Origin of the sequence: Rhodomicrobium udaipurense JA643, from assembly GCF_000636015.1 — a bacterium.
Classification (GTDB): Bacteria; Pseudomonadota; Alphaproteobacteria; order Rhizobiales; family Rhodomicrobiaceae; genus Rhodomicrobium; species Rhodomicrobium udaipurense.
The window spans coordinates 1-45066 of sequence record NZ_JFZJ01000013.1; the positions used below are offsets into that span (position 1 = coordinate 1).

A 45066-nucleotide genomic window follows, 5' to 3' on the forward strand; every position below is an offset into this window, starting at 1 on the left:
TGCGGCATCTGGAAGAACGCCGTTCAGTTGCTCTTGCGCAGAAGTCAGGATCTCTCCCTTTACCACGTAGTTCGTGATGCGGCTTTCGTCCCACTTTCCGCCATCGCGCTTCACGGTTTCCCGGTTTAGCCCTGCTGCGTTGAAGGTGATCGCGGGTTTCTCCGTTACCATTGCAACGGCTGCGGCCTGGCCGCCGCCTTTCGAATGGCCGGTCGCTCCGGCAAAGCTGTCTCCGAGCGCTCTCTGGAGCTTTTTCCCCAAGTCCATCGAGCGAGTATACTGATCCGTCTCGCTGCCAACGCCCTGCGCGGCGTTGGCAGCCCAATTCCTGCCCGTTTGCGATCCGGGGAACGCCACGACATACTCTCCCGTGTCCTTGTTTCGGAACAACTCGGCCCGGAAGCCAGATGCCGCGTGCTCGAAATCCGTCCGCGACAAGCCTTTCAACCGCGCGTCCTTTGTGAAGTCGGTGACGTGCTCGTAGTTGGCCGGGATGGTATCGCGCAGTCCCGCTGCCGGGTTGCCCGCGCTCTTGAGGTAAGCCGCGTTGCTGAGTTGCGCCCAGTCCTGCATGCGCGTGAACTCCTGCGGCGTCAGCTTCGGATTTTGCGCGAGCATCGAGGCAAGCGCCAACCGTTCGTCGGCGGTCTTCGCTACCGGCGTCCCGTCAGCGCGCTTGAACTGGCTGAGATCTTCGAGACGCGCGGCGTCGTCACCGAAATACTTTCGGAGCGCGGCGGTTCGGGCCTGGCTTTTCTCGGCCGCGATGGTTTGGGCCAATTGCTCCGTGGGCGCCGCCTCAGCGAGACGCGCAGCACGCATTTCGGCTGACGTCAACGCCTTTGAAGCGCCTCCCTGAAGACCGCTCCATCCGGCAAACGCTTCGGGCATGTGCTTCAGGTCGCGCCGGAACTGGCTGGAACTCCCGAAGCCGTTTCTTTCGGCCGCCTGAAGTGCCCCCGTGGTATCGCCGACGTCCGCAACCCCGTCCGCCGCGGAATTGTAAGCTGCCTGCCCCGCGCGTGCCGCCGCGTCAAGAGCAATGCCGCCCGCGCCATAAACGGTGTTGTTGAGGATGTTCAAGGGAAAGGGAGCGTTGTGGACGTTGCGCTCCATGAACTCCGGACTTGGGCCGAGCGGCGTGGAAAAAGCATTTTCAAGATTTTCGCTGATATGAGATCCGATGGTGCCGAGAAGGCTATTCTCGTTTTTGCGAGGCGCTGTTGCGCTCGCTTCGGGACTGGAAACGCCGGTGCTTTTCGAGGTCTGATCGTTATTGTCCCTCGCTTCGGCTGAATGATCGCCGTCACGGCCATCGAGGCCCGGCTGAGAATTTTTTTCACCTCGAACGGACGGTGTCTCGGCTTTGCTGTCTGCGACACGTGCCAGCAAGCTCGCCTGCGGCTGTGCGGCTGGATCGTAGATGAGATTTTGCGGTGTTGCGTCGGCGGCATTCGGCTTCCAGAGTGCGTTCGGCTGAGGAGCATTCGCACTGGCATTGCCCGCGCCCCGTCGCGCCAACTCCTCCTCGAATTGCCTCGGATCGGGAGCCTGTTCCGAAATGCGCGCCGCCGGTTCGATCAGGTTCAGTTCCCGGAGGGGAAGAATGCTGATTGTCATCGCAATGCCTCATTCAAAAATCGGAGAGGCGATACTAGTTAATTGCTCCTGACGAAAACCTGTCCATTTGGAAACGAGTGCGGGGCCACGCTCGCTACCGCAACTGGAAGCCTGCTGTGGCATATCGTGTCCCACGAAATCTAGCCGGATGCTAAGACGAACCGTAAATTGGCGCGGTATGCATTTCCTGCATAATGCAGCCGGTCCGATTTCGGTATACCCAAACACTACCCTAAAATGAGACACTTTTTACGTCTTTATAGGGTTGATTTTTGGCTTTTCGGACGCTAGAAAGGAACGGTCTAGAACCTAATCGGACACTTCCGCCATGATCCGCAAAGCTCCACAGCCTCGAATTTTCGGTTACGCCCGAGTCAGCACGACGGACCAAGACCTCTCAATCCAGCAAGCCGCCCTCGAAGCGGCGGGCTGTCTCAAAATCTTTTCGGAGAAGAAAAGCGGCACGCGCCGCGACGGCCGCACAGAGCTTCAGGTACTTCTCGAATGCGTTCGGGAGGGCGATATCGTCGTCGTGACCCGGATCGATCGCCTCGCACGCTCCGTGAAAGATCTACAGGATATCGTTCTTGAGCTACGCGAGAAGGGCGTCGCCTTGCGCGCTACCGAGCAGCCCATCGATACCTCAACCGCAGCCGGCAAAGCCTTCCTCGACATGCTTGGCGTCTTTGCCGAATTCGAAACCAATCTCCGCCGCGAACGCCAGCTTGAGGGGATCGCCAAGGCCAAGGCCGCCGGCGTGTATACGGGCCGGAAGCCCTCGCTCGACGTGGAGCGCATCAAGGCGCTTCACGCTGCGGGGAAGAAACCCACCGCAATTGCCCGCGAGCTGAAGATGGCGCGCTCATCGGTCTACCGCGTGCTCGACAAACAATCGCCTGTTGCGAGCTAAGCGGGGCTGAACGGGTGAGTGTCGCCGCAAGGGCGACACACTGCCCAGATCATCCAGCCTTGAGAAATCCCGCCGTGCGACTTACGAACGTGGTTAGTGCCCGCGGGTGCTCATCTGCGCTCAACACCTCTCGGCTTCGAGTGAGCGCGAGACTGAAAGAAAGACAAGTGCATGGCAAGCCACTCTGATCTGGCGAATCTGATCTGGCAGATCGCCGACCTCCTGCGCGGGCCCTATCGGCCACCCCAGTATGAGCGCGTTATGCTGCCGCTTGTCGTGCTGCGTCGTTTCGATTGTGTCCTCGCCGATACCAAGGACAAGGTGCTGGCGGAATATGAGCGCCGCAAGGGGGGGAAGCTTGGAGACGATGCATTAGACCGGATTCTGAACAAGGCATCCGGCCATAGATTTCATAATCGGTCGCCACTCGATTTTCAGAAGCTTAAGGGTGATCCCGATAACATTCACAGCCACCTGACAAGCTATATCAACGGCTTTTCCGCGAACGTGCGCCGCATCTTCGATTACTTCGAGTTTGGAAGCGAAATCGAACGGATGAGTGAAGCCAACATCCTCTATCTCGTCATAAAGTCATTCTGCGATGTCGACCTGCATCCGCGCGTTGTTCCGAACGAGCAAATGGGGCTGGTTTTCGAAAACCTGATCCGTCGCTTCAACGAACTGGCGAACGAGACAGCAGGCGATCACTTCACGCCGCGCGAAGTGATCCATCTCATGGTAGATCTGCTTTTCATGGAAGACAACGCGCTGCTTCGCCAACCCGGCACCGTCCGCACTATGCTCGACCCAGCCTGCGGTACCGGCGGGATGTTGGCCCAAGCGCAATCATACATGCGCCGGCACAACGCGGCTGCGAAGCTCTACGTTTACGGCCAAGACTACAACAAGCGTGCCTTCGCCACAGCAGCTTCCGACATGCTCATGAAGGAGGTTGATCACAACGGCGGCGGCGAAAATATCCAGTTTGGGGACACCTTCACCGACGACAAATTCGACGAGAGGACTTTTGACTACCTCATTGCCAACCCACCCTTTGGCGTTGACTGGAAGAAGCAGCAGAAAGAAATCCAGCGCGAGAGCGAAAAAGGTTTTAAAGGCCGTTTCGGCGCAGGTCTTCCCCGCGTCAACGATGGCTCCCTGCTTTTCCTTCAACACATGATCTCGAAATTCGAGGAGGTCAATCCGAAGGCGCAGAAGTATGGATCGCGAGCGGCAATCGTCTTTTCGGGCTCCCCGCTGTTCACTGGTGGGGCAGGCGGCGGCGAGAGCGAAATCCGCAAGTGGATAATCGAGAACGACTGGCTCGAAGCCATCGTCGCCCTGCCGGAGCAAATGTTCTACAACACCGGCATCGGCACCTATATCTGGATCGTCACCAACCGGAAGGCGAAGGAACGGAAGGGCAAAATTCAGCTTGTCGATGCGCGCGACACGTGGATTCCTATGCGCCGGAGTCAGGGCGACAAGCGCCGCAAGATCGGCGAAGGCCCTGCCCTGGAGGTTGGCGACCGCGCCGATGAACCGGACCAGATCGCCGATATCGTCCGGCTCTATGGGCGGTTCGAGGCGAACGAAAAGTCCAAGCTCTTCGATAATGAAGACTTCGGCTACACCCGCGTTACGGTCCAGCGGCCCTTGAGGCTGCGCTACCAGATGAGCGTGAAAGACAAGGCGCGCTTCCTCGATGCTGCGCCGCACCTCCTTGATGATATTCAGGCGATCGACAAGGCGTTTGGCCGCGAGCCGCAGCTTGATTGGAACGCGGTCTGGGGCAACATCGAAAAGTTATTGAAGAAGCGCAGCTCGCGCTGGAAGGCTCCGGAGGAAAAGCTGTTCCGCACGGTCTTCACCGTGAAGGACGAGAAGGGCGCCGCCGTGAAGAAGGGCTCAGGCTTCGAGGCCGATGCCGACCTGCGCGATTTCGAAAACATCCCCCTGAAGGAGGATATCGACGCCTATTTCAAGCGCGAGGTGCTGCCGCATGTGCCGGACTCGTGGATGGACCGCACCAAGGACAAGGTCGGCTACGAGATCAACTTTAACCGCCACTTCTACGCGTTCACGCCGCCGCGCAAGCTGGCCGAGATCGATGCGGACCTGAAGAAGGCGGAAGACGAAATCTTGCGACTGCTGCGGGAGGTGACGGAATGACTGACGCCTCTTGGTCCAAGAATGCCCCGGATGGCTGGAAGTACAAGAAGCTGAAGTATGTGGCGAGTTTTGTCGGCGGCGGCACGCCCGATAAGTCGAAGCCGGAGTTCTGGGATGGCGAAATTCCTTGGGTTTCGCCCAAGGACATGAAGGCTGAGGAGATCCTCGACACAGAGGACCACATCACCACTGAGGGTCTTACGTCCAGCGCCACCAACTTGGTTGAGCCAGGTGCGGCGTTGATCGTCGTTCGGTCAGGCATTCTGCGGCACTCAATTCCCGTGGCAGTGAATCGCGTTCCCGTGGCTCTCAACCAAGACATGCGCGCGATCCTGCCGCACGAGTCCTTGGACGTCAGATTTCTTGCGTCACTAATCCGAGGTTTTCAAACAGAACTACTGAGGCAGTGGAGCAAGGAAGGTGCTACTGTCGAGAGCATCGAGTACGATCTTATGGCGTCCACCAAAGTACCGATACCTCCACGAACCGTTCAGAATGGCATCGTGGCATATCTCGGCCGCGAAACTGCCGACATCGACGCTCTGATCGCCGCCAAGCAGCAGCTGCTCGATCTGTTGGCTGAGAAGCGACGGGCGATCGTCGCCGAGGCAGTCATGCGCGGTCTCGACCCCGCTCGTCAGTTGCGTCCCACCGGCATCGACTGGCTCGGCGACATCCCCGCGCATTGGGAGGTTGAACGGTCGCGCTGGCTGTTCCGTGAAAGAGACGAGAGATCCGAGACCGGCACAGAGGAGATGCTGACCGTTTCACACATCACGGGCGTCACTCCGCGATCAGAGAAGGACGTCAATATGTTCGAGGCCGAAAGCACGGCCGGGTACAAGCTGTGCTTCGCCGGTGATCTCGCCATCAACACCCTTTGGGCCTGGATGGGGGCCATGGGCACGGCCCGTGTCAATGGCATCGTGAGCCCTGCCTACAACGTCTACACCCCCGGCCCAAGGCTGCTGCCCGACTACGTCGATGCACTGGTCCGCATCCCCGTCTTTGCACAGGAGGTGACACGTTACTCCAAGGGCGTCTGGTCCTCGCGGCTGCGGCTTTATCCCGAAGGCTTATTCGAAACCTGGTGGCCCGTCCCGCCGCTCGCTGAACAGCAGCAGATTGTCGAGCACATCGTCGCCGAAACCGCCAAGATTGACCGCCTTCGCGCCGCCACCGAGCATTCCATCACGCTGGCGAAGGAACGCCGAGCCGCGCTGATCGCTGCCGCCGTCACCGGCCAGATCGACATCCCGGAGGCGGCATGAAGATCCGACGGCTCAGCGTAGCCCATCTGCGCGCCTTCGAGCAGGCGCAATTCGAGTTCGACCCGGCCTTCACGCTGCTGGTTGGCGTCAACGGCGTGGGCAAGACCACAGTTCTCGAAACATTGCGCATCTGCCTTTCGCGTCTGCTGCCCAAATTCACCGCCAGCAAGAGCCGCCCAGACACCTTCGTCGTCGATGATATCCAGGTAGGCACCCCGGCGATGACCGTCGATCTCGACCTAACGATCAATGGCGAAGGCCGCCATCTACTGATCCACAAGCAGCGTGAGCAGAACGTGTCGCACAAGTCCGGCGTGGTGCGCGAGCAGACCCTCGCCACGCCCGACCGCGAAACCTTTTCACCCGATTTCGGCAAGGCAGCGAAAGCGCTCAAGACGGCGAAAGCCCAATCTGTCGCGGTCTATTTCGCCACGCGCCGCTCTCTCGTTTCCGACGAGCAGCCGAAATCGGGCAAGGCCAGCGGCGGGCAGGCTGTCGCCTTCGCTGATGCGCTCGTCGCCCGCCCTTTGCGGCTGGCCGAACTCGCCACATGGATGCACGCGCAAGAGGCGCTCTCTCGGGAACTTCTGCGCGCGGGTCTGCATCTGGCCGCCATGCGTGCCGCCGCCCGCCGCTTCCTGCCCGACTGCGAGGGCCTGCGCGCCGAGATGGAGGGCGGCCCACGCCTGCTGATCGAGAAGCACGGCCGCACCCTCGATGTACGCCAGCTTTCGGATGGCGAACGCAGCATGTTGGCCCTCGTGCTCGACCTTGCTCGGCGGCTCTCGCAGGCCAATCCCGGACTCGATGACCCTGTCCGCGATGGCGTAGGCTTGGTGCTGATCGACGAACTTGACATGCACATGCACCCGCTCTGGCAGCGACAGGTCATGTCCCTTCTGACCGGCACATTTCCCAACTGCCAATTCGTCGCCACGACGCACTCGCCGCAGATCATCGGTGAGACGCAGCCGGAACGCATCATCTTGCTGCAAGCGGAGGAAGGGCGGATCGTTCCGAAGCGATGCGGCCAGGCTTACGGGCTCGACACAAACTATATACTCGAACACTTGATGGGTACGCCCTCCCGTCCAGAGCCCACACGGAGAATGATAGCAGCCATCGAGGCCTCTTTGGACGAAGGCGATCTCGACCCGGCGCGCTCCCAATTGGCGGCATTACGAACTCTCATTCGTGGGGACGATCCAACCGTTGCTGGGCTTGAGGCTACCATCAATAACCTTGAGGCGCTTGGCGATGCGTCAGATCAATAAGGGTGCTGAACCGGGCGAGTTGACCCAGTGGAAAGCCCAAAATCGGGCATTGCCGAACTATTGCTACACATCTCTGGCAGCCGCTCATCGCCTTGCAGTTAGAACCGCGCTTGTCACGGAACAGAGGGGCCTTTGCGCCTACACCGGACGGCGGATCGACGTGGAGAATTGCCATATAGAGCACCTTCGTCCGCAAGCGCACTGCGGGATTGGGGAAGATGTCGACTACCGAAACCTTGTCGCCGGAGTGCCAGCTCCCAACACACCACAGTTGCCTTATGGCGCTCACAAAAAGGCCGATTGGCCTGCGGTCGCGGATGAGCATTTGTTCGTATCGCCGCTGTCTGGCGGCTGCGCGGCCCGCTTTTCCTTTCGATTAAACGGGGAAGTCGAAGCCGCCGATTCCGCTGACAATGCCGCCGTCGAGACAATCGCGCGATTGGGGCTGAATGACGAAGCGCTTGTTCAGCTTCGAAAGGCTGCGATCGCAGCAACGCTGCAGATTCGTGGACGAGGCCCAGCCTCAATCGGGATCGCCGATGCGCGCAGGCGACTTCGTGATCTGGAACGGGCGGAACAACAGGCAGGAGCACTCGAACCCTATTCATTTGTACTTGTCCAAGCGCTAGAAAGGCAAATCAGGCGCATTGAGAAGATACGGGAGGCGAGAGGCTAGCTATGAATTACGCCCGGCATTCGGAAGGCGCCTTCGAGACCGTCATTGAAGCGACCCTGCTTGCGAACGGCTACGTTCCCCAGCCCGCGGCAGGGTTCGACCGGGAGCGTGCGATCTTTCCGGAGACGGTGATCGAATTCATCCGCGCCACTCAACCCAAGGAATGGAAGGCGCTGGAAGCGCTGCACGGCGAACAGACGGGTGCACAGATCCTGACCGATCTGACCAAATGGATGGATCGGGAAGGCTCGCTCGCTACCTTGCGCCACGGCTTCAAGTGCTATGGCAAGACTCTGCGCGTGGCATTCTTCAAGGCTGCCCATGCGCTCAATCCAGAGCTTGAGGCGCGCTACGCGGCCACTCGCGTCGGCATCACCCGGCAGCTGCATTTCTCGAAGACGTCCGAAAAATCGTTGGACGTCGCGCTCAGCATCAACGGCATTCCGGTCGCTTCGGTCGAACTCAAGAACCCGATGACGGGGCAAACAATCGAGAACGCCTTGCGTCAGTACCGAAACGATCGTGACCCACGCGAGCCGATCTTCGAGTTCAAGCGGCGTATGCTGGTCCACTTCGCGGCCGACACCGACACCGTGTTCATGACAACGCGGTTGGCGGGACAGGCCACGCACTTCCTGCCCTTCAACAAGGGCAATAATGGTGGCGCGGGCAATGCGCCCGATCCGAAGGGACGCAGCTATCGCACGGCCTATCTTTGGGAAGAGGTATTGCAGCGGGACAGCCTGCTCGACCTGCTCGCGCGTTTCATCCACCTGCAGATTGAGGAAAAGCGCGACGACCAGGGCCGGAAGGTCAAGAAGGAAACCATGATCTTTCCTCGCTATCATCAGCTTGAAGCGGTTCGCTCGCTGGTCGATCAGGCGCAGCGCGAGGGCGTGGGCAACAACTATCTTATCGAGCATTCAGCCGGCAGCGGCAAGAGCAACACCATCGGCTGGCTCACGCACCGATTGGCGTCTCTGCATGACGACAAAAATGCACGAGTGTTCGACAGCGTAATCGTGATTACGGATCGCGTGGTGCTGGACAAGCAGTTGCAGGACACGATCTACCAGTTCGAGCACAAGCATGGTGTCGTGCAGAAGATCGACGAGAGTTCGCGCCAGCTTGCCGAAGCGCTCGAAAGCGCTGTGCCAATCATCATCACCACCTTACAGAAGTTCCCCTTCGTCTCACGCCAGCTCGCCAAGATGGCGGAAGAGCGCGGGGAAGCCGACGGTGGCACACTGAAGTCTCGCCACTGCGCCGTGATCATTGACGAGGCGCACAGCTCGCAAGGTGGCGAAACAGCGACCGATCTCAAGGAGGTTCTGGGCGGCCAGGGTCTTCGCGAGGAAGCCGCGAAATACATGGCGGAGAACGACGAAGAGGATGTCGAAGAGCTCTACCGCTCAATGGCGAAGCGCGGAAGACAGGCGAATTTGAGCTTCTTCGCCTTCACCGCGACGCCGAAGCACAAAACCTTCAAGGTGTTCGGACGGGGTGACAAGCCCGCACATCGCTACACGATGCGGCAGGCGATCGAGGAAGGTTTCATCCTCGATGTGCTAAAGCACTACACGACATATGCCACCTATTTCCGGCTCTTGAAGGCGAGCGAGGACGATCCGAACGTCGAGCGGAAGAAGGCGGCACGCGCGCTGGCGCGGTTCCTCAAGCTGCATCCGCACAATATTGCCCAGAAGACCGAGGTGATGATCGAGCATTTCCACGCTGCGACCCAGCACAAGATCGGGGGCCGGGCCAAGGCTATGGTGATCACGGGCTCGCGCCTCGAAGCAGTCCGCTACAAGCAGAGCTTCGACCGCTACATCAAGGAGAAAGGCTATGCCATCAAGTCGCTGGTCGCTTTCTCGGGCGTCGTTACGGACGACAAGCTGAAGGAAGTCACCTACACCGAGGAAGGCATGAATCTCGGCGTCCGCGAAAAGGAACTGCCGGAGGTCTTCGCCACCCAGGAATATCAGGTGCTGCTCGTCGCAGAGAAGTACCAGACGGGCTTCGACCAGCCCTTGTTGCACACGATGTATGTCGATCGGCGGCTTGCCGGCATCCAAGCAGTGCAGACGCTATCCCGCCTGAACCGTATCCATCCGCTGAAGGAGGACACCTTCGTCCTCGATTTCGTCAACGAACGCGATGAAATCCGCGAGGCGTTCAAGACCTATTTCGAAGGCGCGGAGGTCGGCGAGGACGTCGACCCTGCCCGAATGTATGAGATCAAGAGCGAACTCGACGCCGACGGAATATATGTCGTCGCGGACGTTGAACGCTTCAGCACCGTCTACTTTAAGCCGCGCCAGCGCCAGAGCCCGAACGATCATCAATTGATGAATGCGGCGCTTGATCCGTGTGTGGCCTGTTTCAAAGAGCTTCAGCAGGAAAACCCCGACGAGGCAGAGCTGTGGCGCGGCAAGCTGATGGCCTTTTGCAGCCTGTATGGCTTCCTCAGCCAGATCATTCCCTATCAGGACACGGACCTCGAACGCCTCTATGTGTTCCTGCGCCACCTCGCGACCAAGCTTCCAAAGCGCGGCGCCGGGCCGTCCTACCAGTTCGATGACGAGGTGCGGCTCGAATACTACCGCTTGCAGAAGATCAGCGAAGGCTCGATCAGCCTGAGCGATGGCCAGGCTAACCGGCTCGATGGCCCGTCCGAGGTCGGAACCGGCGTACTCCACGAGGAGGCTGTTCCGCTATCCCGCCTCATCGACGTCGTGAACGATCGTTTCGGTACAGACTTCAATCAGGCGGATCAACTCTTCTTCGACCAAATCGTCGAGGCCGCCATTTTAGACTCTGCATTGAAGCAAGCGGCAGCTGTCAACCCTGGCGACAAGTTTGAGCTTGTATTCAAGAACCTGCTTGAAGCTCTGTTTGTTGAACGCATGGACCAGAACGAAGAAATATTCGCCAAGTTCATGAACGACAAATCCTTCATGAACTTTTTGACCAGCCGCTTATCATATGAAGTATACAGGAGGCTCCGCCAGCTACCATCCTCTGCAGGCATCAACCAAGAGCTTCCAAAATAAGTAATTTTATTCAACCGGATAGGCATCATCCCTGCCGGCCTGAATCTTTATGACATCGAATGGCGTAGAACGATCAATTTTTTCAAACAACTTTGATATGATCCGAACACCGGGCAAGAAAAAAGCCCGCTGGAAGGCGGGCATCTTCATCTCCTCGGTCAGATCGACTACGCCGCCGCTTTCAGCGGCTCCTCCTCGACTTCGTTCTCTGGCTGGAACGCGTCTGATCCCGACGCCTTATATGCTACTCGCTCGACGATAGAAGCGAGCGCATCAACGCGCGCCTTCATGCTCTCGACCAGAAAGCCGAATTTTGCGCCTGGGCCGTTTCGATAGGCAGGGAGGTCGTCGAAGAAGCCCGCCGCTTGCATATGCTCGCGCTCCAGATCGACCAAAAATTGGGCGAGTCCACGTAACTGGGTTAACTCGTTTTCGAGTGCCGTTATGTCCTTCATGTTCGTTCTCCATGTTGGGCCGCAGCCCGGTTGAAAAGGATAGAGTGGGATGCTGCGGGACGGACGCGACCACAGCGCCCGCCCCGCCCCCGCTACCGCTCGTCCGGGTATGCGGACCCGGACGCACGGCATCCCTCAAAGGCGCACCTGCTTGCGTCGACCCTCTCGGTCATGCCCTGCCGCCAATCGGGGTAGCCGCTGACAGGCGTGTCAGATATTCCGCCTCCGCTTCAAGGGCCTCGATTACGGCGCCAATGCGCTCCGCCCCATCATCGTCGCCGCCGCGCCGCAGAATTTCGCCAACGGCTTCGGCCAAGGCGCGCGCCTGTCGGACGAAACCGCGCGCAGCTTCCAACTCTGGCCGCGTGAAAATCACGATTGGCGCTCCGCCTTCTCGGCAGCCGCAAGGCGCGCTTCAATTTCGCGCTCAACATCCTGCGCTCGAAAGAGTAGCGTTTTGATGCGCGCCGTGACCGCAATGTCCCCGCCGCTTTCCGCGACATTCACGGCGTCTTCCGCAAATGTCCGGATGCGCAAGAGGAGCATCGCCACTGTCTTGAGTTCAGGTATTGAAAGCGACACGGAAAAGGCCTTTTCCCATTGATCCCTTAGATCGAACGCGCGTAAATTCTACGCGAGGCCCATAGATCACGCAACAATTTTACGTAAAAACGAGAAAAAATACGCATGCCTATTACCGGCGACCAAATCCGCATGGCAAGAGCCGCGCTCAAGATCAGCATCGTCGAGGTGTCAAAAGCCACGGGGATCGACAAAAGCACGATTGTCCGGACAGAAGCCGGAGGAAACGCACTCTACTCGACGATGGTGAAGCTCCAAGGCTACCTTGAAAGCCAAGGTGTCGAATTTCTTGACGCAATCGAGGGCGAACGCGGTGCCGGTGTCGCCTTGAAATGGGGAGTGGAGCCGTCGAGACGATCAGACGGAGAAGACGAGAAGACGTCGCGTGACGGCGGAAACGGCATAAAGGCTCTACATCCAGAAGTCGCGGAATTCTGGGCGGCGCGCCCCGCTGCCTTCGCTCGTCTGTCCGAAGAGGGGCGACGTGCGATTTCCGAAGCGGCGCTCGGTGATCCCCGCGCTCTTGACGATCTTGCATCTCGACCGTGACATGCTGTGCATAACCACGCAATGTGTCGCACGGCGACTTGACCATCTGCACAAGCGCACGCGATCTTGTGCCTATGCTCTCAGTTCAAACAACATCTGGTGTGTCGCGGACGTTGACGCCCGCAGTCCATTCTCGTCGGCTCAGCCGGTTAATCCAGCCGCTGGAGAAACCGCCTTGCCGAGCGAACCTCGAAAACCACTCCCCGTCCCTCTGACCCTTCAGCCCCGCCTCATCAGCCGCGAGGCTGCGGCCGCGTTCGTGGGACTTTCTGTTCGGAAATTCGATGAATTGGTTTCGGATGGGCGCATGCCCAAGCCGAAACGCGTTGACGCGCGCGTCCTTTGGGACGTCCGCGCGCTTGATGCGGCCGTTGATCACCTCGACGGGGATGTCTCGCATACTGTCGATGGGGCGCGAGCATGAAAAAGCTTGATGAACACGGCGCCATGAACAGCGACGAATACGAGCAGCGCGAAATTCGTTTCGCGCCTCAAACCTTTCGCGTGCGAGGCGACGGCAGCTTTGAGTACCTAGAGCGCAACGAACAGGGACAGTGTCGTCCAGCACCTGAGCCTGAGTGGCAGATTGTGCATCGCGAGACTTCGAAGATGTCGTACGCGAACTGCGCTACTTCCGAGCCCTCCCCATCGGACCTCTACACCCTCGATGATGCGTGCGCGCGCTTCTTCCCCGGACTCGGCGTGACGCCGAGCGATCTCCGCTCTCTCGCGAAACGTAAGAGGCTCGCGCTTGTCTCGATTTGCCGGAAAAAATTTGTTCGTGGTGAAGATCTGAAGGAGATGGTGCTATGCCTCGCAGAGCAAAACCGCCGCGCCTCTGGCTTGAAGAGCGAGAAGGCCGGGAATCGAAATGGGTCATCCTCGACGCAGGCCGAAAAATCAGCACGGGCATCGATCGAGCGGATGCTGATGGAGCGGCCCGCGCCCTCCAAGAGTACATCGAAAGCAAATACACACCCAGCGGCAGCAGTAATCCCGCTGCGGTCTCGATAGCGGAGGTGTTGGAAAGCTACCTACGCTTGCATGTTCCCGATCTAGGCGAGCAGGCGAACCCTCGACGACACGTCCGCGACCTGGTCGAATGGTGGGCCGGGAAAACCGTTGCAGACGTGAAGGGCAAATCTTGTCGAGAGTATTTTGAGTGGCGCAAAACACGTGCGGCTTACGGCGCGAAGGGCGACACGACTGCAAGTCGAGATCTCGCGACGCTCAGAGCCGCTATCAGGCTTTGGCACAAAGAGCATACGCTTTCGATGGTACCGGTTGTTTCGATCCCGGAACCTTCTGATCCGCGTGACGAATGGCTCACGCGCGATCAGGTCGCGCATCTGCTTCGTGTCGTCCGGAATCGACCGAAATCCGCGCACCTCGCGCGGCTTATTCTGATCGGAGTTTACTCCGGCACGAGATCAGGTGCGATACTGAGCCTTCGGTGGATGCCGTCTACCGATGGTGGATGGATCGATCTTGAACACGATCTCATGTACCGGCGTGGCAGGGGCAAATCGGAAACCAAGAAGCGCACACCGCCCGTTCGCATTCACGCCCGACTTCTACCCCACTTGCGCCGTTGGCGCGAAGAGGACGTGGCGCGTGGCATCACCCATGTCATTCATTTCAATCAACGGCCAGTTAAGAAGCTCCGGAACTCGTGGGATTCCGCGCGCGAAATCGCGAATTTTGATCAGCATTTTGTCCTTCACAGCTTCAGGCATACGGCTACGACGTGGATGCTGCAAGCGGGCGTGCCGATCTGGGAGGTTTCCGGGTACGTCGGCATGTCCGTGAAAACCATCGAAAAGGTCTACGGTCATCACTGCCCAGATTACCAGAACAAGGCTGCTTCCGCGATTGCGCCGAAGCGTGTTCCAAGGCGTTCTTTTGCGCGAATGATTGGCGAATGAAACGAGCGAAAAGGTGCGAACAAAACGGGAAAAATCGAGCCGCTTTCGACCAGAAAGGCCAGAAAAATCAATGATTGCGATGATCGCACATCACACTTTTAATCAGAGGGTCGATGGTTCGAATCCATCTGGGCTCACCAACAAAATTAATAGTTTAGGTGAATAAGCCGGGCGAGATTAGCCGCCGGGTAACACCTGGGGGTACAATCCCCCGTTTGTTAGCTTGGCCTGCGCCAAATCCCTACAGGTTCACCTTGCCGCGGCGAGCCCGTGATCGAAGTGCTGTTTTAGCGCTCCGACCATAAATCCTGTCGATGTCGTAAAACGGGAAACCTGGATTACCTGGTGCGAGGTGGCCTCGCACGGTCATTAACCCCACCGACGTTCACGTTACGTCTCGTGGCGTGAACGCCATGCTTGCGCCGCTCTGCTCCTCGGTTCGGGCTCAGGTCGCACGGTGTCTGAGGATGCTCGCGAGGGCTTCTCGCCCCCGCATGCAGGTCACTGTCAGAAGCGGTAATTCAGGCCGATCTTCACCATGTGCAGATCTGCGGCGTTCGATGCCTTGCGACCGTTGACGGTATCCAACGAGCCCGGATAGGTCGTGGTGATGTTTTCTTTCTGCCCGCGACATGGCGGGGTATAATTGTTTGCGGAGCAGCGCGTGGTTACCGAATAGCTTTGCGTTACGCCCGCGGCTACAAATCGACGATCTCCGCCGTTACGTCCGGGACTGGCTGGCCTGCAACTTTGCCAGGCAACTCAGGGCCTTGCGGTTCCGGGCACCCTTCGAGGTTATCCGGAAGCCCAGCACCGAAACAGACCGTTACACAATGGGAGTAAACAGCTAATCGGCGGTTCTCGTCAGCAGGGCGATGAAGAAGCCGTCCGTTTCGTGGCGCGCGGGCGTTAGAAGAAGCCCGTGTCCTTCGCCAGCATAGGCTGTATCGACGGCTCTGCCGAGAACGTCCTGCGCGCGGCGGGCGACGTCGACGGCTGCGAAGCCCGGCGCGCGGGCGAGAAACGCCTCGATCTGGTGTTGGTTTTCTTCCGGGAGGATTGAACAGGTCACGTAGGCGAGCGTCCCGCCCGGCTTCACGAGGGTCGCTGCGATGTCTAGAAGCGCCGATTGTGTAGCGACGCGCTCCTCAAGCTGCGCGGGCGAAAGCCGCCATTTCGCATCCGGCTTGCGCCGCCAAACGCCGGTGCCGGTGCACGGCGCATCGACCAGCACGAGATCCATGTGGCCCGCCAGCGCGTCGAGTGCCGCCGTCTCGCCCGGCTGAAGCGTCTGCACGTTACGCGCGCCCGCCCGCTTCAGCCGCTCGAAGATGGGGCGAAAGCGCGTCGCGTCCGCGTCGTAGGCGTAAATCTGGCCTGTGTTCTGCATATGCGCCGCGAGCGCCAGCGTCTTCCCGCCCGAACCCGCACAGAGGTCGGCCACCTGCATGCGAGGTTCCGCGTCCGCGATGAGCGCCGCGATCTGGCTGCCTTCGTCTTGAACCTCGAACCAGCCCTTGCCGTGCGCCGGGTCGGCCTCGACATTCGGATTGCGCGCGCCACCCTCGCGCGGCGGCAGCCTCACGCCGATCGGAGACCACGGTGTTTCAACGGCATTATGGCGGTCGAACGCCTTCAGCACCTTGTCGCGCGTCGCCTTCAGCGTGTTGACCCGGAGGTCGACCGGAGCGCGGTTCGCGAGCGCCTGTCCCTCCTCAACCGCACGCGCGCCGAAGGCCGCTACGAAGGACGCTGCGAGCCACTCAGGGTAATCGCCCTGCACGTGCGCCGGTGCGGCTGAAAGGTCGCTGCTCTCAAGCCCCGCGATTTCAGCGGCCGTCAGCGGTTCCGGCGCATGCACCTCGCCCGAGCATAAAACGGCGATGTCGTCCGCTGTCAGACCCCACGAGCGGCGCAGCGCCGCCAGCGCCACGGCGCGCGGCTCGTCGCAGTTCATGAGAAAGGCAAGCGAACCCTTCCGCCTCAGGCTGTCGTAAACGAGGTTGCCGATCCAGGCGCGGTCGCCCGATCCGGCAAAGCGGTGCGAGCGGCCCCAGTCGGCGAGCGCGACCGATGCCGGTCTGCCCCGCTCCCTGATCTCGGACAGGATTTCTATCGCTGCTTGAAGTCGCGCGCCCGTCTGCATGCGTTCCCTTGGTCAAGAGTGTTCGTCGGCACGGGGAGATTTGCCGATAAGCAGATGGAAAACAAGAAAAAGCCGGAGTTTTAGCGAGAAACTTTCGATTAATTGAGGACCGGCCAGATGAGCGCCTCTCTGCAATGCAACCGATGGAAGAGCAGAAGAACGAGATCGCGACATTTATTGAAAACGATCTCGCCCTGAGGTCGAATTTGAGCATTGGCGGGGCGGTACAGGAGGAGTCGCGCGTCCGGCGCGATTATTCCGATTCCTGCATCCAACACCCTAGCTAGCCGGAGTCATCGGCTCTGAATCACAAGGGCCGCTTGCAACTTTCTGACCTGGTCCAGCTTCGCAACTGCCTTGGAGCGTGATCGCGGCGACTGCGGTTCGACTGTCAAATTCGCTCGACTAGAAGTCGACCCAGCCGGAAAGCTCGCGTTTGACGATGGTCGTCAGCGTGTCGATGCTCTCGTTCGAGTCGTTCAGGCAGGGCAGGGCAGCGAATTTCTCGCCGCCATTCTCCAGGAAAATTTCCGCCCCTTGAATGCCCATCTCTTCCAGCGTTTCGATGCAGTCCGAAGAGAAGCCGGGGGTCATCACCGCCACGCGCTTCACGCCTCTCTGCGCGAGGTCCGCTATGGTGTTGGCGGTGTAGGGTTGTAGCCACTCCGCCGAGCCGAAGCGCGACTGGAAGGTGAGCAGCAGGCGGTTTTCGGACCAACCGAGCGCATCACGAAGCAGCCGGACCGTCTTCGCGCAGTGACAGTAATATGGGTCGCCAGCGTCAGTATAGGAGCGAGGGAGGCCGTGGAACGAGGAGATTACAACCTCCGGCTCGAAATCGAGCGCAGCGATACGCGCCTTCGTGGACGCGGCAAGCGCATCGATATAGTCCGGATCTTCGAAATAGGGCGGCACGACGCGAATGGCGGGCTGCCAGCGCATTTCCTTCAACGCGTCGAAAGTCTTGTCGCAGGCGGTGGCGCTAGTCGCCGCCGAATATTGGGGATAAAGCGGGAAAATCAGGATGCGATCGCAGCCCTTTTCCTGAAGCGCCTCAAGCCGTGACTTGATGCTCGGATTTCCGTAGCGCATCGCCCAGTCGACCTCGATGCGCGGGTCGCGGGCCAGAAGCGCGCCGATCTTGTCGCTCTGGCTACGCGTAATGGTGCGGAGCGGCGATTCATCGCGCTCGGAATTCCAGACGGAGCGATAGGCTTCCCCGGACGTAAAGGGGCGCTTGGTCAGCACCACCATGTTGAGGATCAGCCACCAGACAACGGAATTAGCCTCGATCACGCGCCGGTCGGACAGAAATTCCTTGAGGTAGCGCCGCATGGGCCAATAACTCGTGCCGTCCGGCGTACCGAGGTTGACAAGCAGCACCCCGATGCGACCGTAATTCACAAGCGGATGGTCGGCAGGCGCAGCCAGCGGAGCACGTGCGACTCCCCAGAAGCGCTGCGGCATAAAGTTCATAATTCCGCCTCCCACCTGCTTTCGCGATCTGACGCCGCAATTTTCGTGCTCGTTTGTGCCCGCAAACGAAATACTTGATTAGCGCGTCGATCGCAGCGTGTCATCCTACCTACGTCTAGATATGCCCAAAAAATAATCGATTTTTCGTGAGCAGTGACGAAAACGCATGCTCGCCGGTAGGAGATGGTGATCCCCTCCGACGTTCGCAAACGCAGGCTAAACAACGTATTAGTACCATTTTGCCGCAACGTCTGCTGACGCCGCCTTTCCTAGTCCGTTTTTGCAACGTTTTGTTAAACAGGATCGTTGCGCAAGGCCGTAATTCGCCGCATCGACCGAGTCAGCGCCAGTGTTCCGCTATCCAGGGCGTCGGCCGCACCTGCTTGTAAAACACGTGATACCAATGGTCCCGCGGCCATTTTCCCACAACCGCCTCGTCCGGATCGGGCTTCCCGGTGAAGGCCACGACCTTCGTTCCATCCGGCAGCGGCGGCGTCTTGATAAGGTTGAGCGGCCATGTCGGGATCAGGCTGTGCTTGAAGCTCTGGCACCAGGCATCCGGCCAGAACTCCATGTCCGTGATTTCGCGCGAGATGAAGGTCTGGCTGTTCCGGTATTTGCCGTAGTAGCCGTCGAAGTCGCTCATCAGCCGGTCATAGAGATAAGTGTGGCCGCCGACTGGGAAGCGATAAACGGACGTATTGCCGATGCGCTCCTTGGGCTGCGTCCAGTTGCGCGCCACGCAGAAGTGCCCCGGCTTGTAGTCGAAAAAGTCGTCGAGGCCGCCGGTTATGACCACGTCGAGGTCGAGGAACAACACCTCGCCCGAAATTCCGTCCAATTCCTTCTGCCACAGCGAAATCTTGCGCCAGGGCAACCAGCGCTTTTTCTCGGGCAATTCGATAAAGGGGAGCGGGTAAGTTTCGACGCCTTCGTCGACGCCCTCAGTATCGTCCGTATAGCAGACGAAACGTGTCGGGCGCGCGGTGTGACGGCGAATCATGGAGTGGAGACGGTTGACGTAGTCCGGGCCATAACGCTTGCCCCACTTCATGGAGATGATCGTCTGGCTCATCGCTGTGAATTTCCGTCGCCGCCCCGTTGGCGGCGCTTATAGACCGGCCCCGCGCGGCTGTCACCTGCCGTTCTCGCCGCTTTCGAGACCCGCTCTCTAAGGTGCCGCGCTTGTGCATGCCCGGTCGGTCGGCTAGAGAGGCTGCGTCTTCATCTCTAGGTTTCGAGAGGCGCCGATGAAAATCTGGGGATTGTACAGCCTGACGGGCCTCATCTTCGCCGCCGCGACCCTTCTCGTGGATCAGGTTCAGAAGGTCTGGACGATCGCTTTCTTCCAGAGCGGAGAAACCGCGAAGATCGTCGTCGCGCCGTTCTTCGACATCGTGCTCGTGTGGAATCGCGGCGTGTCCTATGGGCTATTCAAGCAGGACAGCGCCGCCGGTCAATGGATTTTGATCGCGTTCGCGCTTGCGGCAACGTTCGCGCTGTTCCTGTGGCTGGCGCATATGCAGACGCGTCTTTCGGCGGCGGCGGTCGGCCTCATCATCGGCGGCGCGCTCGGCAACGCCATCGACCGGATGCAGTATGGCGCGGTGGCGGACTTCTTCTCCTTCCATGTCGGCTCATTCAACTGGTATGTGTTCAACCTCGCCGATGTCGCCATCGTGGCGGGCGTCGGGGGCCTCCTTTACGACTCGTTAAAATCAAGCCATAAAGAAGCCGGAAACCAAGCCTAACGCTCGGTTTCGACGGGAATCGGGGGCGGTCAACCATGTTTGCATCGCGAAAAAACGTGATTGGCGTATCGGCGGCGTTTGCGCTTGCCGTGGTTCTGGCTGGCTGCGATGGCGGGCCGGATCTCGAAATCAACGCGCCGCTGCTCGATGCGGCTGGCGTGAACGTCAAGGAAACCTTGATGGGCAAGCCGGCGCCCGAGCCGAATCTTCAGGAGCGCGCTCCTCTTGTGATGCCGCCGGCGCATGCGCCGCTGCCGGTTCCGGGTGAAGCGCCGCAACTTGCTTCCGCGCAGGCGTGGCCCACCGATCCCGAGGAAGCCAAGAAGCAGGCCAAGAAAGACGCCGAAGCCAAGCGCAAGGACTATTGCCGCAACGGCGAGTGGACTGACGACAAGGGCAACATCGACAGGTTCAACAAGAACGTCAATCAGGACATCCGTTGCCGTCCGGACTGGATTTCGCGCGCCATGGGCACGACGAAGAACGAGGACGAGGCCGAGAACAAGGGCAAGAAGGTTCAGTAGCGCGACGCGGGCAGGCGCCAGCCTCTTGGCGGCGTCGAGAGTCCTCAGCCCAAGGCGCTTTTACTTTCGTTCTTGACACTTGGGGGCTTTGGCGCAGGCGCTTGCGCGCTTCATCACTCACCCTTGCTTTTCTTTGCTTGAGAACGGCTGCTTTTCGAGGCGACGGGATTGCGCGACATGCGCCATTTCGCCTATGAGAAGGCATGAACATTTTCCAGAATTTTGAAACGCGAATTCGCGACATCCTGCGCGAGATGCAGGCCGAAGGCGCGCTGCCCGAAGATGCGAAGCTCGATACGTTCGTGGTCGAGCCGCCGCGTCAGGCGACCCATGGCGACCTCGCGACCAATGCCGCCATGGTGCTGGCGAAGCCTGCCCGACAGAACCCGAAGGCGCTCGCTGAAGCAATCGCCGCGAAACTGGCGCACGACCCGGACGTCCAGAAGGTGGAGATCGCCGGGCCGGGCTTCATCAACCTCACGCTGAAACCTGCGATCTGGGGCGATGTGTTGCGCACGGTGCTCACGCAAGGCGCTGACTACGGACGCGGTACGCTTGGAGCGGGCCAGCCCGTCAACGTGGAATATGTCTCCGCCAACCCGACCGGTCCGATGCATGTCGGCCATACACGCGGCGCGGTTTTTGGCGATGCGCTGGCGAGCCTGCTCGACTTCGCCGGGTTCAAGCCCGCGCGCGAATATTACATCAACGACGCTGGCGCGCAGGTCGATGTGCTCGCGCGTTCTGCGCATCTGCGCTACCGCGAGGCGCTCGGCGAGGACATCGGCGAGATCCCGGCTGGGCTTTATCCGGGCGATTACCTGAAGCCGGTCGGCGAGGCGCTCGCGAAGGAGTTTGGCAAAACGCTCAAGGGCGATGAGGCCGAATGGCTGCCAAAGGTGCGGGAGCGCACCATCGCCGCCATGCTTGATCTGATCCGCGATGACCTCGCCTCGCTCGGCATCAAGCACGAGGTGTTCTTCTCCGAGCGCTCGCTCACCGCGAACGGCGAGGACAAGATCGCCGAGACGATCGGCTTCCTGAAAGCGAAGGGGCTCATATACGAAGGACGCCTCGCCCCGCCCAAGGGCAAGCTGCCCGACGACTGGGAAGACCGCGAGCAGACGCTTTTCCGCGCGACCGATTTCGGCGACGACGTGGACCGTGCGCTCAAGAAGTCGGACGGCTCCTATACCTATTTCGCGGCCGACATGGCCTACCACAAGACGAAGATCGAGCGCGGCTTCAAGACGCTCATCAACGTGCTCGGCGCGGACCACGGCGGCTACATCAAGCGGCTCACGGCGGCTGTGAAGGCGCTTTCGGACGGCGAGGCGCAGGTGGATGTGAAGATCTGCCAGCTCGTGCGCCTGTTCCGCGGCGGCGAGCCGGTGAAGATGTCGAAGCGCTCGGGCTCGTTCGTGACGTTGCGCGAGGTGGTGGACGAGGTCGGCGCGGGGCCGGTGCGTTTCATCATGCTGACACGCAAGAACGACGCGACACTCGATTTCGACTTCGAGAAGGTGCTCGAACAGTCGAACGACAATCCGGTGTTCTATGTGCAGTACGCGCATGCCCGCGCCTGCTCGGTTCTCGGCAAGGCGCACGAGGGCTTCCCGGATATGGATCTGTCACCTGATTCGCTCGCGAAAGCTGACTTTTCGCTGCTTGTCGACGATGCAGAGGTTGCGATCGCGCGGAAGCTTGCGGAATATCCACGACTTGTTGAGCAGGCGGCCCAGGCCCATGAACCGCACCGCGTGGCGTTCTATGCGCATGAAATCGCAGCGTTATTCCATAGTCTCTGGGCGCGAGGCAAAGAACTGCCACAATTGCGATTCATGGTTCCCGCAAGCTCGGACATTACAATGGCGCGAATGGCGCTTATAACGGGGACCGCGCTAGTATTGCGCTCTTCTTTGAAGTTGCTCGGTGTGGAAGCAATTTCAGAAATGCGTTAGTCCTGCCCAGGTCCGTGAACTAGCGAATATGGAGGACAATCGTTCGATGTCTACGAATGACGATTCGGCATCGCGGCGCGGACGTAGTCCTGTCGAGGGGGAGAGGCGAAACCCCGCCGCACAGGAACGCGACGAGAGATGGGAGCAATCGTCGTCGCGCGATCCAGCTTCCGGCGGGTATCCCGAGCAGCGCGGTCGTGAGCCGCAACGCCCGGCATTCTCCAATTTCAGCCGCCACGCTTACGAGCAGCCGCGTCAGGTTCAGCAGCCGCCCGCTCAGCCTCCGTTTCCCGCGCGAAACGAGCCGCCCCGGTTTTCCGACCAGAGCCCGGCGAGCTATGTTCCGCCGCCGTCGCCCTATGCTCCTGAACCCGGCCCGCTCGATTATCGCAGGGATGCCGGCGACGATCTTTTCATGAGGGACACGCCGCAGTTCGATCCGGCACCCTTCCCCGCGAAAGGCCCCGCCTATCAGGACGATCTCTACGATCAGCCCGTCCAGCGGCAGCAGGACCCTTACGCGAATCTGCCGATCCGTCAGGCGCCGCCCACGCCCCAGCCGCCTGCCCCGCGTCAGGACGACGCGGCCTACTACCAGCGCGAGGCGCGCTCCACGGTCGATGACTACGATCAGGGTTTCGCCGCGCAGGAAAGGCAGGCGTCGCGTTTCTATTTGCCGGAGGAGCAGCCCCAAGCGCAGCCTCCGTTGCCGCCTCGGAGCGCGCAGCCGGACCGCGGATTTGCGCCGCCGGCCGATCGAGGCTACGCAGTGCAACCGCCGAAAGCTCCGGTCGATCGCGGATATGTCCCGCAACCGCCGCAGCAAAGCGCCCCGGTTGATCGCGGCTACGCTCCGCAACAGCCTCAGAGCTTCGCTCAAAACACATATGCGCCGCAGCAGGAAGATTACAGCGCGCGCTTTCCCGCACAGGGCGGATGGGCTGACGACGCGGCTCCCCATGGCGACGATCTCGGCCGCCATAATCCTCACGCGGATGAACTCGACGAGGATTTCTTCGCGGACGAGGACGAACTCGAACAGGATCATGCCCCTCAGCGCAAACGCAGCCGGAAGCTTTTCGTCGCTGCCGCGCTCGTCGGCGCCATAACGGTCGGCGGCGGCGGAGCGTATCTCTACAAATCTATGAGCGGACCTGCGGACGAGACTGGCGTGATCCGTGCCGACCCTCGTCCGTTGAAAGCCGCGCCGGAAAATCCGGGCGGAAAGCAGTTTCCCAACGGCGAAAAGACGATCTACGACCGACTGACGCCGGACGGGCAGCAGGTGCAGGCGGCGTTTGCGGCTCCGGCTTCCGCGCCCGCTCCGCAAAGCTATGCATCCGCGTCCACGAGCAGCGGTCAGCCGAATTCGCTTGAGGACCGCATAGACGAGGCGTTGCGTAAAGCCCAGCGCACCGGCGACGCGCCGCAGCCGTCGGGCCCGGCGGCGCGCGGTCCCGATCTGCCCACGGTGGTGCGAAGCGAGGTCTATCGCCCGGATGGAACCCGCGTAGACACAAACCGCGCCCCGGCCCCGAGCATAGCCAGCGCGGCGAATGGCGAGTTGCCGCCCCCGTTCGGCAATGGGCCGTCCACATTCCCGGCCACTCAGGCAGTGCCGTCTCCGGCTCCAGCGGTTCAGCCGTTCCGCACCGGCGCCGTATCGTCGGCCGCGCCCGTGACCCGGTCGGCATCGCTGACGCCGGCGGAACCCGCTACGGCGTACGCCACACCAGCACCGGCGGGCAGCTTCTGGGTTTCCTTGAAATCCGCACCCGACGAAAGGGCGATCCAGCGCGACATCCCGATCCTGACGGACAAGTATAAGAGCGTGCTTGGCCCCGTGGCCCTTCAAGCGAAGATCGCCGACCTTGGTGCCAGGGGCGTAACATATCGCGCTGTGGCGGGACCGCTCGGCACGCGGCAGGAAGCGATGGAACTCTGCCAGAGGATCAAGGGTATCGGCGGTGACAAATCCTGCTTCGTGACAAACTAATGCAGCGAATTTACATTTGATTTCACACACCGCTGGTGCACCGTCATCAAGTGTAAAATTCGAAACTGCACTTGATCAAATGAGCGCCCGTGCTCTTGCGGAGCAAATGTTGCTTGAGGCCTGCGGCAATGTTGAGCAAACGTATGCGCCAGAGCACTAAATATAGCTCGAAGGTTAGAGGCAGGCGCGCCGATCAGGTTGATTTGACCTGATCGCATGGTGCTCTCGTGAAGCGAATTTGACATTTGGCACGGTGGCCGCGAGCGTGCCGCAAAGGGGATGCGAATGTCGGAATCGGACCACTAAATCGCTGGGCAGCAACTGTCATCTCCCATGAGCCGGTTCAATTCCTTCTTAAGAAGGTCTGGTCGCACCGGCTTCACGAGCGCCGGCACGCCTTCGAAAGCCCGCGGAAGCTGGTCGAGCGAGTATCCAGATACGATGACAAAAGGAATGCCGCGTCGATTGAGTTCGAGCGCGACGGCTTCCGAGGTCTCCGATCCGAGATTTATATCGAGCACCGCAGCACTACAGCGGGATTTCTTCAGTATTTCGAAGGCTTGCGCCACGCTGCGCGCTGGCCCCAGAACTTCGAACCGAGCCTCCCGCAGGCTGTGCACGATTTCCAGCGCGACGAGCGCCTCATCCTCGACGACAATCACACACCTGCGCCCCGACTGTGGCCCCCCCGCCGGTGGCTTGGCCGGAACGGACGTGGGCGATCGTCCCTCCACCATGTTCTTGAGCGGGCATTGCAGGCGCCAGATCACACCGGTCGGCTCGAAGTCGAACTGGACCTGCGCATCGAGGCTCATTTCCGTCATCGGCCCGAGAACCGTGGAACCGAATCCTTCTCTGGCTCGGGTGTTAACAGTCGGCCCGTGGGCCTCGCGCCATTCCATCTCGAAGCTGTCGGCCTCCTCGCTCGCATTCCAGCCGACGGACCAGCTTACGTGGATGGTCCCCTCGCTTGAGGAAAGCGCGCCATATTTGCCTGCGTTCGTCGCCAATTCATGCAGCGCCATCGCGAGCGTCTGCGCCGCCGGAGCGGAAATGAACAGCGGTGGACCGTCGAGCGAAATTCTCTCGCCGATAGCATCGCGAAAGTGCGCAAGCTGCGAACGGATCAGTTCCGTAAGAACGACGCCCTTCCACTCCGACTTGACGAGCAGATCCTGCGCAGCCGCAAGGGCGCGCACGCGCTCTTCGAACCGCTCAAGGAAGTCTTCGGGGTTGGTGGATACTGTCTGTCGCGCGATAGCCTGAACAAGGGCCAGCAGATTTTTGGACCGGTGGTTCACTTCCCTCAGCAGAAGCTGCACCTCTTCCTCATGCCGCTTCCGCTCGGTTATGTCGCGAATGGTGCCGGTGAAATAGCGCCTTCCCGCGAGATGCCACTCAGCGATGGCAGTATCGGCCGTGAAAATCGTGCCGTTCTTCCGCCTGTGCATGAGTTCGCGGCCACTCCCCATTAGCATCGCCTTACCGGTTTTCAGATAGTTAGCGATGTAATTATTGTGCAGGGCGAGATTCTGCTCAGGCATCAGCATTGCGATGTTTTGCCCGGCAAGTTCTTCCTGGCTGTAGCCGAAAATCCGCTCGCCGGACGGATTGATCGACTGGATCAGCCCCGCATCGTCGATGACGATGATGGCGTCGACGGCCGTATCCACGATCGCGCGCAGACGTTCCTCGCTCTCCCGGTGGACTTCGTCCGCGCGGCAGCGTTCCAGAAAGTCCGTGGCTTGCCGCACGAAAAGAGCGAGCCTCTGAAGATCCTGCTCCGAAAGATCGTGCGGCTGCGAAAAATGCGTGGACAATACGCCCAGCACCGTGCCGTCTCGTGAGACGAGCGGGCTGAACTGCGCGGCTCGAAACCCGAGAGCCTCCGCGACTTGCGGGTATTGTGGATCGACAAAGCGCGGATCATTCGAAATGTCTTTTATAATAAGAGTTTCGCTCTTCCGTATCGCCTCGGCGAGGACAGGATAGTCGTCAATCCTCGTTTCCTCGAAGGCCGCGACGATGGACCGGTCAAAGCCGCGGACGGCTGCAAGGCGGATGACGCCGTGCTCAGCATCGTAAATATGGATCCCTCCGCGATCAGCGCCCAACAGTTCGATCGCCGCGCCAAGCACCTCGTCGAGCCCGCTGGCGAGATCGCGCGCGCGCCATAGCCTCGAACTGGCGTCGTTAAGGCGGCGGAGCGCCGCAGCGTCGCGCGCCAGCGTCGCTTCGCTGTCGCGCAGCGCCTTTTCAGTATGTTTCCATTGGGTGCAATCGAAGAACGCTCCAACGGCACCACGCACCCCTCCCTTTTCGTCGAAGAGCGGCAGGGCGTTACCGTGGATGAATCGCGATCGGCCGTCCGGATAGTGAATTTCCATATCCTCGCCGAGAACCGGGCGTCCGGTCTCGGCTGCTCGATGAAGGGGGGACTCGCCTTCCTCCACCAGGCGTCCATTTTTCGAAACCCGGACCAGTTTGGGAAATCCGGCAACTTCAACCTGCCGTGGCAGCCCCAGAATATCCTCCGCCATCCGATTTAGGCTGAGCCGCGAACAGGCGCGGTCTTCTCCAAAAATCACGGCGGCCGGCACTGCCTCCAGAACGGCTTCGAGATCCTGCCGCCTGAGCCGCTCGCGCTTTTCACTCTCGCGCAGCGCCTCCTCGGCCTGCTTGCGCTTCGTTATGTCCGTCGCGAGCACCATTGCGAGGCGCGCTCCCCCTCCAACCTCATCGGGCAGCAGGGAAACGATCTTGCGCGTCCAGACGGGCCGCCCGCTCTTGTGCAGGTAGCGGCCTTCAACGTCGATGAAGGAGATTTCGCCCGCCTGCATCGCACGCCCGAGTTCGAGGTGCTCATCATATTCATCGGGATGGAATAATTCGGAAAAATGCTTCTCGCGAAGCTCGCTCTCGGAATATCCGACCAAGCTGCTGTAAGCGCGATTGCATTCGAGGAAATGGCCGTCAGGGCCGGTAATGGCTATCCCGGCGAGCGAATACTTGTAAATGCTGCGAAAGCGGCCTTCCCATACGGCGCGGTCGATTTCGGCCTGCCGCTGCTCGGTCACGTCGATCAGCGTGCCGATGGAAAGCGCCACCTTGCCTGTCGCCGGATTGACGGGACCGAGCGATTGGCCACGGTCCAAAATCCATCTGATCTCGCCGTCTGGCCGCACGATGCGAAATTCATTGTGATATCGCCCAACCGTTCGCACGATGGCTTTCGCCGCGCGGTGGATGCGTTCGCGGTCATCCGGATGGATGCACGGCAGCACGCTGTCCATGCACGCCTTGCTCTCCTCGGCGATGCCGAGGAGACGCCGCATATATCCAGACCAGCGCACGTTTTCGTTGGCGATATCGTATTCGTAGATACCGAATCCGGCCGCTTCGCTGGCAAGCTCAAAGCAATGTAGAGCCCCTTCCAGCGCAGAAAGCCCCGTTCTTTTGTCGCTCATTTCATTCATTTCATTCGAGGAAGCTGCCTTTCCCTCAGGCTGCTTGTCGTGGTAGCGAGGCGCCTCAAAACACGCTGTCTGAAACATCTGTGCACAGAGCTACCCTAAGCTTCGACAAGATAAAAACAACCTATGGTGAGGATATGTACCTGCGAAAGCGCGCGGCGCGCAGCGTTTTGGCCGCAGGGCTGGCGCTAGCGGCAGCGTCGCTGTCGTTCGGTGGAAACGGGAGATTACTCAATTTGCAGCCGAACGGAAATCATTCCTCTAAGAGTGTTAAGAAACACAAGTTTGCTTGCTTCGACAATATCCTTTCGCGTTAACAGCTTTTCGGCGACATCGCCACGGGCGAGAAGCTCGGCGCGAAGCGTTCCCGGCAGAAGGCCGCAAGTCTCGGGCGGCATAACGAGCTTTCCGTTGCACATGATGGCGACGTTGCCTCGCGTGAATTCCGTAATTTCTCCGCGTTCGTTGAAAAGGAGCGTGTCGAAGATGGCGGTATTCTTCGGGGCATGCGCTTCGTAAACGGCGCGGTTCGTCGTCTTGTGCCGCAGAAATTCGTCGTCGCTTGAGACGGGCGATTGCGCGAACCTCACGACGGGGTCGGCCGGCGTGTGCGGAACCGGGCCTGTCTCAAGCGTCAGCACACCCTCCCGCGACAGGAGCAGGCGCAGGCGATGCGCGCCCGTCGCGCGGTCCGCGCACGCCTCCGCAATCGCGCGGCGCACCTCGGCTTCATCGAACGGAAAGCCGAAATGCTCCGCCGCGCGTGCGAGCCGCGCCATGTGGCGATGCAGGATTACAACCGCGCCGTCCTCGATCCTCATCGTTTCCAGCAACTCGAAAGGGGCGCTCGCGCGGAGAAGGAAACGGCGCTTCATGATGCACTCCTCATATTCGTCGGCGGCGTTCGAGTCCCACGTCACGCCACTGCCCACACCACAGACGGCGGTGCCGTTCGCGATGGCGACCGTTCGAATGCCGACGCTAAACGTCGCCGCGCCGCCCGGTTCGATGATGCCGAGCGCCCCGCAATAGGGGCCGCGCGGTCCGGTTTCGAGCGCCGCGATGGACTTCATCGCCGCGATCTTCGGCGCGCCGGTGACGGAGCCGCACGGGAACAGCGCGGCGAAAATACCGGCGAGCGCGGTCTTCGGGCGCACGGTGCCGGTGACGGTCGACGTCATCTGCTGCACGGTCGAGAGCGTTTCGATGGAGAACAGCTTCGGCACGCAGACCGTGCCTTCGACGGCGACGCGCGCGATGTCGTTGCGCAGAAGATCCACGATCATGAGGTTTTCCGCGCGCTCCTTCGGCGAGGCGAGCAGCGCTTCCGGGGGCGCATCGGCCCGCGCGGTGCCCTTCATGGGGCGGGCGAGAAGTGCGCGGGTTCGCGGCTCCCATGCGAAGAACAGTTCCGGCGAAACGGACGCGATCTGCCATCCAAGCCCTGAAACATCGCCGAAATCGAGATAAAGCGCGTAGGCGTGCGGCTGCGCGCGTCGCAGCGCTTGGAACAGGCCGCGCGGGTCGCCCTCGAAGCGCGACGCAAGGCGCATGGTGAGGTTCACCTGATAATGCGCGCCCTCGGCGATGCCGTCGCGGATGTGCGCGATCTTCTCCCCATAAGCCGCGCGCGTCATGTCGGCGTTCCAGCCCCCGCAGGCGAATGCGGAGGGCGCTTCGCACGGCGGTGTCGGCGCGTCGAACACGGCGAAGGCCGCGAGCGGAAAGCCTGGGTCGGGCGCGAGCGTCCTTAAAGCCGTGTCAAAAGCCGTCGCCGCCTCATAGGCCACGAAACCGACAGCCCAGCGGCCTTGCTGCGCCTGAGCCTCCGCCTCGCGGATAACGGGCATCACCTCTTCCACACGCTCCGCGACAAGCAGCGCGCGCGGCGCGGCGAAGCCGTGGCTCAGCGGCAGCGCGTCGTCCTTGGGGAAATCGATGAAAGCGCGGGCGTACAGCGGGCGATCCTGAGGCTTCGGAGGTGTCGTCGGAGCGTACCAACGCAACCGGCCGCTGCAAACAGGTTTCGCAAGCGAGGCGACACACGGCTAAAGGCGAAGACGCCGCTCAAGGTGCGGGGGCTTGCGCGCGGCCCATGCGGGGAGCAATCTGGACGAAAAAGATACATAAGCTCGGAGGAAACATGGGCTACAATTATATCATCGCGGGCGGTGGCTCGGCGGGCTGCGTGCTCGCGAACCGGCTCTCCGCCGATCCTGCCGTCAAGGTGGCGCTTCTCGAAGCGGGCGGACGCGACTGGAATTTTCTCATTCATATGCCGTCGGGCTATGCGGGCTTGATGCGGACCGGCTGGGTCGATTGGGGCTATCATACCGAGCCGCAGGCGGGCCTCAACGGGCGGCGGCTCTATTGGCCGCGCGGGAAGGTGCTTGGCGGCTCAAGCTCCGTCAACGCCATGATCTACATTCGCGGGGTGCCGAGCGATTACGATACGTGGGCGCAACTCGGCAATCGCGGCTGGGCGTGGGACGATGTGCTGCCTTATTTCAAGAAGGCGGAAAACTATGCAGGCGGCGCGGATGAGTATCACGGCGGCAACGGTCCGCTGAAAGTGTCGCGGCCGGGCGTCGTCAACCCGCTGAACGTGGCCTGGATCGAGGCGGGCAAACAGGCCGGCCACCCCTACACGGACGATTTCAACGGCGCGTCGCAGGAAGGCTTCGGCCCGATCGACTGTACGGTGTCGAACGGCCGCCGCGCGAGCGCCGCGGTGTGCTACCTCAAGCCGGTGATCGACCGGCCGAACCTCACCGTGATTACGCGGGCGCAGGCGACGCGCATCGTCGTGGAAAATGGCCGCGCGGTCGGCGTGGAATACGCCCAAGGCCGCGAAAAGCGCACCATCCGGGCCGACCGCGAGGTGATTGTGTCGGGGGGCGCGATCAACTCGCCGCAATTGCTGCTGCTGTCGGGCATCGGCCCGGCGGACGAGATCGCGCCACACGGCATCAAGTCGGTGCACCATCTGCCCGGCGTCGGCAAGAACCTTCAGGACCACATCCACGGCGCGATCAAGCATTACTGCCCGAAGCCCGTCTCCTACTACAACATCGTGAAGCCGAGCGCGCTCGTCCGGCATGTCGCCTATTATCTGATGACGCACAAAGGCCCGGCGTCGATCGTGGGGCTTGAATCGCTCGCGTTTCTCAAGACGCGGGCCGAGGTGGTTGCCCCCGATGTTCAGTATCACTTCGCGGCGATCCTCTATGCCGATCACGGGCGCAAGATGATCCAGCGCCACGGCTATATGGGCTATTACAATTTGCAGCGGCCGCATGCGCGCGGCGAGATCGTGCTGAAATCGGCGGACCCGCTGGCGCATCCGGCAATTCAGCCGAACTACCTGCAAAACGATGCCGACCTGCGAACGCTGCGCGATGGCTTCAAGATGCTGCGCGACGTGTTCGCACAGGCGGCGTTCGACCCCTATCGCGGCGAGGAGTTTCAGCCGGGCGACACGGTGCGCACCGACGCCGAGATCGACGACTACAACCGCCGCACGGCCGAGACGATCTATCACCCGATCGGCACCTGCAAGATGGGGCAGGACGACATGGCGGTGGTGGATGAGACGCTGCGCGTGCGCGGGCTGGAGGGCTTGCGCATTGTGGACGCGTCCATCATGCCGCGCCTTATCAGCGGCAACACCAACGCGCCGACGATCATGATCGCGGAGAGAGCGGCGGATATCATCCTGTCGGGTGTGGTGGCGTCGTCAGATTCGGGTGACGCGGCGATGGCGGCCTGACCCAGCAACCGGCCTCCAGCGCCAAGGCGGCCACACGCGCCGCCTTGCCTCGCCACGTCAGTTCGCGCTCGGCCCCCGGAAACGGTAGCCGCCATTCTCCAGCTCGTCGAAAAGCTCGTCGAGTTGCGGATGGCGCAGCGGCTCGCCGCTGTCGTCCGGCAGAAGGTTCTGCTCGGAGACATAGGCGACATATTCGGTCTCTTCGTTCTCGGCAAGCAGATGATAGAACGGCTGATCCTTCTCTGGACGGATATCCTCCGGGATGGCCAGCCACCATTCATCTGTGTTCGCGAACTCGGGGTCGACATCGAAAATAATTCCCCGAAAGGGGAAAAAGCGATGCTTCACGACTTCCCCTATGGCAAACCGCGCGCGCCGTTCTTTCGCCATGGCGTTATTAAGTTCTTCCCGCATCCTTCAAAAACTTCGCACTAATGCTTCTGGGCTACAAGATGTCACGCGGTCACTGGGAAGCGCCGTCTTTCGCGTCGACGAGGTTTGCGAGGTCGACGATCACCTTGGCCTGTTTCCAGGTCGCGTCGTCCTGCATCTTGCCGTCCACCATCACCGCGCCCGTGCCGTCCGGCATGGCTTCGAGGATGCGCCGGGCGAAAGCCGCCTCGGCCGGGTCCGGTGTGAACACACGACGCGCGATCTCGATTTGAGAGGGATGCAAGGTCCATGCCCCTGCGCAGCCTTGAAGGAAGGCGTTGCGGAATTGCGCTTCGCACGCCGCCGTGTCGGAGAAGTCGCCGAACGGGCCGTAGAAGGGCTTGAGGTCGTAGGTCGCGCAGGCGTCGACCATGCGGCCCACGGTGTAATGCCACAGATCCTGCTGGAAGAAGGCGCGGGCTGCGTCGCCCGACGCGTCCGCCAGCACGCCGTAGGACGGATGCCCGCCGCCGACGCGCGTCGTCTTCATGGCGCGGCTTGCGGCGAGATCCGCCGGCCCCAGGCTCATGCCGTGCATGCGAGGGCTCGCGCCCGCGATGTGGTCGACATTCGCCACGCCTTCCGCCGTCTCAAGCAGCGCGTGGATCATGATCGGCTTCTTGATGTTATGCTTCGCCTCAAGCTGGGCGAGCAGCTGGTCGAGATAGTGGATGTCCCACGGGCCTTCCACCTTCGGCAGCATGATGACGTCGAGCTTGTCGCCGACCGCTGCAACGATCTCGACGATATCGTCGAGCACCCACGGGCTGTTCAGCGCGTTGATGCGCGTCCACAGCCCGGTGTTGCCGAACTCGTTCTCCTGCGCGAGCTTGATGAAGCCCTTGCGCGCGGCTTCCTTCTCGGTCGCGGGGATCGCGTCCTCAAGATTGCCGAGCACCACGTCGACCTGCTTGATGAGGTCCGGCACCTTCGCGCGGATCTTCTCAACATGCGGCGCGACGAAGTGGATCATTCGTTCGAGGCGCACGGGCTTTTCCACGAATGGAGCCGGAGCACCCGCCGCGAGGGCCTTGAAGAATTTGGATGGGGTCTTTGTCACTGCCATTGGAGCCTCCGCGAATGCTCCCTCTATTTGCCCGCGCTGAATCCGTGGGTCAAGAACGGGAGAGCCTGTCCGCTCCGAAAGGCGTAAGCAGTGAGTTTTTGTAGGGTGGCACCCCGGCACGAAAAAGCCGCGTGGAATGCACGCGGCTTTCAATGCATGCGGTTCGGCTGACCGCGTCAGCGCGTGAGGATGACGAAATCGGTGTATTCGCCGGTTTCGTTGCTGATCCCCGAATCCGAAACGATGATCGAACCACCGGACCAGAGCATTTCCGAAATCTTGTCTTCGACTTCTTCCGGGATTTCGATGCGGTCGAGCGCGGACGATGCGGATACATTCGGCACGGGACGCGGCTTTTCTTCCTCGCCCTTGCGGCGACGAGTGCGCGGCTCGGCGAGGTCTTGGCTGGGCTCCGTGAGCGTCATGGAAAGCCAGCGAAGCTTCGGCGCACCCTCGACGCTCCCCCCCTTCACGGGCTGCATGGCCATGTAAAGATGCGTGCCGAGCGGCTTGCCGGGGTCGCGGATGATAACCGGCACATCGAACACCTTGATGTAGTTCTGGCGAACGTAAAGCCGCTGGGTCTTCCGGCTGATGAAGATGGAAACCGGCGCGAGCCTGCGCTTCCAGAACAATGTGCTGTTCGCGGCCTGCGACCGGGTAACGTCGAGCTGACGGAAGGCTTTCAGCGCGACGGCGGCGGCTTCGTCCTTATCGGCCTTGGCGCGCTCGGCGGCTTCGATTTGCGTCTGCGCCTCCTTCACCTTCGTTTCGGCTTCGGCTCTGGCCGCTTCCGCTTCGGTGCGTTTCGTTTCGTTGTCGCCGACGCGGCTCAGGCGCTTGTCGGCCGCGTCGAGGCGATTGCTGGCGACGGACAAGGCGATCTGCGCCTTGCGAAGGTCGGTCGCGGCGACGCGCTGTTCCTGCACGCGCGCTTCGACCGCGCGGCGGGCGGGACTGGCCGCGCGTTCGGCCTCATCGGCGGTCTTCGCGGCAATTTTCGTCATGGTCAGCGCATATTCGCGCGGATTGAGCAGCTTGCTACCCGCGTTGGCGCTATCGGGAACCTCGGCCTTGACGTCGATCTTCTGCGCGTCAGTGGCGGAAGCGCCTTCCGCGATGTTCACCGCGTTCGCCAGCATGCGCCCGGAAATCGACGCGATCTGCTCGCTACCCGGAGCCTGCAACATCGCGGGTTCCGGCAGTTTCGCGTGCGAGAACGGCATCGGCACGACATCGCCCTTCGCCACGATCACGCGCTCGGTGCCCTCGGTGGCGTTGAACATGCGGCTCGCGAAATCGTAGGGCAGGCGAATGCAACCGTGGCTCGCGGGGTAGCCCGGCAGCGCGCCCTGATGCATCGCGACGCCCGACCACGTCAGCCGTTGCATGAACGGCATCGGCGCGCCGCTATAGATGTTCGAGCGATGGTGTCTGTTCTTCTGGATGATGTTGAAGATGCCGGTTGGCGTAGCATGGCCGCGCGAGCCCGACGAGATCGGCGCCTGCGCATAGATGCCGTCGTTTGAATAGGCGGTGACGCGCTGCTTGCCGATATTCACGACGAAGAACAACGGGCGGTTCAGCGGTGCGGGCGCGGGCGCTTCCACCTTTTTCTTCGGACGGTCGTAGGAGCGGTATCTCGTCCGCGCGTCAGCCGCGTCAAGCGGCGCGAATGAGGCAGCGGCCAGGCAGGAGACAAGAGCGAGATTACGCCAGCGGGCGAAGGACGTACGAAGCGGGTTGTTCACGGGATCGGCCCCCCCAGCCGTAGCTCGACGCATCATGGTAAGCCTTTTCTTCGTTTCGGCGTCATGATCGGAGCGACGGACTCGCGACGCATACAACCAGGGGACGCCTTCACTAAAGGGTTCTCTATAAGGTTCATAAGGCCGCTGGAGTTACAATTCGGTGTGCGTTTGGATCGTCACGCGGTCGGCACCTCACCCGACCAGCGGTTCTGAAGCGAGCCCAGCAGCCAGTCGACTATGATGAGGACAGTTCCCAGAGTCAGAAAAAACGCGGAAAACAATAACCCGCTCCATAACACGCTGGTGTAGCCGCGCTCCGCCACGTTCAGGAATGGGTAGGGATAGAAGCCCGTCAAAGCTCCGTGAACGAGAGTCCAGACGAAGAAAACGGCGGGCAGGACGAGCCAACCCAACTGGTCCTTCAGCCGAAGTGTGCCTTTGGGAATGAGAATGAGCCAATAGCCAACGAAAAGGGCCGGTACGACGAGATGAAGCGTTCGCTCGGCCAGAAATTCGATGCCAGATGGCGCATACAGGTGCCGCAGGAGCGTCGCATAAACCGTGGCAACCACGATGATGTAAACGGCGAGCGCCGTATTTGCAGACGGCCGGTTCCAGATGCGCGCGTCGGACGCGTTCGCGGCGGTCGCTCCGAGCAAAGCCGCGATGGCGAGATTGGTCAGGATCGTGAAGTAGCTGAAATAGTTGAGGATCGCGCCGCCGACGCTGTGACCGCCGGGGTGTGCGCGGTCGATCGCGAGATGAAGCTGGATGGCGAGCGCAGTTATGCACAAGGCGGCGACAAGAATCGCGGTTAGCCGTCTCGCGAGCATCGGTCGGAGTCCTCCTTTGCAGATTGTCAGCCGGAGGACGAACAGCCGGGACGCGGCTTTGTGCCCTGTCCCGGCTCAATTCTTGGGCGGCTCGAAGGTGGCCGTTAAGCCGCCGTGCCGCCCGACTGCGCATGCACGCGGTCGCGCTTGATGGCGAGCTTGTTCAACGCCGACACATATGCGCGCGCCGATGCAACCATCGTGTCCGTGTCCGCGCCGCGCCCGGTGACGGTCTTGCCGTTCTCTTCCAGCCGCACGCTCACCTCGGCCTGCGCGTCGGTGCCTTCGGTCACGGCATGCACCTGATACAGCGGCAGCCGTGCCTCATGCGGAACGATGGCCTTGATCGCGTTGAACGTCGCGTCCACCGGACCGTCGCCCGTCGCTTCCGCCGTTTCCTGCTTGCCGTTGACTTCGAGCGTGATCGTCGCCTTCTGCGGGCCGCTGGTTCCGGCGATGACCGTCAGCGCCAGCACCTTCACGCGGTCGTTCGCCTGCGCGATTTCCTGATCGACCAGCGCTTCGATGTCCTCGTCATAGACGTGCTTCTTGCGGTCGGCCAACGCCTTGAAGCGCACGAACGCATCTTCGAAGGCGTTGTCGCCCAACTCGTAGCCCAGATCGCGCAGCTTCTCGCGGAAGGCATGGCGGCCCGAATGCTTGCCCATGACGAGCGAGCTGGCGCGTACGCCGACGCTTTCCGGCGTCATGATTTCATAGGTCGAGGCGTTCTTCAGCACGCCGTCCTGATGGATGCCGGATTCATGCGCGAACGCATTCTTGCCGACGATGGCCTTGTTGTACTGCACCGGGAACGCGGTGACGGCCGAGACGAGGCGCGAGGCGCGCGCGATCATCGTGCTGTCGATGTTGGTCCAGTAGGGCATGACGTCGTTGCGCGTCTTGATCGCCATCACGACTTCTTCCAGCGCCGCATTGCCTGCGCGCTCGCCGAGACCGTTGATCGTGCATTCGATCTGCCGCGCGCCCGCCTTCACGCCCGCCAGACTGTTCGCGACCGCCAGGCCGAGATCGTTGTGACAGTGCGTGGAGAAGATCACATCGTCCGCGCCCGGAACGCGCTCCTTCAGCATCGTGATGATGTCCACGAACTCGTCCGGCACCGTATAGCCGACCGTGTCGGGGATGTTGATGGTGGTCGCGCCCGACTTGATGGCGGCTTCCACCACGCGGCACAGATAGTCCGGCTCGGTGCGCGTTGCGTCCATCGCCGACCATTCGACGTCGTCGATCAGGTTGCGCGCGCGGGTGACGGACATCACCACGGCCTCGTAAACCTGCTCGGCGCTCATTTGCAGCTGGTATTGCCGGTGCAGCGGCGATGTGCCGATGAACGTATGAATGCGGCCGCGCTTCGCATGGCGCACAGCTTCGCCCGCGCGGTCGATGTCCTTGGGGTTGGCGCGCGCCAGCCCGGCGATCACGGCGTTTTTTGAGCGCTTTGCGATCTCGGCCACGGATTCGAAGTCGCCCACCGACGCGGCGGGGAAGCCAGCCTCGATGATGTCGACGCCCATCTCGTCGAGGATTTCGGCGACCTGCATCTTCTCTTCGAAGTTCATGGTCGCGCCGGGACACTGCTCGCCGTCGCGCAGTGTGGTGTCGAAGATCAGGATGCGGTCTTTTTCGGAGCGGGCGGCGGAAGCGTCCGCGGAAGCGGGGGAATTGGAAACGGTCATATAAAGGAGTCCTTACCTGGATGTGTGGAGCATATCACAAACCGGGCAAGACCTCTAATGGAGCGCCCGGGTTTTAACCCCCAAGCGCTCGCCCGTTCGCCGGACCGTCAGCGCTCAGGGGCAGATAAGGAGAAGGAGGCCGCTCGTCGCGGGGCGCATGCGCGCGCTGGCACGGGCCGGAGCAGAAGCCCGGAAGCCCGAAGAATGCGCGACAGACATGGCCATTGTGATTTCCATGACGGTCATATCGCACATCTTCAGGCTCCGGACAAGCTCTACAAACGATCAATGGCGGCGCGCTAAGACACAGGGGTGTCCTTGTGAGGCCGATACTTCTCCGCTTCCAACTCTTCCACCTTGTGATGCGTGTCCGACATGCGGTCCATGACCGCGAAGAGAACCCCCGAGACCACGAACGTGAGGTGCAGCACGAGCCGCCACATGATCTCTTCCTGATTGACGTTCTTGATGTTCACGAAGGTCTTCAGAAGCTCGATGCCCGAGATGGCGACGATCGTGCCCATCAGCTTGATCTTGAGGTCGGAGAACGTGATGTGACCCATCCAGTCCGGCCGGTCCTCATGGTCGACAATGTGCATCTTCGAGACGAAAATCTCGTAGCCCGCGAACACGATGATCAGCACGAGATTGGCCACCATCACGATGTCGACGAGCGACAGCACGGTGACGATCACCTTGCCGGTCTCCGCGCCGGCGAGAACCTCGGGCGCAAACTTGACGAACTCACGCACGAACGTCACCAGCAGCAGCCCCAGCGAAACGACGAGGCCGAGATAGAACGGCGCGAGCAGCCAGCGGCTCGCGAAAATTCCTGTTTCAAGAGCGTTTTCTATGCGCTTCATCAATCCTCCGATGAGTGGCGATCCGGAACCGGACCGCGGGTGCGGGAAAACTCACACGCCGCTCCAGCAGATGCTTCACAGTGCATCTTGCGGCGACATGGCAATGCCTTAATATTCCTTTTTAGCGATGGCAGAATTTCGAGCCAGAAGCTAGTGTCCCGAATACGGAGTTCGTCACACGTCGCGGCGGGCTTTTGAGATTTCGGCGGCACCAGCAAAGCCTACGTTTCTGATGTGGTTTCGGATTGTCGAGCTTCCAGGCGGGTTTCGTTCCGCCATGTGGCGAGCTTCAAATCCGCCTCCACGGGATGGGAACGGCAGATCATGCCGTGACTGACACAAAGAGGTTTCATGCGCATACCCTCCAACGGCCGGTCTGGCGGACTGCCTTCGTTCAGGTCGAAGCCCCTGTCATTCCTCCGGCTCGCGGCAAAGCGTCGGCGGCGTTTCCCGATCTTCCCGCTCAGGAAGCCGAAGCGGATTTACGGCAAGATCGGCAACCTCGAAGTGCGTCTTGCGCGCTCGGTCGCCGATATCAAGAAGGCGCAGCGTCTCCGTTTCGAGGTCTTCTACAAGGAGATGGCCGCGATCGCCGACGCGCGGACACGCATCAAGAAGCGCGACGAGGATCAGTACGACCCGATATGCGATCATCTGCTCGTCATCGACAAGGCGGTGGAGCGCACGGCGAAGCGGCCCTGGCCGAAGCGGTCGAAGGTGGTCGGCACCTATCGCGTGCTCCTTCAGGACGTCGCCGAAAAGAACCAGGGCTTCTACACGCAGGGCGAATACGACATCGCGCCCCTCGTCGAGAGGAAGCGCGCGACGCACAAGTTCATGGAACTCGGCCGCTCCTGCGTGCTCAAGCCCTACCGCAACAAGCGAACCGTCGAGTTGCTCTGGCAGGGCCTGTGGAACTACATCCGCGAGCAACGCGCCAATGTTATGATCGGCTGCGCGAGCTTTCCCGGCACCGACCCGAAGGAGCATGCGCTCGCGCTCAGCTTCCTGCATCACTTCTCGCGCGCGCCGGAGGATTGGCTCGTCTCGGCGCATCCCGACATCAAGGTCGACATGAACATGATCCCGAAGGAAGAGATCAACGCGAAGGAAGCGTTGAAGGGCATGCCGCCGCTGATCAAGGGTTATCTCCGCCTCGGCTGCTACATCGGCGACGGCGCGGTGGTGGACAAGCAGTTCGGTACGACGGACGTGCTGATCGTGCTGCCGATGGAAGCGATCGACCAGCGCTATTTCTCGCATTTCGGCGCGCCCGACGAGACACCGGCGCAGGGGCGCAAGGGCCGCGCGGTTCACTAGGCGGCAGGCGGCGCGCTCGCGAGGGCGCTTTTTCATCCGCTGTGCGAAGGGGCGCGCGCTGAACGGGTGAGCCTCACAGGCCGAAGCTTGGCAACGCGGGAAAAAGCGGAGACAGAGGACACGCATGAAGGCTTTTTCGTCGCTCGGGGCCGTTCTGGCGCTCTGGCTCGGCGTGAGCTTCGCGCTGTGGCTTCTCTATCGCCTTTTCCGCAGTCACGACGGCTCGCGTCGCAAGGCGCTGGTCGACGACGCGCTGGCGCTGGTGGATGAGGGCGCGGAAATCCTTGCGGCGCTTCGCAGGCGTTCGCCCGCATCCCGCCGCGTTGCGCCTTTTGAAACCGAGGAAGACGTGCGCGAGGATGTGCGCCGCCTTCTGAACGGTATCGAGGCGAACAGCGCCTATTTCGAGCGCGTCAACGCCGCGAAGAAGAAACTCCAGACCGCGTTCGACGTGGCGGATTTCGCGCCGCTTGCCGAGGTGCTGCAAATCCGGCGCGATTTCTGGGCGGCGTCCGAGATTTTCCTGATCGAGGATATTCGGCTGCTCGGGCCGGAACTCGCCGACGAGCATGCGCTCGAAACCTTCCGCGACGAGGCGCATGCGCTGCTGTTCCGCGATCCCGAAGCCGAATGGAATCCGAAGGTTGCCGACACGGACCCCGTGGCGCTGCGCCTGTCGCTCGCGCGGCAGGAGGCCGAAGCCTTCGCGGGCCATGTCGCCGGCATCATCGCGGCGGAACGCGAGCAAGGCGGCATCCCGCGCCCGGCCGAAATTGCGGCGGTTCCGCTGTCGCTGCTCCGCGCGGTTGGCACGGTCTGGCGCGAAGGGCGGAGCATCGCCGTCGATGCGGCTGCTACGGCGCGGCGGTTCGCCCGCTCAGTCGGCGAGAAGGGCTTCACGGCTGCGGCCGAGGAGTTGCGCCGCGCACGCACCGACCTGCCGGGGCAATTCGCGAGCGCCTTCGAGCGTGCGGGCGGCCTTGCGCGGAAGGGCGGCGAGGGGCTGAAGCGGCATTACGAATTCGTGCTCGAAGCGCAGGAGCTTCGCGCGCGCTACGCGGAACTTCTCGCCCGCGCGCCCCATGTCAGCGAGAAGGGGCGGCAGTTCCTCGCGCGGCTCGAACTGGAGCGCCGCGCCGAGCAGTTCCGGGAGACGTCCGGCGGCGCGTCGGACTGGCTGCGCCAGCGCGTGGTGATCGGCATCGCGCTTCTCATTCGCGGGCTGCAATATGTTCAGGCGAAGGTCACACCGCAGAAGAACAAGCAACTTGCCGTGCGTCCATCCGCGGGTGAGCCTGCGCCGACGCGGACCGAAGCCGCCGCCGACGAGCCAGCGCCGGAGCCACTGCGCGCTCTGCTTATGCCAGCCTCCGCCTATGCGGGCGGCAATCGCGGGCGCGCTCAGAAAACGTCAAAGCGAAAGGCGGCCGACGCTGAGCCGCCTCGCGGGAAAAAGCGCGGCGGTTCGCTGCTGGACCGGCTCGAAGGCGTCGGAGCGGAGCAGGACGGGGCCGCCGATGCAAGCGGCGGTCAGGCCGCGAAATCACAGCCGGAAGCGAAGCCCGCAAAGAAAAAGGGCCACCATCTTTTCGGCTGAGAAGGCAGGCGGCGCGCCGTCCTTTTCCCCGCACCGGTGGCAATGATAGGATGGTCCGCGAGACAATCCGAGCGCGAGACCCGCGCGGCCCGAGGCGAACACGATGTTCCTGAACTTCTTCTACGAGTTGAAAAACGCCGGGCTACCGGTGAGCGTGAAGGAATATCTCACGCTGCTTTCGGCCGTGGATGCGGGCGTCGCGGGCAAGAAGATCGAACATTTCTATTATCTCTCCCGCGCCTCGCTCGTGAAGGACGAGCGCCATCTCGACAAGTTCGATCGCGTCTTCGGGCAGGTTTTCAAGGGCCTCGAAAGCGTCGGCGAAGGCATCGAGGCGGAGATCCCCGAGGACTGGCTGCGCAAGCTCACCGAGCGCTTCCTCACCGATGAGGAAAAGGCGCAGGTCGAAGCGCTCGGCGGCTGGGACAAGATCATGGAGGAGTTGAAAAAGCGCCTCGAAGAACAGAAGGAGCGCCACGAAGGCGGCAGCAAGTGGATCGGCACGGGCGGCACGTCGCCGTTCGGAGCGTATGGCTACAATCCCGAAGGCGTGCGCATCGGCCAAGACGGAAACCGCAATTTCCGCGCGGTGAAGGTGTGGGACAAGCGCGACTTCAAGGATCTCGACGGCGAAGTCGAACTCGGCACGCGCACCATCAAGCTCGCGCTTCGCAAGCTTCGCCGGTTCGCGCGGGCGGGCGCGGCCGAAGAACTCGACCTCGACGGCACGATCAAGGGCACCGCGCACAAGGGTTATCTCGACATCGCGTTTCGCCCCGAACGGCGTAACACGGTGAAGGTGCTGCTGTTCTTCGATGTCGGCGGCTCGATGGACTACCACATCAAGGAGACGGAGGAGCTTTTCTCCGCCGCGCGCTCCGAATTCAAGCACATGGATTATTTCTACTTCCACAATTGCATCTATGAAGGCGTGTGGAAGAACAATGCGCGCCGCCATGCCGAGCGCGTGCCCACGTGGGACGTGATCCACACCTACCCATCGGATTACAAGGTGATTTTCGTCGGCGACGCGGCGATGTCGCCTTACGAGATCGCGCTCGCGGGCGGCTCCGTGGAGCACTGGAACGAGGAAGCCGGGCAGGTCTGGATGCAGCGCATGCTCGACACGTTCAAGCACGCGGTCTGGCTCAATCCGACGCCCGAGCGCTACTGGAGTGAAACGCCGTCGCTGCAAATGATGCGGCAAATCATGGAAGGCCGCATGTATCCGCTGACGCTCGACGGCATCGAGGCCGCCATCGCGGAACTGCTGCGATAACGCGACGCACGCCGGTCCGCTGTGCCTCCAGCCATTGCTGTGAACGCCTTAAGGAACAAGCGGCACGTCGCTTGGTTATCAAGCGCAGATCATGCTTGTTTCTTCAGCATTGCACAGGAGTAAATAATGACATTACCCGTCCGCACGCCCGCAATGGCAATGGCCATTGTCGCGATGTCCACGTTCGCGCACGCCGAACCGGCCAAAGTTGAAGGCACGGTAACCGACGTGCTCGGCCAACGGCTTGTGGTCAGCGGTACAGACGGCAAGGTGTTGGTCGATCTCGGCCCGGAAGGCAAAGGCCAGACCGCTGTGAAAGACGGCGACAAGGTCCTCGTCGAGGGCGACATCAAGCCGGACGGCCAACTCAAAGCCGCCAACGTCACGTCGAACGGTCAAACCTACAGGCTTGGAGAGGGCAAAAGCTGGGCTGACTGGCTACTTGGCCGCAACGACGCCGAGGAACGTCCCTACACCTCGGCCGACGCCCGAAAAATCGCCACCGACAAAGGCTTTACGCTGACGTCCGACCCGACGCCCGACAAGCGGCACTACGTCGCGACCGCCACAAAGGACGGCAAGACGTGGGAGATAGACATTCACCGGGACGGTAATATCGTTGAGCAGACGCCGTTTGCTGTCGCCGACGCCAAGAGGATCGCCACCGACAAGGGCTTCACGCTGACGTCCGATCTGGTCGCAGAGAAAAAGCATTTCACCGCCACCGCCACCAAGAACGGCAAGACCTATGACATCGATATCCACCGCGACGGGGGCATCAAGGATGAGGTCGCTTTCTTCGCCTCTGATGCGCGGAAGCTCGCGGCGGACAAAGGCTACCAGATTGTAGGTGAGCCGCAGCAGGAGAAAAAACACTTCCAGATGCTCGCCCGAAAGGACGGCAAATATTACGCAATCGATGCCCATCGAGACGGTTCTGTGAAAGAACTTCGCAACGTCGACAAGAGCGACATCCGCTGGGGTCCGATGATCAACTAGTCGATTTCATCCGGAGTAGCAGGAGTGGCGGCCGCAAAGCTACACTCCTGCCCGCGCTCTTAGTTCTATGCAGCGTCGGCCACCGGCTCGCCCGCGTGGGCACCGGCAAAGCGGATGCCGTCAAGCGCCAGATAATGCGAGCGGAAAACCTTCCGGTCGAAAATGACGGTCCCATAGAAATAAAGACGCGGGATCGCGTCGGTAAGGGCGTTCGCCGTCGCGTAAGCGTCCCATTCCTTGCCTGCCTTCGCCCATGACGCATCGTCGAAGCCGGGTGCCAATGCGATCGCCGGGCCTGCCTCGCCGCCCGTCGGCGGCTTCAGATAGGCGAACTCGCCCATGCGATCGTCCTGACGCCCGAAGTCCTTCCGCGAGAAACTGAGGTTGCGCTTGCTGAAGGTGGACAGAATGACGACCTGCTTGCCGGACCATTTGTAGCGCGGCACCCCGAACAACGAATATTTCGTGTGAGCGGCGAATTCAGCGAACGTGATGGGCGAGTATTTCACGCCGTTGTACTCATACGGGTCAACGACTGCCTCTTCAGCGGTCTGAGCGATGGCCTCGCCTTGTTCGATCGGTTGTTCTTCGGTCATCTCCACCGCATCTCTCTAACAGTTACCGGGACGGCGTCCTTGCCGGCAGTGCCGCATGACGCTGGTATTCAAGCGCAATTTTCTCCGCCACTGTGGCAAAACGGGGACAGATGCGCAAGGCGTCCATGCGCCGCGCTGCGACGAAAGGCTTATCCCCATGGGCCGGGCTTCCAGGGTCGCGCGGTGTCCGGCGACGCGGTCGCGACCGGCGGCAGAAAACGCGGCTGCGCTTCGTCATAGGTCCGGTCCGGTGCGAAGCGCCAGAGCGGGATCAGCGCCACGCCTGCCGCAAATCCGCCGATATGCGCCCACCACGCAATGCCGCCGCCCGTGTTCGGCTCAGACAGGTCGGTGAACCCCTGGGCGAATTGAAAGCCGAACCAGACAAGCCAGAAGAAAAGCGCCGGCACCCTGAAGACGAAGATCAGGATCAGGATCGTGAGGCGGGCGCGCGGAAATGTCGTGGCATAGCCGCCGAATACGCCCGCGATGGCTCCGGACGCGCCGAGCGTCGGCACATCCGAAAGCTGGTTGAACCAGGCGTGTACGTAACTCGCGGCGACCCCGCAAAGAAGATAGAAGCAAAGAAACTGCCACCGCCCCACGCGCCCTTCGAGCGATGAGCCGAAGACGAACAGCAGCCACATGTTGAGGATGAGGTGCCACCATCCGCCATGCATGAAGGTGCCGGAGATGAAGGGCAGATAATCGGTGCCGGAGAGCCCGGCATAGGCGGCCCATGCCGGATCGAAATACCGGCGCGGAATGAGCGCGTACTCTATCGCGAAGGCGTGTGCCTCGCTCTGGCTGAGGCTCGACTGGTAAAAGAAGACAAGCGCGTTGACGAGGATCAGGGCGTAGGTGACGACCGGCGCGAACGGGATTCGGATCGAATCTTTGATCGGGAACATGCGGCGTCCTTCCCGTCTTACGACGCAGCGGTGATGCTGTCCTTGAGCGCGCCTAGAACCTCCTCCATGTGATCGAAGATCCAGTAATGACCCGCGCCGACAACGCGAACAGGCCTGCATTGCGGCACAAGCT

The 45066-nt window shown here is 61.3% G+C and carries 35 protein-coding genes and 1 pseudogene; 19 read left to right on the forward strand and 17 right to left on the reverse strand.

The window, feature by feature from the left end:
* A partial coding sequence (locus T281_RS17395; RefSeq protein WP_155955075.1) for a Tle-like phospholipase domain-containing protein occupies window positions 1-1620 on the reverse strand: 1620 nt, incomplete at its 3' end.
* Between the two features lie 328 nt (window positions 1621-1948).
* Between T281_RS17395 and T281_RS03685 the strand changes: the two genes are divergently transcribed.
* From T281_RS03685 to T281_RS03710, 6 genes are all read left to right on the forward strand, one after another.
* A complete protein-coding gene (locus tag T281_RS03685) occupies window positions 1949-2530 on the forward strand; it encodes a recombinase family protein (protein WP_037234402.1) in 582 nt (193 codons plus the stop codon).
* 171 nt (window positions 2531-2701) lie between these two features.
* A complete protein-coding gene (locus T281_RS03690) occupies window positions 2702-4702 on the forward strand; it encodes a type I restriction-modification system subunit M (RefSeq protein WP_037234405.1) in 2001 nt (666 codons plus the stop codon).
* Window positions 4699-5973, forward strand: coding sequence for a restriction endonuclease subunit S (locus tag T281_RS03695; RefSeq protein ID WP_037234408.1), 1275 nt, complete (start codon window positions 4699-4701; stop codon window positions 5971-5973). Before T281_RS03690 ends, T281_RS03695 begins: the two co-directional genes overlap by 4 nt.
* Window positions 5970-7247, forward strand: coding sequence for an AAA family ATPase (locus T281_RS03700; protein ID WP_037234411.1), 1278 nt, complete (start codon window positions 5970-5972; stop codon window positions 7245-7247). Before T281_RS03695 ends, T281_RS03700 begins: the two co-directional genes overlap by 4 nt.
* Window positions 7231-7923: a retron system putative HNH endonuclease gene (locus T281_RS03705; protein WP_037234414.1), complete on the forward strand. Its 693-nt coding sequence runs from the start codon at window positions 7231-7233 to the stop codon at window positions 7921-7923. The genes T281_RS03700 and T281_RS03705 overlap by 17 nt, the downstream gene beginning before the upstream one ends.
* Before the next feature lie 2 nt (window positions 7924-7925).
* The gene (locus tag T281_RS03710) at window positions 7926-10979 is read left to right on the forward strand and encodes a type I restriction endonuclease subunit R (RefSeq protein WP_037234416.1); all 3054 of its coding nucleotides are present in this window, start codon (window positions 7926-7928) and stop codon (window positions 10977-10979) included.
* A 167-nt stretch (window positions 10980-11146) separates the two neighbouring features.
* On the opposite strand, the gene T281_RS03715 is transcribed toward T281_RS03710, so the two are convergent.
* The 3 genes from T281_RS03715 to T281_RS18140 form a co-directional block, all read right to left on the reverse strand.
* Window positions 11147-11434, reverse strand: coding sequence for a hypothetical protein (locus T281_RS03715; RefSeq protein ID WP_037234419.1), 288 nt, complete (start codon window positions 11432-11434; stop codon window positions 11147-11149).
* 169 nt (window positions 11435-11603) lie between these two features.
* The gene (locus T281_RS03720; RefSeq protein WP_155955077.1) at window positions 11604-11810 is read right to left on the reverse strand and encodes a hypothetical protein; all 207 of its coding nucleotides are present in this window, start codon (window positions 11808-11810) and stop codon (window positions 11604-11606) included.
* Window positions 11807-12016 (reverse strand): histidine kinase, encoded by a 210-nt coding sequence (locus tag T281_RS18140; protein ID WP_081796575.1) that lies wholly within the window; start codon window positions 12014-12016, stop codon window positions 11807-11809. The genes T281_RS03720 and T281_RS18140 overlap by 4 nt, the downstream gene beginning before the upstream one ends.
* 105 nt (window positions 12017-12121) lie before the next feature.
* On the opposite strand from T281_RS18140, the gene T281_RS03725 reads away from it, so the two are divergent.
* The 4 genes and pseudogenes from T281_RS03725 to T281_RS19485 all read left to right on the forward strand — a co-directional run.
* Complete coding sequence (locus tag T281_RS03725; RefSeq protein WP_037234425.1) at window positions 12122-12565, forward strand: helix-turn-helix domain-containing protein; 444 nt, start codon at window positions 12122-12124, stop codon at window positions 12563-12565.
* A gap of 420 nt (window positions 12566-12985) precedes the next feature.
* Window positions 12986-13579, forward strand: a complete 594-nt coding sequence (locus tag T281_RS19045; RefSeq protein ID WP_052036989.1) for a hypothetical protein — start codon at window positions 12986-12988, stop codon at window positions 13577-13579.
* A 26-nt stretch (window positions 13580-13605) separates the two neighbouring features.
* Window positions 13606-14490, forward strand: coding sequence for a tyrosine-type recombinase/integrase (locus T281_RS18150; protein ID WP_199502257.1), 885 nt, complete (start codon window positions 13606-13608; stop codon window positions 14488-14490).
* 704 nt (window positions 14491-15194) lie between these two features.
* Window positions 15195-15296 (forward strand): annotated as a pseudogene (locus T281_RS19485) (IS481 family transposase); the annotation flags it as partial.
* A 41-nt stretch (window positions 15297-15337) separates the two neighbouring features.
* Here the strand turns inward: T281_RS19485 and T281_RS03740 are convergent.
* From T281_RS03740 to T281_RS03750, 3 genes are all read right to left on the reverse strand, one after another.
* On the reverse strand, window positions 15338-16636 hold the full coding sequence (locus T281_RS03740; protein WP_037234438.1) for an RsmB/NOP family class I SAM-dependent RNA methyltransferase: 1299 nt from the start codon (window positions 16634-16636) through the stop codon (window positions 15338-15340).
* A 405-nt stretch (window positions 16637-17041) separates the two neighbouring features.
* Complete coding sequence (gene hemH, locus T281_RS03745; protein WP_037234442.1) at window positions 17042-18112, reverse strand: ferrochelatase; 1071 nt, start codon at window positions 18110-18112, stop codon at window positions 17042-17044.
* A gap of 340 nt (window positions 18113-18452) precedes the next feature.
* The gene (locus tag T281_RS03750; protein WP_037234445.1) at window positions 18453-19187 is read right to left on the reverse strand and encodes a hypothetical protein; all 735 of its coding nucleotides are present in this window, start codon (window positions 19185-19187) and stop codon (window positions 18453-18455) included.
* A 175-nt stretch (window positions 19188-19362) separates the two neighbouring features.
* Between T281_RS03750 and lspA the strand changes: the two genes are divergently transcribed.
* The 4 genes from lspA (at window position 19363) to T281_RS03770 (ending at window position 24344) form a co-directional block, all read left to right on the forward strand.
* Entirely contained in the window at window positions 19363-19863 is a 501-nt protein-coding gene (gene lspA, locus T281_RS03755; RefSeq protein WP_037234448.1) for a signal peptidase II, read from the forward strand.
* Between the two features lie 35 nt (window positions 19864-19898).
* On the forward strand, window positions 19899-20387 hold the full coding sequence (locus T281_RS03760; RefSeq protein WP_037234451.1) for a hypothetical protein: 489 nt from the start codon (window positions 19899-19901) through the stop codon (window positions 20385-20387).
* A gap of 203 nt (window positions 20388-20590) precedes the next feature.
* The gene (gene argS, locus T281_RS03765; RefSeq protein ID WP_037234454.1) at window positions 20591-22348 is read left to right on the forward strand and encodes an arginine--tRNA ligase; all 1758 of its coding nucleotides are present in this window, start codon (window positions 20591-20593) and stop codon (window positions 22346-22348) included.
* Between the two features lie 46 nt (window positions 22349-22394).
* A complete protein-coding gene (locus tag T281_RS03770; protein ID WP_162173107.1) occupies window positions 22395-24344 on the forward strand; it encodes an SPOR domain-containing protein in 1950 nt (649 codons plus the stop codon).
* A 302-nt stretch (window positions 24345-24646) separates the two neighbouring features.
* Here the strand turns inward: T281_RS03770 and T281_RS17405 are convergent, their stop codons facing one another.
* Both T281_RS17405 and T281_RS03780 read right to left on the reverse strand, forming a co-directional pair.
* Window positions 24647-27811 (reverse strand): PAS domain S-box protein, encoded by a 3165-nt coding sequence (locus T281_RS17405; protein WP_162173108.1) that lies wholly within the window; start codon window positions 27809-27811, stop codon window positions 24647-24649.
* Window positions 27812-28044: 233 nt separating this feature from the next.
* Window positions 28045-29823: a chorismate-binding protein gene (locus T281_RS03780; protein WP_052036993.1), complete on the reverse strand. Its 1779-nt coding sequence runs from the start codon at window positions 29821-29823 to the stop codon at window positions 28045-28047.
* A 137-nt stretch (window positions 29824-29960) separates the two neighbouring features.
* Here T281_RS03780 and T281_RS03785 point away from each other — a divergent pair, with 137 nt between their 5' ends.
* Window positions 29961-31586: a GMC family oxidoreductase gene (locus tag T281_RS03785; RefSeq protein ID WP_037234460.1), complete on the forward strand. Its 1626-nt coding sequence runs from the start codon at window positions 29961-29963 to the stop codon at window positions 31584-31586.
* A 57-nt stretch (window positions 31587-31643) separates the two neighbouring features.
* On the opposite strand, the gene hspQ is transcribed toward T281_RS03785, so the two are convergent.
* The 6 genes from hspQ to T281_RS03815 form a co-directional block, all read right to left on the reverse strand.
* On the reverse strand, window positions 31644-31976 hold the full coding sequence (hspQ, locus tag T281_RS03790; RefSeq protein ID WP_037234462.1) for a heat shock protein HspQ: 333 nt from the start codon (window positions 31974-31976) through the stop codon (window positions 31644-31646).
* A gap of 73 nt (window positions 31977-32049) precedes the next feature.
* Window positions 32050-33084 carry an HpcH/HpaI aldolase/citrate lyase family protein gene (locus T281_RS03795; protein ID WP_037234477.1) on the reverse strand — a complete coding sequence of 345 codons (1035 nt, stop codon included), beginning with the start codon at window positions 33082-33084 and terminating at the stop codon, window positions 32050-32052.
* Between the two features lie 176 nt (window positions 33085-33260).
* Window positions 33261-34871 carry a L,D-transpeptidase family protein gene (locus T281_RS03800; protein WP_155955079.1) on the reverse strand — a complete coding sequence of 537 codons (1611 nt, stop codon included), beginning with the start codon at window positions 34869-34871 and terminating at the stop codon, window positions 33261-33263.
* A gap of 140 nt (window positions 34872-35011) precedes the next feature.
* Entirely contained in the window at window positions 35012-35668 is a 657-nt protein-coding gene (locus T281_RS03805; RefSeq protein ID WP_052036994.1) for a Pr6Pr family membrane protein, read from the reverse strand.
* 104 nt (window positions 35669-35772) lie between these two features.
* Window positions 35773-37368 carry a 2-isopropylmalate synthase gene (locus T281_RS03810; protein ID WP_052036995.1) on the reverse strand — a complete coding sequence of 532 codons (1596 nt, stop codon included), beginning with the start codon at window positions 37366-37368 and terminating at the stop codon, window positions 35773-35775.
* Window positions 37369-37667: 299 nt separating this feature from the next.
* Window positions 37668-38231 carry a TIGR00645 family protein gene (locus tag T281_RS03815; RefSeq protein ID WP_037234482.1) on the reverse strand — a complete coding sequence of 188 codons (564 nt, stop codon included), beginning with the start codon at window positions 38229-38231 and terminating at the stop codon, window positions 37668-37670.
* Window positions 38232-38582: 351 nt separating this feature from the next.
* On the opposite strand from T281_RS03815, the gene olsB reads away from it, so the two are divergent.
* The 4 genes from olsB to T281_RS03835 all read left to right on the forward strand — a co-directional run bounded on the left by olsB (window position 38583) and on the right by T281_RS03835 (window position 43426).
* Window positions 38583-39551, forward strand: a complete 969-nt coding sequence (gene olsB / locus T281_RS03820) for a l-ornithine N(alpha)-acyltransferase (protein ID WP_037234485.1) — start codon at window positions 38583-38585, stop codon at window positions 39549-39551.
* A 124-nt stretch (window positions 39552-39675) separates the two neighbouring features.
* A complete protein-coding gene (locus tag T281_RS03825) occupies window positions 39676-41148 on the forward strand; it encodes a hypothetical protein (protein WP_037234488.1) in 1473 nt (490 codons plus the stop codon).
* A 103-nt stretch (window positions 41149-41251) separates the two neighbouring features.
* Window positions 41252-42427 (forward strand): vWA domain-containing protein, encoded by a 1176-nt coding sequence (locus T281_RS03830; protein ID WP_037234491.1) that lies wholly within the window; start codon window positions 41252-41254, stop codon window positions 42425-42427.
* A 159-nt stretch (window positions 42428-42586) separates the two neighbouring features.
* Window positions 42587-43426, forward strand: coding sequence for a hypothetical protein (locus tag T281_RS03835; protein ID WP_037234504.1), 840 nt, complete (start codon window positions 42587-42589; stop codon window positions 43424-43426).
* 65 nt (window positions 43427-43491) lie between these two features.
* Here the strand turns inward: T281_RS03835 and T281_RS03840 are convergent, their stop codons facing one another.
* Window positions 43492-44022 (reverse strand): hypothetical protein, encoded by a 531-nt coding sequence (locus T281_RS03840; RefSeq protein WP_037234507.1) that lies wholly within the window; start codon window positions 44020-44022, stop codon window positions 43492-43494.
* Window positions 44023-44171: 149 nt separating this feature from the next.
* A complete protein-coding gene (locus T281_RS03845; protein WP_081796578.1) occupies window positions 44172-44933 on the reverse strand; it encodes a rhomboid family intramembrane serine protease in 762 nt (253 codons plus the stop codon).
* Window positions 44934-45066 lie beyond the last annotated feature (133 nt).

Bases quoted from the DNA above. Each gene is read 5' to 3' on its own strand.
- olsB (WP_037234485.1), top strand. From the start codon at position 38,583: ATGCGCATACCCTCCAACGGCCGGTCTGGCGGACTGCCTTCGTTCAGG.
- T281_RS17405 (WP_162173108.1), bottom strand. From the start codon at position 27,811: ATGAGCGACAAAAGAACGGGGCTTTCTGCGCTGGAAGGGGCTCTACAT.
- T281_RS03700 (WP_037234411.1), top strand. From the start codon at position 5,970: ATGAAGATCCGACGGCTCAGCGTAGCCCATCTGCGCGCCTTCGAGCAG.
- T281_RS03715 (WP_037234419.1), bottom strand. From the start codon at position 11,434: ATGAAGGACATAACGGCACTCGAAAACGAGTTAACCCAGTTACGTGGA.
- T281_RS03725 (WP_037234425.1), top strand. From the start codon at position 12,122: ATGCCTATTACCGGCGACCAAATCCGCATGGCAAGAGCCGCGCTCAAG.
- T281_RS03845 (WP_081796578.1), bottom strand. From the start codon at position 44,933: ATGTTCCCGATCAAAGATTCGATCCGAATCCCGTTCGCGCCGGTCGTC.
- T281_RS03815 (WP_037234482.1), bottom strand. From the start codon at position 38,231: ATGAAGCGCATAGAAAACGCTCTTGAAACAGGAATTTTCGCGAGCCGC.
- lspA (WP_037234448.1), top strand. From the start codon at position 19,363: ATGAAAATCTGGGGATTGTACAGCCTGACGGGCCTCATCTTCGCCGCC.
- T281_RS03810 (WP_052036995.1), bottom strand. From the start codon at position 37,368: ATGACCGTTTCCAATTCCCCCGCTTCCGCGGACGCTTCCGCCGCCCGC.
- T281_RS03710 (WP_037234416.1), top strand. From the start codon at position 7,926: ATGAATTACGCCCGGCATTCGGAAGGCGCCTTCGAGACCGTCATTGAA.
- T281_RS03825 (WP_037234488.1), top strand. From the start codon at position 39,676: ATGAAGGCTTTTTCGTCGCTCGGGGCCGTTCTGGCGCTCTGGCTCGGC.
- T281_RS03835 (WP_037234504.1), top strand. From the start codon at position 42,587: ATGGCCATTGTCGCGATGTCCACGTTCGCGCACGCCGAACCGGCCAAA.
- T281_RS03840 (WP_037234507.1), bottom strand. From the start codon at position 44,022: ATGACCGAAGAACAACCGATCGAACAAGGCGAGGCCATCGCTCAGACC.
- T281_RS03685 (WP_037234402.1), top strand. From the start codon at position 1,949: ATGATCCGCAAAGCTCCACAGCCTCGAATTTTCGGTTACGCCCGAGTC.
- T281_RS19045 (WP_052036989.1), top strand. From the start codon at position 12,986: ATGAAAAAGCTTGATGAACACGGCGCCATGAACAGCGACGAATACGAG.
- hspQ (WP_037234462.1), bottom strand. From the start codon at position 31,976: ATGGCGAAAGAACGGCGCGCGCGGTTTGCCATAGGGGAAGTCGTGAAG.
- T281_RS03740 (WP_037234438.1), bottom strand. From the start codon at position 16,636: ATGCAGACGGGCGCGCGACTTCAAGCAGCGATAGAAATCCTGTCCGAG.
- T281_RS03830 (WP_037234491.1), top strand. From the start codon at position 41,252: ATGTTCCTGAACTTCTTCTACGAGTTGAAAAACGCCGGGCTACCGGTG.
- T281_RS03795 (WP_037234477.1), bottom strand. From the start codon at position 33,084: ATGGCAGTGACAAAGACCCCATCCAAATTCTTCAAGGCCCTCGCGGCG.
- T281_RS03805 (WP_052036994.1), bottom strand. From the start codon at position 35,668: ATGCTCGCGAGACGGCTAACCGCGATTCTTGTCGCCGCCTTGTGCATA.
- T281_RS03760 (WP_037234451.1), top strand. From the start codon at position 19,899: ATGTTTGCATCGCGAAAAAACGTGATTGGCGTATCGGCGGCGTTTGCG.
- T281_RS03785 (WP_037234460.1), top strand. From the start codon at position 29,961: ATGGGCTACAATTATATCATCGCGGGCGGTGGCTCGGCGGGCTGCGTG.
- T281_RS03800 (WP_155955079.1), bottom strand. From the start codon at position 34,871: ATGATGCGTCGAGCTACGGCTGGGGGGGCCGATCCCGTGAACAACCCG.
- hemH (WP_037234442.1), bottom strand. From the start codon at position 18,112: ATGAACTTTATGCCGCAGCGCTTCTGGGGAGTCGCACGTGCTCCGCTG.
- T281_RS03770 (WP_162173107.1), top strand. From the start codon at position 22,395: ATGTCTACGAATGACGATTCGGCATCGCGGCGCGGACGTAGTCCTGTC.
- T281_RS03750 (WP_037234445.1), bottom strand. From the start codon at position 19,187: ATGAGCCAGACGATCATCTCCATGAAGTGGGGCAAGCGTTATGGCCCG.
- T281_RS03695 (WP_037234408.1), top strand. From the start codon at position 4,699: ATGACTGACGCCTCTTGGTCCAAGAATGCCCCGGATGGCTGGAAGTAC.
- argS (WP_037234454.1), top strand. From the start codon at position 20,591: ATGAACATTTTCCAGAATTTTGAAACGCGAATTCGCGACATCCTGCGC.
- T281_RS03705 (WP_037234414.1), top strand. From the start codon at position 7,231: ATGCGTCAGATCAATAAGGGTGCTGAACCGGGCGAGTTGACCCAGTGG.
- T281_RS03690 (WP_037234405.1), top strand. From the start codon at position 2,702: ATGGCAAGCCACTCTGATCTGGCGAATCTGATCTGGCAGATCGCCGAC.